The 56,970-nt window shown below is 62.5% G+C and carries 58 protein-coding genes and 1 pseudogene (2 of these 59 cut by a window edge); 37 read left to right on the top strand and 22 right to left on the bottom strand.

All coding sequences use genetic code 11. The annotated features are described in order from the left end of the window. The 7 genes from EN859_RS20075 to EN859_RS20105 all read left to right on the top strand — a co-directional run. On the top strand, nt 1–59 hold the 3' portion of the coding sequence (locus EN859_RS20075) for an ABC transporter permease (protein ID WP_127854599.1). The gene continues 1,075 nt to the left of window position 1, outside the view; the window shows 59 of its 1,134 coding nt (coding positions 1,076–1,134); the start codon falls outside the window, past its left edge; its stop codon occupies nt 57–59. 31 nt (nt 60–90) lie between these two features. Then, the gene (locus tag EN859_RS20080; protein ID WP_189502110.1) at nt 91–1,038 is read left to right on the top strand and encodes a D-ribose ABC transporter substrate-binding protein; all 948 of its coding nucleotides are present in this window, start codon (nt 91–93) and stop codon (nt 1,036–1,038) included. Nucleotides 1,039–1,139: 101 nt separating this feature from the next. Then, entirely contained in the window at nt 1,140–2,714 is a 1,575-nt protein-coding gene (locus EN859_RS20085) for an FGGY-family carbohydrate kinase (protein ID WP_127854597.1), read from the top strand. Next, the gene (locus EN859_RS20090; protein ID WP_127854596.1) at nt 2,711–4,228 is read left to right on the top strand and encodes a glycerol-3-phosphate dehydrogenase; all 1,518 of its coding nucleotides are present in this window, start codon (nt 2,711–2,713) and stop codon (nt 4,226–4,228) included. Before EN859_RS20085 ends, EN859_RS20090 begins: the two co-directional genes overlap by 4 nt. Nucleotides 4,229–4,275: 47 nt before the next feature. Beyond that, nucleotides 4,276–5,214: a TIM barrel protein gene (locus tag EN859_RS20095; protein ID WP_127854595.1), complete on the top strand. Its 939-nt coding sequence runs from the start codon at nt 4,276–4,278 to the stop codon at nt 5,212–5,214. Between the two features lie 16 nt (nt 5,215–5,230). Then, nucleotides 5,231–5,998, top strand: coding sequence for a triose-phosphate isomerase (locus EN859_RS20100; RefSeq protein ID WP_127854594.1), 768 nt, complete (start codon nt 5,231–5,233; stop codon nt 5,996–5,998). A 34-nt stretch (nt 5,999–6,032) separates the two neighbouring features. Continuing rightward, complete coding sequence (locus tag EN859_RS20105; RefSeq protein WP_127854593.1) at nt 6,033–6,473, top strand: RpiB/LacA/LacB family sugar-phosphate isomerase; 441 nt, start codon at nt 6,033–6,035, stop codon at nt 6,471–6,473. Between the two features lie 7 nt (nt 6,474–6,480). Here EN859_RS20105 and dhaL read toward each other — a convergent pair whose 3' ends face one another. Continuing rightward, nucleotides 6,481–7,122: a dihydroxyacetone kinase subunit DhaL gene (dhaL, locus tag EN859_RS20110; RefSeq protein ID WP_127854696.1), complete on the bottom strand. Its 642-nt coding sequence runs from the start codon at nt 7,120–7,122 to the stop codon at nt 6,481–6,483. A 34-nt stretch (nt 7,123–7,156) separates the two neighbouring features. Then, nucleotides 7,157–8,164: a dihydroxyacetone kinase subunit DhaK gene (locus EN859_RS20115; protein WP_127854592.1), complete on the bottom strand. Its 1,008-nt coding sequence runs from the start codon at nt 8,162–8,164 to the stop codon at nt 7,157–7,159. Nucleotides 8,165–8,579: 415 nt separating this feature from the next. Here EN859_RS20115 and EN859_RS20120 point away from each other — a divergent pair, with 415 nt between their 5' ends. From EN859_RS20120 to EN859_RS20130, 3 genes are all read left to right on the top strand, one after another. Beyond that, on the top strand, nt 8,580–9,047 hold the full coding sequence (locus EN859_RS20120; protein ID WP_127854591.1) for a GFA family protein: 468 nt from the start codon (nt 8,580–8,582) through the stop codon (nt 9,045–9,047). A 63-nt stretch (nt 9,048–9,110) separates the two neighbouring features. Further along, complete coding sequence (locus tag EN859_RS20125; protein ID WP_127854590.1) at nt 9,111–9,812, top strand: MgtC/SapB family protein; 702 nt, start codon at nt 9,111–9,113, stop codon at nt 9,810–9,812. Nucleotides 9,813–9,929: 117 nt separating this feature from the next. Further along, nucleotides 9,930–11,201, top strand: coding sequence for a DUF763 domain-containing protein (locus tag EN859_RS20130; RefSeq protein ID WP_127854589.1), 1,272 nt, complete (start codon nt 9,930–9,932; stop codon nt 11,199–11,201). Between the two features lie 16 nt (nt 11,202–11,217). Here EN859_RS20130 and EN859_RS20135 read toward each other — a convergent pair whose 3' ends face one another. Both EN859_RS20135 and EN859_RS20140 read right to left on the bottom strand, forming a co-directional pair. Next, a complete protein-coding gene (locus EN859_RS20135) occupies nt 11,218–12,819 on the bottom strand; it encodes a DHA2 family efflux MFS transporter permease subunit (protein ID WP_189502114.1) in 1,602 nt (533 codons plus the stop codon). After that, on the bottom strand, nt 12,816–13,790 hold the full coding sequence (locus EN859_RS20140; protein WP_245525637.1) for an HlyD family secretion protein: 975 nt from the start codon (nt 13,788–13,790) through the stop codon (nt 12,816–12,818). Before EN859_RS20140 ends, EN859_RS20135 begins: the two co-directional genes overlap by 4 nt. Nucleotides 13,791–14,035: 245 nt before the next feature. Here EN859_RS20140 and EN859_RS38200 point away from each other — a divergent pair, with 245 nt between their 5' ends. After that, nucleotides 14,036–14,584: a hypothetical protein gene (locus tag EN859_RS38200; RefSeq protein ID WP_189502128.1), complete on the top strand. Its 549-nt coding sequence runs from the start codon at nt 14,036–14,038 to the stop codon at nt 14,582–14,584. A gap of 74 nt (nt 14,585–14,658) precedes the next feature. Beyond that, a complete protein-coding gene (locus EN859_RS20150; protein ID WP_127854586.1) occupies nt 14,659–15,099 on the top strand; it encodes a DUF2267 domain-containing protein in 441 nt (146 codons plus the stop codon). 292 nt (nt 15,100–15,391) lie between these two features. Here the strand turns inward: EN859_RS20150 and EN859_RS20155 are convergent, their stop codons facing one another. Further along, nucleotides 15,392–15,838 carry a hypothetical protein gene (locus EN859_RS20155; protein WP_127854585.1) on the bottom strand — a complete coding sequence of 149 codons (447 nt, stop codon included), beginning with the start codon at nt 15,836–15,838 and terminating at the stop codon, nt 15,392–15,394. After that, nucleotides 15,835–16,146: a hypothetical protein gene (locus EN859_RS20160; protein WP_127854584.1), complete on the bottom strand. Its 312-nt coding sequence runs from the start codon at nt 16,144–16,146 to the stop codon at nt 15,835–15,837. Before EN859_RS20160 ends, EN859_RS20155 begins: the two co-directional genes overlap by 4 nt. 244 nt (nt 16,147–16,390) lie before the next feature. Here EN859_RS20160 and EN859_RS20165 point away from each other — a divergent pair, with 244 nt between their 5' ends. Next, complete coding sequence (locus EN859_RS20165; RefSeq protein ID WP_245525638.1) at nt 16,391–16,837, top strand: hypothetical protein; 447 nt, start codon at nt 16,391–16,393, stop codon at nt 16,835–16,837. A gap of 63 nt (nt 16,838–16,900) precedes the next feature. Here EN859_RS20165 and EN859_RS20170 read toward each other — a convergent pair whose 3' ends face one another. The 6 genes from EN859_RS20170 to EN859_RS20185 all read right to left on the bottom strand — a co-directional run bounded on the left by EN859_RS20170 (nt 16,901) and on the right by EN859_RS20185 (nt 20,092). Beyond that, a complete protein-coding gene (locus EN859_RS20170) occupies nt 16,901–17,107 on the bottom strand; it encodes a hypothetical protein (RefSeq protein WP_127854583.1) in 207 nt (68 codons plus the stop codon). An 83-nt stretch (nt 17,108–17,190) separates the two neighbouring features. Next, nucleotides 17,191–17,439, bottom strand: a complete 249-nt coding sequence (locus EN859_RS40500; protein ID WP_348632933.1) for a hypothetical protein — start codon at nt 17,437–17,439, stop codon at nt 17,191–17,193. 11 nt (nt 17,440–17,450) lie between these two features. Beyond that, nucleotides 17,451–17,819, bottom strand: a complete 369-nt coding sequence (locus EN859_RS40505; RefSeq protein ID WP_348632934.1) for a hypothetical protein — start codon at nt 17,817–17,819, stop codon at nt 17,451–17,453. 5 nt (nt 17,820–17,824) lie between these two features. Next, nucleotides 17,825–18,139, bottom strand: a complete 315-nt coding sequence (locus EN859_RS40510; protein WP_348632935.1) for a hypothetical protein — start codon at nt 18,137–18,139, stop codon at nt 17,825–17,827. After that, complete coding sequence (locus tag EN859_RS20180; protein ID WP_127854582.1) at nt 18,129–19,124, bottom strand: Gfo/Idh/MocA family oxidoreductase; 996 nt, start codon at nt 19,122–19,124, stop codon at nt 18,129–18,131. The genes EN859_RS40510 and EN859_RS20180 overlap by 11 nt, the downstream gene beginning before the upstream one ends. Continuing rightward, the gene (locus EN859_RS20185; RefSeq protein WP_127854581.1) at nt 19,121–20,092 is read right to left on the bottom strand and encodes a Gfo/Idh/MocA family oxidoreductase; all 972 of its coding nucleotides are present in this window, start codon (nt 20,090–20,092) and stop codon (nt 19,121–19,123) included. Before EN859_RS20185 ends, EN859_RS20180 begins: the two co-directional genes overlap by 4 nt. A 98-nt stretch (nt 20,093–20,190) precedes the next feature. Between EN859_RS20185 and EN859_RS20190 the strand changes: the two genes are divergently transcribed. From EN859_RS20190 to otsB, 17 genes are all read left to right on the top strand, one after another. Continuing rightward, complete coding sequence (locus EN859_RS20190) at nt 20,191–20,904, top strand: FadR/GntR family transcriptional regulator (RefSeq protein WP_127854580.1); 714 nt, start codon at nt 20,191–20,193, stop codon at nt 20,902–20,904. A gap of 20 nt (nt 20,905–20,924) precedes the next feature. Then, complete coding sequence (locus tag EN859_RS20195) at nt 20,925–22,511, top strand: ABC transporter substrate-binding protein (RefSeq protein ID WP_127854579.1); 1,587 nt, start codon at nt 20,925–20,927, stop codon at nt 22,509–22,511. 88 nt (nt 22,512–22,599) lie between these two features. Then, entirely contained in the window at nt 22,600–23,559 is a 960-nt protein-coding gene (locus tag EN859_RS20200) for an ABC transporter permease (protein ID WP_127854578.1), read from the top strand. Then, nucleotides 23,559–24,449: an ABC transporter permease gene (locus tag EN859_RS20205; RefSeq protein ID WP_127854577.1), complete on the top strand. Its 891-nt coding sequence runs from the start codon at nt 23,559–23,561 to the stop codon at nt 24,447–24,449. Before EN859_RS20200 ends, EN859_RS20205 begins: the two co-directional genes overlap by 1 nt. A gap of 17 nt (nt 24,450–24,466) precedes the next feature. Next, nucleotides 24,467–25,384, top strand: a complete 918-nt coding sequence (locus EN859_RS20210) for a dihydrodipicolinate synthase family protein (protein ID WP_127854576.1) — start codon at nt 24,467–24,469, stop codon at nt 25,382–25,384. A 2-nt stretch (nt 25,385–25,386) separates the two neighbouring features. Then, nucleotides 25,387–26,394, top strand: a complete 1,008-nt coding sequence (locus EN859_RS20215; RefSeq protein WP_127854575.1) for an ABC transporter ATP-binding protein — start codon at nt 25,387–25,389, stop codon at nt 26,392–26,394. Between the two features lie 2 nt (nt 26,395–26,396). Then, complete coding sequence (locus EN859_RS20220) at nt 26,397–27,362, top strand: ABC transporter ATP-binding protein (RefSeq protein ID WP_127854574.1); 966 nt, start codon at nt 26,397–26,399, stop codon at nt 27,360–27,362. A 176-nt stretch (nt 27,363–27,538) separates the two neighbouring features. Beyond that, complete coding sequence (locus tag EN859_RS20225; RefSeq protein WP_127854573.1) at nt 27,539–28,273, top strand: FadR/GntR family transcriptional regulator; 735 nt, start codon at nt 27,539–27,541, stop codon at nt 28,271–28,273. Next, the gene (locus tag EN859_RS20230) at nt 28,270–29,457 is read left to right on the top strand and encodes a PLP-dependent transferase (RefSeq protein ID WP_127854572.1); all 1,188 of its coding nucleotides are present in this window, start codon (nt 28,270–28,272) and stop codon (nt 29,455–29,457) included. The genes EN859_RS20225 and EN859_RS20230 overlap by 4 nt, the downstream gene beginning before the upstream one ends. Before the next feature lie 29 nt (nt 29,458–29,486). Further along, on the top strand, nt 29,487–30,761 hold the full coding sequence (locus EN859_RS20235; RefSeq protein WP_127854571.1) for a sugar ABC transporter substrate-binding protein: 1,275 nt from the start codon (nt 29,487–29,489) through the stop codon (nt 30,759–30,761). A 172-nt stretch (nt 30,762–30,933) separates the two neighbouring features. Beyond that, complete coding sequence (locus EN859_RS20240) at nt 30,934–31,857, top strand: sugar ABC transporter permease (RefSeq protein WP_127854694.1); 924 nt, start codon at nt 30,934–30,936, stop codon at nt 31,855–31,857. Beyond that, a complete protein-coding gene (locus tag EN859_RS20245; protein ID WP_127854570.1) occupies nt 31,857–32,705 on the top strand; it encodes a carbohydrate ABC transporter permease in 849 nt (282 codons plus the stop codon). Before EN859_RS20240 ends, EN859_RS20245 begins: the two co-directional genes overlap by 1 nt. 3 nt (nt 32,706–32,708) lie before the next feature. Next, entirely contained in the window at nt 32,709–33,776 is a 1,068-nt protein-coding gene (gene ugpC / locus EN859_RS20250) for a sn-glycerol-3-phosphate ABC transporter ATP-binding protein UgpC (protein WP_127854569.1), read from the top strand. Between the two features lie 152 nt (nt 33,777–33,928). Next, a complete protein-coding gene (locus EN859_RS20255) occupies nt 33,929–34,990 on the top strand; it encodes a glycosyltransferase family 4 protein (protein ID WP_127854568.1) in 1,062 nt (353 codons plus the stop codon). Between the two features lie 45 nt (nt 34,991–35,035). Further along, nucleotides 35,036–37,198, top strand: coding sequence for an amylo-alpha-1,6-glucosidase (locus EN859_RS20260; RefSeq protein WP_127854567.1), 2,163 nt, complete (start codon nt 35,036–35,038; stop codon nt 37,196–37,198). A gap of 167 nt (nt 37,199–37,365) precedes the next feature. After that, nucleotides 37,366–39,144, top strand: coding sequence for a trehalose-6-phosphate synthase (locus EN859_RS20265; protein WP_127854566.1), 1,779 nt, complete (start codon nt 37,366–37,368; stop codon nt 39,142–39,144). Further along, nucleotides 39,141–39,923 (top strand): trehalose-phosphatase, encoded by a 783-nt coding sequence (otsB, locus tag EN859_RS20270; protein WP_127854565.1) that lies wholly within the window; start codon nt 39,141–39,143, stop codon nt 39,921–39,923. The genes EN859_RS20265 and otsB overlap by 4 nt, the downstream gene beginning before the upstream one ends. 90 nt (nt 39,924–40,013) lie before the next feature. Here the strand turns inward: otsB and EN859_RS20275 are convergent, their stop codons facing one another. From EN859_RS20275 to EN859_RS20310, 8 genes are all read right to left on the bottom strand, one after another. Continuing rightward, complete coding sequence (locus EN859_RS20275) at nt 40,014–41,090, bottom strand: ABC transporter ATP-binding protein (RefSeq protein WP_127854564.1); 1,077 nt, start codon at nt 41,088–41,090, stop codon at nt 40,014–40,016. Next, nucleotides 41,087–41,887 carry an ABC transporter permease gene (locus EN859_RS20280; protein WP_127854563.1) on the bottom strand — a complete coding sequence of 267 codons (801 nt, stop codon included), beginning with the start codon at nt 41,885–41,887 and terminating at the stop codon, nt 41,087–41,089. Before EN859_RS20280 ends, EN859_RS20275 begins: the two co-directional genes overlap by 4 nt. 1 nt (nt 41,888) lies before the next feature. Then, entirely contained in the window at nt 41,889–42,749 is an 861-nt protein-coding gene (locus tag EN859_RS20285; RefSeq protein ID WP_127854562.1) for an ABC transporter permease, read from the bottom strand. 65 nt (nt 42,750–42,814) lie between these two features. Further along, nucleotides 42,815–43,819 carry an ABC transporter substrate-binding protein gene (locus EN859_RS20290; protein ID WP_127854561.1) on the bottom strand — a complete coding sequence of 335 codons (1,005 nt, stop codon included), beginning with the start codon at nt 43,817–43,819 and terminating at the stop codon, nt 42,815–42,817. Nucleotides 43,820–43,901: 82 nt separating this feature from the next. Then, nucleotides 43,902–45,377 (bottom strand): aldehyde dehydrogenase, encoded by a 1,476-nt coding sequence (locus tag EN859_RS20295; protein WP_127854560.1) that lies wholly within the window; start codon nt 45,375–45,377, stop codon nt 43,902–43,904. Continuing rightward, the gene (locus EN859_RS20300) at nt 45,377–46,432 is read right to left on the bottom strand and encodes an LLM class flavin-dependent oxidoreductase (RefSeq protein ID WP_127854559.1); all 1,056 of its coding nucleotides are present in this window, start codon (nt 46,430–46,432) and stop codon (nt 45,377–45,379) included. The genes EN859_RS20295 and EN859_RS20300 overlap by 1 nt, the downstream gene beginning before the upstream one ends. A 5-nt stretch (nt 46,433–46,437) precedes the next feature. Continuing rightward, nucleotides 46,438–48,240, bottom strand: a complete 1,803-nt coding sequence (locus EN859_RS20305; protein ID WP_127854558.1) for an alpha/beta fold hydrolase — start codon at nt 48,238–48,240, stop codon at nt 46,438–46,440. Beyond that, the gene (locus EN859_RS20310) at nt 48,233–48,820 is read right to left on the bottom strand and encodes an amino acid synthesis family protein (protein WP_127854557.1); all 588 of its coding nucleotides are present in this window, start codon (nt 48,818–48,820) and stop codon (nt 48,233–48,235) included. The genes EN859_RS20305 and EN859_RS20310 overlap by 8 nt, the downstream gene beginning before the upstream one ends. A gap of 137 nt (nt 48,821–48,957) precedes the next feature. Between EN859_RS20310 and EN859_RS20315 the strand changes: the two genes are divergently transcribed. Beyond that, complete coding sequence (locus EN859_RS20315) at nt 48,958–49,635, top strand: GntR family transcriptional regulator (protein WP_127854556.1); 678 nt, start codon at nt 48,958–48,960, stop codon at nt 49,633–49,635. A 45-nt stretch (nt 49,636–49,680) separates the two neighbouring features. Here the strand turns inward: EN859_RS20315 and EN859_RS20320 are convergent, their stop codons facing one another. Then, nucleotides 49,681–50,712 (bottom strand): hydroxyacid dehydrogenase, encoded by a 1,032-nt coding sequence (locus tag EN859_RS20320; RefSeq protein ID WP_127854555.1) that lies wholly within the window; start codon nt 50,710–50,712, stop codon nt 49,681–49,683. 141 nt (nt 50,713–50,853) lie between these two features. Here EN859_RS20320 and EN859_RS20325 point away from each other — a divergent pair, with 141 nt between their 5' ends. The 6 genes from EN859_RS20325 to pcaD all read left to right on the top strand — a co-directional run bounded on the left by EN859_RS20325 (nt 50,854) and on the right by pcaD (nt 56,897). Then, complete coding sequence (locus EN859_RS20325; protein WP_127854554.1) at nt 50,854–51,915, top strand: LacI family DNA-binding transcriptional regulator; 1,062 nt, start codon at nt 50,854–50,856, stop codon at nt 51,913–51,915. A gap of 76 nt (nt 51,916–51,991) precedes the next feature. Continuing rightward, complete coding sequence (locus tag EN859_RS20330) at nt 51,992–52,981, top strand: substrate-binding domain-containing protein (protein ID WP_127854553.1); 990 nt, start codon at nt 51,992–51,994, stop codon at nt 52,979–52,981. A gap of 70 nt (nt 52,982–53,051) precedes the next feature. Further along, the gene (locus EN859_RS20335) at nt 53,052–54,044 is read left to right on the top strand and encodes an ABC transporter permease (protein WP_127854552.1); all 993 of its coding nucleotides are present in this window, start codon (nt 53,052–53,054) and stop codon (nt 54,042–54,044) included. After that, entirely contained in the window at nt 54,041–54,817 is a 777-nt protein-coding gene (locus EN859_RS20340; RefSeq protein ID WP_127854551.1) for an ATP-binding cassette domain-containing protein, read from the top strand. The genes EN859_RS20335 and EN859_RS20340 overlap by 4 nt, the downstream gene beginning before the upstream one ends. 4 nt (nt 54,818–54,821) lie before the next feature. Next, nucleotides 54,822–55,721: a sugar phosphate isomerase/epimerase family protein gene (locus EN859_RS20345; protein WP_127854550.1), complete on the top strand. Its 900-nt coding sequence runs from the start codon at nt 54,822–54,824 to the stop codon at nt 55,719–55,721. Between the two features lie 327 nt (nt 55,722–56,048). Beyond that, nucleotides 56,049–56,897, top strand: a complete 849-nt coding sequence (pcaD, locus tag EN859_RS20350) for a 3-oxoadipate enol-lactonase (protein WP_127854549.1) — start codon at nt 56,049–56,051, stop codon at nt 56,895–56,897. 58 nt (nt 56,898–56,955) lie between these two features. Here the strand turns inward: pcaD and EN859_RS20355 are convergent. Further along, nucleotides 56,956–56,970, bottom strand: a pseudogene (locus tag EN859_RS20355) (3-oxoadipyl-CoA thiolase); its annotated part runs 251 nt beyond the window's last position; the annotation flags it as partial.

A 56,970-nucleotide genomic window follows, 5' to 3' on the forward strand; every position in this document is an offset into this window, starting at 1 on the left:
CTCAGAAACGGGGGAAGGCCGAAGCGGCCAATCCTGCCCACGGGAAGACTGCCGGCTGATCGGCAGCAACACCAAGCAATCATTGGAGGAATGTACATGAAAACCATGCTTAAAGGACTGCTGGCTGCAGCGATGGTCGTGGGGTTTGCGGCCGCTGCGTCGGCCGAAGGCCTGATCTCGATCATCGTCAACGATCCGGCGAACCCGTACTGGCTGACCGAGGGCAATGTCGCCAAGGCCGAGGCCGAGAAGCTCGGCTATACGGCGAACGTCGCCGCGCACAAGGGCGACACCAACACGGAAAGCAACCTGATCGACACCGCCATCACCAACAAGTCCGTGGCGATCATCCTCGATCCGGCAAACGCAGACGGCTCCGTTGGCGCGGTGAAGAAGGCGATTGCAGCCAACATCCCGGTTTTCCTCGTCAACGCCGAGATCAATCAGGAAGGCCTTGCCAAGGGGCAGCTCGTCTCCAACAACGCCCAGGGCGCTGCTCTCGGCGCACAGCAGTGGGTGCAGGCTGTCGGCGAGAAGGGCAAATTTGTCGAACTTCTCGGCGCCCCGTCGGACAACAACGCCGCCACGCGCTCGAACGGATACGTGACTGTGATCAGCCAGTACCCGGATCTCGAAAAGGCTGCTTCGCAGGTCGCCAACTGGGATCGTACCCAGGGCCACGACAAGATGCAGAGCATGCTGCAGGCCAATCCCGACATCATTGCCGTGATCAGCGGCAATGACGAGATGGCGCTCGGTGCGGTTGCCGCTCTGAAAGAGACCGGCAAGCTGTCCGGCATCAAGGTCGGCGGCTTTGACGGCTCCCCGGACGCGGTCGCAGCGATCAAGTCCGGCGAACTGCAGTACACGGTGCTCCAGCCGGTGGCTATCTTCTCGGCGAAGGCCGTGCAGCAGGCGGACTCGTTCATCAAGACCGGCGCTACCGGCGCGTCCAGCGAGAAGCAGCTGTTCGATTGCCTCCTCATCACCAAGGACAATGTGGACAAGTACACCGCACCCTTCGTGCTGTCGGAATAAAAAATGGACAGGGGTGTCCTTGCGGGCACCCCTGTCTTGCCACCCTTGGGGACAGATGGACCGTCCCTGTGAACTCTCCGTAACTATCCGGAACTTGCCGCATGAAGGATGTGCTGATCGGGATCGACGCCGGAACATCCGTGATCAAATCGGTCGCTTTCGATCTGTCCGGGCGGCAACTCGCCATGGCGTCGGTGACGAACAGCTTTGTCACGCTGGAAGGCGGCGGCGCCGAGCAGGATCTCGAGCAGACCTGGCGCGACACGGTGCAGACCGTTCGCGAATTGGCGACGAAAATCCCAGACCTCGCGCGGCGGACCGCGGCGGTTGCGATCACCGGGCAGGGCGACGGAACCTGGCTGATCGACCGCGACGGCTTGCCGGTCACCCGCGCCTGGCTTTGGCTCGACGCCCGCGCCGGACATCTGGTGGATGAGATGCGTTGCGACCCGTCGGATCGCAGGCGGTTCAAGCTTACCGGCACGGGGCTTAATGCGTGCCAGCAGGGCGCTCAGCTAAGCTGGCTGAAAAGGAACAGGCCAGAAATCCTGGAGCGGGCCGCAACCGCCTTTCACTGCAAGGACTGGCTCTATTTCAAAACGACGAGCGAGCGCGTCACGGATCCTTCGGAAGGGACGTTTACCTTCGGCGATTTCCGCTCCCGCACATATTCCGACGAGGTCCTCGATATTCTGGATCTGGCGACACATCGCCGCCTGCTGCCGGCCATGCTCGAAGGCACGAGCGACCAGCATGTGCTTTCGCCATCGGCGGCGGCAGAAACCGGCCTGCTCGACGGCACACCGGTCGTGCTGGGTTACGTGGATATGGTCACCACCGCGCTCGGAGCCGGCCTGTACGATCCGAGCGGCAATGTCGGCTGCACGGTGATAGGTTCCACCGGCATCCACACGCGTTTCGCCGCCGCTGCCGACGATGTCGTCCTCAACGACGATGCGTCCGGCTATACGATCGCCATGCCTGTTCCCGGTGCATATGCACAACTGCAATCCAACATGGCGGCGACGCTCAACATCGATTGGCTGCTCGGGCTGGCGCGCGACGTGTTGACCGCCGGCGGCGCCAAGCTTTCGCGCGACGAGTTACTGAAAGCCCTCGATGGCTGGGTGGAGGGATCGGAGCCGGGATCGCTGCTGTACCAGCCCTATATATCGCTGGCCGGTGAACGCGGGCCGTTCGTCGATCCTGACGCGCGCGCAGGTTTCATCGGCCTTTCCGTCAGGCACGGCTTCGGCGATCTGGCACGTGCCGTTCTCGAGGGATTGGCCTTCGCGGCACGCGATTGCTACCAGGCAATGGGCACCATGCCGGGCGAAATCCGCCTGTCGGGCGGTGCTGCACGCAGCCCGTCGCTGCGTCGCATCATTGCAGCCGCGACCCGGGCGCAAATCCGAACCAGCAGCCGGCAGGAAGCCGGGGCGGCAGGTGCGGCGATGATCGCTGCGGTCGGGCTCGGCGTCTATCGCTCCATGGAGGACTGCTGCGCCGAGTGGGTTACGCCGCTTCTGGGCGAGCTCGACGCCTATGACGAGGCGCTGTCGCAAACCTACGATGCTCTGTTTCCTTCCTTTGTCGCGGCGCACCGGGCGCTTCAGCCGGTGTGGAAGACCATGGCGCGGCGGCGGGACGGCGGATGCACAGGAGCAAAGTCTTGAGCGATAAACTCGATATCGTCGATCTCTTCGTGATCGGCGGCGGCATCAATGGAGCCGGCATAGCGCGCGATGCAGCAGGTCGTGGACTGTCCGTCATTCTGTGCGAGCAAGACGACCTTGCTCAAGGTACCAGTTCGCGCTCCGGCAAGTTGGTGCATGGCGGTCTGCGCTACCTGGAATATTATGAGTTCCGGCTGGTTCGTGAAGCGCTCATCGAACGCGAGGTGCTGCTGGAGTCGGCTCCGCACATCATCTGGCCGATGCGCTTCGTTCTTCCGCACAGTCCTGAGGACAGGCCGGCATGGCTGGTCCGGCTCGGACTGTTCCTCTACGACCACCTTGGCGGCCGCAAGCGGCTGCCGGGAACCAGGACGCTGAACCTGCGGACAGCGCCCGAAGGTGCGCCGATCAAGGATGCGTTCAAGCGAGGATTCGAATATTCCGATTGCTGGGTCGACGATGCCCGCCTGGTGCTGCTCAACGCGCTCGATGCCAAGGAGCGGGGCGCTAGGGTGCTGACGCGCACCGCCTGCGTTGCGGCCCGGCGCGAAGATGGCCTGTGGACGATCGAGATGCAGGACGGCCGCACAGGCGCAGTGACGAAAGTCCGCGCTCGGGCGCTGATCAACGCGGCAGGACCATGGGTCAACGACATCGTCAGCCGTGTCGCTGGCCAGAACCGCACCCGTAATGTCCGCCTGGTGAAAGGCAGCCATATCGTCGTGCCAAAATTCTGGGAGGGACGGCAGGCCTATCTGATCCAGAACAACGACAAGCGCGTCATCTTCGTCAATCCCTATCAGAACGATATGGCGCTGATCGGTACGACCGACATTCCCTATGACGGACGTCCCGAAGAAGTCGCCGCCGATGCCAGCGAAATCGATTACCTGATCAAAGTGGTCAATCGCTATTTCAAGCAGCAGCTCACGCCGAGGGACGTGGTCTACAGCTTTTCCGGCGTGCGCCCGCTCTACGATGACAATGCGGACAATCCGAGCGCTGTGACGCGCGACTATATTTTCGAACTCGATGCCCCGAGCGGCGGTGCGCCAATGCTTTCGGTGTTTGGCGGCAAGATAACGACCTTCCGCAAGCTGGCCGAACATGCGCTTGAGAAGATCCAGCCTTTTTTTCCGACGATGAAGAGAACATGGACAGCGACAGCTCCCTTGCCAGGCGGCGACCTGCCGAACGCCGACTTCGAGCAGTTCCTGGGCGATTTGCACGCCGAGTTTTCATGGTTGAGCCCGTCGTTGGTGAAACACTATGCGCGGTGCTACGGAACCCGAGCAAGACAGCTGCTGGCCAATGCGCGAGGCGAAGCGGATCTCGGCCGTCGCTTCGGCCCAGATCTGTACGAGCGGGAAGTGAGGTTTCTTCTCGAGACCGAATGGGCCGCGACCGCCGCTGACATCCTGGAACGCCGCACCAAGCATGGCCTGCACATCAGCGTGGCGGAGCGGAAGATATTCGAAGACTGGTTTGGCAAATTCATGCTGGCAGCGGCCTGAGCTTGCTTGGCCAAACCGTGCCACCGGACAAACTTGAGAGGTTTCGCTTGGCCTTCACGCTTTCCCTTAACACCAATCCGCTCGTCAATCGCTTCGCCGAGCCCGACGACTTGATCGACGCGATTGCCTACGGCATCGGCATCCGCGACGTGCAGCTGACGCATGAATTCGTCAATCCGGGCTGGCCGCCGGCAACGATTGCCAAGTTTCTTCGCCTGTTCGGGAAGGCATTGGCGCGGACCGGCGTGCGGATCACCTCCGGTATGACGGGCCCCTATGGGCGGCTCAACCATTTCGGCCATCCGGACGCGGATGTCCGCCGCTATTACGTCGACTGGTTCAAGACCTTTGCCGACATTTCCGCCGAACTCGGCGCGCCGGGCATGGGCACGCAGTTCGCCATCTTCACGCACAAGGATTTCGACGATCCGAAAAGGCGCGCAGCGCTTCTCGATATCGCTCTTGAATGCTGGCGCGAAGTGGCCGAGCACGCCAAGGCGGCGGGTCTGTCATACCTGTTTTGGGAACCGATGTCGGTGGGCCGGGAATTTGGCCACACCATCGAAAGCTGCGCCGCCCTGCAGCGCGATATCGATGCGGCGAAGCTGCCCATACCGATGCAGATGATGGTGGACATCGACCATGGCGACGTGACCTCGCCCAACCCTGACGACACCGACCCCTATGCCTGGGCGAAAGCGTTTCCGCTGCAATCGCCGATCATCCACATCAAGCAATCATCCATGAACAAGGGCGGGCATTGGCCGTTCACGGCCGCCTACAACAAGGATGGCCGCATCGTCCCGCAAAAGTTGCTCGACACCGTGCGAGGCGGCGGTGGAACCGACAATGAAATCTGCCTTGAGCTTTCCTTCCGCGAGCGGGAGCCGATCGATCACCAGGTTGTCGCCATGATCCGGGAGTCGGTGGATTTCTGGGCGCCTTACATCGACACCGGCCGTGACAGGCTCAATCCTCCAGATTGAAGAAGGAGAAAAAGAAATGACCCCATATTGGGTCGGCACCAGCTGGAAGATGAACAAGACGCTGGCGGAGGCATTGCAGTTCGCCGATACGCTGGCGGCATTCGTGCCTGGCTTCGATCCGGCGATACACCCTTTCGTCATTCCACCCTTCACCGCCGTGCGCGAGGTCAAGGCGGCACTCACCGCGACCCGCGTGAAGGTCGGCGCACAGAACATGCATTGGGCCGATGCCGGAGCCTGGACGGGGGAGGTGTCACCGCTGATGCTAAAGGATTGTGGGCTGGACCTGATCGAACTCGGCCACAGCGAGCGTCGCGAGCACTTCGGCGAGACGGATACGACCGTCGGGTTGAAAACGGCTGCGGCGGTTAGGCACGGCTTCGTGCCACTGATTTGCGTCGGTGAGACGCTGGCCGAGCGCGAAGCTGGACGCGCCGACGAGATTTTGACGGCGCAGGTGCTTGGTGCGCTGCAAGGCTTGAAGGAGAAGGAGCTGTCGGCGGAAATCCTCTTTGCATACGAGCCTGTGTGGGCGATCGGCGAGAAAGGCATCCCGGCAAGCGCCGACTACGCCGACACGCAACAAGCGCTGATCAAGCAAGTCGCTGCAAGCCGGCTGCCGGCCGCCCCGCCTGTGCTTTACGGCGGCAGCGTCAATCCCGGCAACGCGGCCGAATTGATCGGCATGCGGCACGTCGACGGCCTGTTCATCGGCCGCTCGGCATGGCAAGCGGAGGGCTACATCGACATTCTGAAAAAGGCATCGGCCGCCATCAGGCGCTGACTGTTACGACACGAAAGCAAAAGGAGTTTATTGCATGAAGATCGCCCTCGGAGCTGATAGCGCCGGCAAGCCGTTGCTTGATGTCATCGCCAAGCACCTCGCCACCAAGCCCGAGTTGCAGGTCGTCGACCTGAGCCAGGCCGGATACTACGCCGACATCTCCGCCAAGGTCGGCCACGAAATTCTGGGCGGCAATTATGACCGGGCCATCCTGTTCTGCGGCACCGGCATCGGCGTCTGCATCTCGGCCAACAAGGTGCCTGGCATCCGTGCCGCGCTCACCCACGACACCTATTCGGCAGAGCGCGCGGCAAAATCGAACAATGCCCAGATCATTACCATGGGCGCCCGCGTGATCGGTCCCGAACTGGCGAAATCGATCGCCGACGCCTGGCTTGTTTCGGAGTTCGATCCGAACGGCCCCTCCGCGGGAAACGTTCAGGCCATCGACAGGCTGGATGCGGTCAAGGCCTGAACCGGCGTCATTCGGCCAGGCTCTTGCGGATGGCGTCGATGACGGTTACGGCGGACGCAGCCCCCGGATCCATATGGCCAAGCGAGCGCTCGCCAAGGCGCGATGCCCGGCCCTTGGCGGCGATCATCGTCTTGGTCGCCTCCGCGCCGGTCCTTGCTGCATCGGCCGCGGCCTCGAGACTGACGGCCAGACCCTTGCCGGCGGCCAGCGCCTCGCCCGCCGCCTCGGCGGCCGGCGCCCAGGCATCGATCATCGTCTTTTCGCCGACCTCGGCCTTGCCGCGATCCTGAATGCCTTTGGCCATGGCCTGCAACATCGCGACAGCATCCGCCTCGTCAAGCGCCGTCTTGCCCTTCACGGCTGCCGCGCCGCGCATGAAAGCGGTGGCGTAGAGCGGGCCTGAGGATGCGCCGACGGCATTCAGGAACGACTTTGCCGCCATGTTCAGCAGGGTGCTTGGCTCCGTCGCCCCGGCATCCAGCGCCGTGACAGCGTCGCGCGCGGCGGAAAACCCAAGCTCCATCGCGATGCCGTGGTCGGCGTCGCCGATGACGCCGTCAAGCGCACATAGCCGATCCTTGTCGGTTGAGATTGCATCGGCGATGGCCGTGAACATTCCGGCCAGGCGGGCGGTGTCGATTGTCGTCATCTCTTGTGCCTTGGTCACTTGTCGCTCGGCAGGTCTAGCCGGCGCGAAACATGGCGCAGTCGCAGGGATGGTCCAGCATCGCCTGCAATTCGCCGTCAAGCCGGTGCACCGTGATCGAGGCTCCGGCCATCTCTAGCGAGGTGCAGTAGTTGCCGACCCAGGTTGCATGAACGCCGACGCCGATATCGGCCAGGCGCTGCGACAGGCGCCGGTTCATGATGTAGAGTTCCATCAGCGGCGTCGATCCAAGCGAATTGACAAGGACGGCGACGCGGTCGCCGCGTGACGGCGTCATTTCCTCCAGGATACGGTCGAGCATCTCGTCGGTGACTTCGTCGGCGCTTTTAAGCGGCCCGCGCGCGACACCGGGCTCGCCATGGATGCCCATGCCGATCTCCATCTCGTCGGCGCCGATCTCGAAATTCGGCCGCCTGGTCTGCGGCAGCGAGCAAGGCGAGAGTGCGACACCCATGGTGAAAGTGTGGTCGTTGGCCTTTTTGGCTAAGCGCTCGCATTCGTCGAAGGAAAGCATGCGGTCGCAAGCGGCTCCGGCTGCCTTGAAGATGAAGAAATTGCCGGCGACGCCGCGACGCTTGTGCCGTTCCGAGCGTGGTGCGGACGCGACGTCGTCGGTGCTCAGCACGGTGCGCACCTCAATATCGTCCATCGCCGCCATCTCGGCGGCCATGTCGAAATTCATGACGTCGCCGGCATAGTTGCCATACATGAACAGCACGCCGGCGCCGCCGCTCGCCGCCTTGGCGCATTCGAGGATCGGATCCGGGGGAGGGGACGCGAAGACGTTTCCGATCGCCGCCGCATCGGCCAGGCCCTTGCCGACGAAGCCGAGGAACGTCGGCTCATGGCCGGAGCCGCCACCGATCACCAGGCCAACCTTGCCCGGTCGCGGCCCGTCCCGGGATATTATCGAGCGCGGGCTGCCGGGTATGGCGTCAAGATGCCTCGGATGCGCGGCGAGAATCCCGGCAAGCATCTCGTCGACCGCCTTGCCGCCGTCGTTGATGAGTTTTTTCGTCTTCAATAATCGTCCTCCCAAGACAATGCATATTCGGGGCAGCGCAGGTCTCTGGTTCGTCCCTCAAACCGGATGCGGTCCAGCGACAGCCGTCGGGCAGCGGGTCGCCGCCATTTAACGACCGCACCCAAGTGATAATCACTTGTCGGACTGCCAAGCAAGCTGTCGATTCAACCACCGGTATGAACAGGCTTGCCGTATCGTTATGCGCGGGACGACTGCGCCGCGTGGGCGATCGGATTGGAGCGAGGGGAGCGCCTGTGCTGGAAAAAAATCCTGCGGCGTGTGTCTCAAATCGTCAGGGAACTTGTTGCCGACCGTTGGGTTTATCGGACGCCCTCATGTTTACGGAAGCCGGGCTCGGCAAATACGTCGACGGCTGTCCGTCTACGGCCAATGGCGGACAACAAGTGATAGATTCATGACCAGAATCGAGTCCGGCTCTTGCTTTTGCGGCGCCATAACGGCTGCAATGCATGGCGAGCCATTCTGGATTTGCTCCGATCACGACGACGATTGCCGCAAGGCAATAGGAAGCCCGCTGACGGTCTGGGTGGGCTATCGACCGGCTCAATTCAAATTGCTCACCGGTACGCCAAAGACGTTCTCAAAGACCCGAGTGCTCCGCACCTTCTGCGCCGATTGCGGGACATCCATGGCCTATCTCGACCAGGGGCTTCCTGAAGAACTCTATCTGACAATCGGATTCTTCGATCATCCCGAACGCTTTCCGCCGCAGGCTCATGCATATTGGGACATGAAATTGCCGTGGGTCGAGTTTCGCGATGATCTGCCACGTGTGGGAACATATTCAAGGCAACGCGATCCGGCGGTTGGAAATCCAGCTGATCGGTTGGCCCCAAAAACTCCGCCTATGGAACCCGAATAGCCCCGGCCGAATTGAATTGCGTTTAGTTCGTAAATCTAAAACGCCAGCGGTCAGGGTCTGCTGATGTCTCTTATCCCGGGTTGGCAAGACATCGCGGCACGTCTGATCCTGACCGTGCTCGCCGGTACATTGATCGGCCTCGATCGGGAGGCACGCGGACACGCGGCTGGCCTCAGGACAACCATCCTGGTCGGGCTGGCCGCAGCGATCGCGATGACGCAGGCCACCATTCTGCTTGGGGTCAGCGGCAGTAGTTCGAACTCCTTTCTCCGGATGGACGTTCTGCGCTTTCCGCTCGGCGTGTTGACAGGCGTCGGCTTCATTGGCGGCGGCGCCATTCTTCGCCGGGGCAGTCTTGTCAGCGGCGTCACCACAGCGGCGACGTTGTGGATGATGACAGCGATCGGATTGGCTTTCGGGGGTGGCCAATACGGCCTGGGCGCGGCCGGCACGGCGCTGACGCTGGTCATTCTGCTCGTGTTGAAATGGGTCGATCTGCGAATTCCGCGCGAACGCCACGCTGAGTTGGCGCTCACCTGGAAGGCGACGGACCATGAAGAGCTTGACACCATCGTCGGGCCTTCGGGCTATCGAGCGCGCTTGGTCGGAATGGAGCGACGCCCAGGTCGCGAGAACCCTGTGTTGTCGTTCGAGATCAGCTGGAGGCGGCCTGACAGGGCACCGCCACCGGTGGATTTATTGACCCTGGTGGGCGAGCATTGCGAGATCGAAAAGTTCGATCTCCTCGCCGAATCTGCGCGATAATCGGTGGGCTGAGTGCCATTGGTATAGGCAAGCTCAAAGCAGGTCGTCGCTTATTCACGCCTCGTTCGATACTTATCTATCGAGCGCGAGGCATGCATCGGAAACAGGCAGCAAGATTTGGCACAACGATCGGGAAGCGCAGACCTTCCACTTCATGGCGGACGCGTGCCGAAATGGCTCGGCGACCGCATGACGCGCCTTGGCGCGGTCATGTGCGAGGCGATCATTCACCACTATGGTCGCGATGAGCTGCTGCGCCGGCTGGCACATCCCTTCTGGTTCCAGTCATTTGGCGCCGTCATGGGCATGGACTGGCATTCATCCGGCATCACCACCAGCGTCATCGGCGCCTTGAAACGTGGTCTGGCTCCGCTCTCGGGCGAACTCGGCGTCCACGTCTGCGGCGGCCGGGGCGCGCATTCACGCAAGACCCCGCACGAGCTTGCCGTCATCGGCGAGCGCGTCGGCTTCGACGGAACAGGCCTGGCAACTGCCAGCCGGCTCGTTGCCAAGGTGGATAGCGCCGCCGTGCAGGATGGCTTCGATCTCTATCTGCATGGCTTCATCGTAACGGATGACGGCGACTGGGTCGTAGTGCAGCAGGGCATGAACGGCGACAGCAAGGTGGCGCGCCGCTATCACTGGCTGTCCGAGGGCCTGAAGAGCTTCGTCGACCAGCCGCATGCCGCCATCGAGGGCGCCAACCAGGGTGAAATCGTCAACCTGACCGACCGCCGCGCTGACGCCTCTCGCAAGGGACAACTGGATCTCCTGCACGCCCTTGGACCGGATCGCATCCTGAGGGAGTTCACCGCACTGAAGCGCGGTGCGGCGTGGAACGAGCAGGCGCCGGAGCAGCAGCCGTTGCTGCCGCATCTGGTGATGCCAGCGCACCATGATGTCCGCGAAAGCGATGTCGTCATGCGTCGCCTGCACGGGAACATCGCGGCGGCTGCAGAACGTGGCCCCGCCGATTTTTCCGAACTTCTTCTGGTCCCCGGCGTCGGTGCGCGCACGGTGCGGGCACTGGCGCTCGTTGCCGAGGTGCTGCATGGCGCGCCATGCCGTTTTTCCGATCCCGGGCGCTTCTCGTTGGCACATGGCGGCAAGGACAGGCACCCGTTCCCTGTGCCGCTCAAGGTCTATGACGAGACGATCGGCGTGCTAAAGTCCGCCGTCCACAAGGCCAGGCTCGGCCGTGAAGAAGAAATCGGCGCCTTGCGGCGGTTGGACGACCAGTCACGGCAGGTCGAACGATATGTCACCGGTCCCAGCCTGAAGGAGATCGTCGCCGGAGAGTTCGATCAATCGCATCTGCTTGGCGGCCGCAGCGTGTTCGGGTGGGAATCCGCACCAGAGGCACCTGCGGACGTCAAACAAAAAGGATGATCGGACCGGACCGAGATCAGTGGGCCTGGTCGGCGTTTGGCTTGGGCGATCGGAGCAGCAAGGCCAACGGCACGAACAGGGCCGTCACCACCGCGCAACAGTGAAAGACTTCGACATAGGCGAGCAGCGTGGCCTGGCGGGCGATCAGTTGCCCGATCCAGCCGATTGCCTGCTGTTTCGCCTCGACCATGGGTGAACCCTGGGCGACGAAATGTTCGGTAGCGTGCCGAAGCACCTGCTGATAGGCGGCGGACGATTGCCCGGTGTGGGCGACCAGGTTTGACTGATGGAGTTGCGCGTGTTGAGCAAGCACGGTGTTGGACAGCGACACGCCGATGCTGCCGCCGAGGTTGCGGGCGACGTTGATCAACGCCGACGCCTGGTTGGTCTTTTGCGGCGGGAGGCCGACGTAAGCCGCGGTCGAAATAGGGATAAACAGGAACGGCAGCGCGATCATCAAGAAGACGCGCGCATAGGCAAAGAAGCTGAAGCTGGCATCCGGGGTGATCGAGGTCATGTGCCAGAGGGCGACTGCGACGACCGACATGCCCACCATCATCAGATATTTGGGCTGGACGAGGCCGGTGACGAATCCGGAAACCGGCATCATGAACAGCATGGCGATGCCGCCCGGCATCATCGAGAGGCCCGACAGCAGCGCGGTGTAGGCGAAAGCGGTTTGTTGCAGCTGCGGCATCAGCTGCGTGGTGCTAAACAGAACCGCGCCGACCGCCATCATCACCAGGAAAGACATGCCGAACTGGCGGGTGAACAGCAGGCCGACGTCGACGATCGGGTCGTTGCGGCTCAGTTCCCAGGGGATCAGCAGCAGCAACGCGATGGCCGAAATCACCGCAGCGGTCGTGATGAAGCCCGACGCGAACCAGTCGTTGCGCTGACCTTCGTCAAGGAAGATTTCAAGGCAGCCGAGAGCCGTCGCTACCAGGATGAACCCGACCCAGTCGATCCTGAGGCCGCCTCGCAGCCGTTCCAGGCGTTCGCGTTCGAGCACGTCCGGCTCGACAACCAACCATTGCACCAGCGCCAGCGACATGATGCCGAACGGCACGTTGATGAAGAAGATCCAATGCCAGGAGAAGTGATCCGTCAGCCAGCCGCCTACCGTCGGTCCGACCGTTGGCGCAACGATGACGGCGATGCCGTAGAGGGCGAATGCTTGGGAGCGTTTTTCGGGTGGGAAGGTGTCGGCCAGGATCGACTGTTCGCTTGGCGCCATGCCGCCGCCGCCAAGGCCCTGCAGAATCCTGAACAGGATGAGCAATTCCAGATTGGGCGCCAGTCCGCACAGCAGCGAGGCGAGGGTGAAGGTCGCCACGCAGAACATGTAGTAGCGCTTGCGGCCGATAATGCTCGCCAGCCAGCCGCTGATCGGAATGATCACCGAATTGGCGACGAGGTAGGTGGTGATGACCCATGTACTCTCGTCCATTCCGGCTGCCAGGCTGCCGGCAATATTGCGTAGGGCCACGTTGGCGATGGAGGTGTCCAGCACCAGCATGAAGGTGGCGATGGAAACGACGATGGCGATCAGCCAGGGATTACGTCCACCGGCGGCGGATCGGCTTTCGCCCCTGCTCCCGGCCACTTCGCCGGTCATCGCACCTTGACCGTCGGCACCACCGACATGCCCGGGCCTAGAAGCACATCGGGCGGCTTGTCGAAGACGATCTTGACCGGCACGCGCTGCACCACCTTGACGTAATTGCCGGTGGCGTTTTCGGCCGGCAGCAGGCTGAAGGCGGTGCCGCTGCCGGCTTGGATGCTGTCGACATGGCCACGGAAGGTCTTTTCCGGATAGGCGTCGATGCCGATGTCGACCGGCTGCCCGGGCCGCATCAGGTCGAGTTGCGTCTCCTTGAAATTGGCCTCTACCCAGACTTGGTCGGGCACCAACATCATCAGCACCTGGCCGGGCTGGGCATAGGTACCCTTGGCGGCCGAAATGCTGGTTGCCCGCCCGGCGATGGGCGCGATGATGCTGGTGCGCGACAGCGCCGTGCGGGCCTGGTCCTGGGTGGCCTTCGCCTGTTCGAGCTTAGCCTCAGCGCTCTTGGCCTGTGCCTGCAGGACCGAGACCTGGCTTTTTGCCGAGATCACATTGGCCTCGGCGCTGGCTAACGCGGCTTGGTCCTGGCGCAGCGTCGACGCGGCCTGTTGCGCCTGCTGTTCTGTCGCTGTGCCCCTGGCCAGCAGTGCGCGATTGCGCTGATCCTCTGCCTTTGCGAAATCGAGCGCCGCCTCGGCCTGTGCTGCTTGCCTCTGCGCCTGGTCGATCTTTGCGTCTTGCGCCTTGATCTGGGCGGCGACATCGACGATCTCGGCCTGCGCCGCGGCAACACCGGCATCGGCCTGCTTAAGGGCAGCCTGATAGTCGCTGTCGTCGATGCGCAGGAGAACGCTGCCTGCCTGCACAGGTTGATTGTCGGTAACGGCCACCTCGCTGATACGTCCGGCGATTTCGGCGCCGATGGTTATCGTGCGGGCATCGATGAAAGCGTCGTCGGTCGATTCGTAGAGGCGGGCGTTGAGCCACCAGGTTACAAGCCCTGCCGCGACGAGCAAGAGCACAAGCGTGACTGCCGCCGTCCTGTAGGGATGGCGTTTGGGGAAGCCGAGCAGATTGTTTTTTTGCAGTGGTGAACCGTCCGGTTTTTCCTTGCCAGTCTCTGACTTCCCCTTGCTCGTCTTGGACGACCTCTCCCGACGGCCTCGAACCCGGGCGGGTGCCTCCCGGGTTTCGTCCGAGGGGTTGAAATCCTGCTCGGTTCTTTGGGGTTTTGTGTCCAACGGAATGGCTTTCAGGCAAGACCGAAATGTCGCAGCCGCTGGGAGCTGACCAAAATCAACGGAAGGCACTGCAAAAAGTTCCTGTTCTCGAATGCGCATCAGCGGCCAATGTCAAAATCGGTGCCGGCAGACAGCCGGTGCTTTTGGATGTGCGGAAGCACGGTTCAGCCGACAGCAAATCGTACCAGGATCGCCAGCAGCACAATGCCCACCAGGCCCGCGATAAAGATGATCCGGCGCGTGCGGGTTCGCAGGATGATCTCGCCCTGTCGCGCCTGCTCTGCCGAGAAGACAGGTCCATCGCTGTCCCGATCGTCGCTCATGATCTTCTCCTTTCGCTGATCACTGCTATCGAGGGACAACCATCGAGCGAAGGGCGAGGTTCCAGACTGCGGCCACACCACACCGCGAGAAATCAATCACAGGCGAACTCGGCAACGTCGGAACGGCGGCCGCTGTCGCAAGCGCATCTATCGACGGGCAAGCGTATCCGCGATCTCCCGATCAGGATCGACGATCTGATCGTCACGCTCGTTCGGAGGCCTGATCTAACCACGACGATTTTCAATGGATGACGAAACAATTGCGCTCGATCCTCGTTTGCCCGTCATAGCGAGTGCTGGGATTGTCCTTGCTTGAGGAGGTGACGATGAGCGCGACCGGCTTGGAAGTTTTTGACAAGACCCTGCAGACAACGAACATCTGGCTGGACGAAATCATGGCCGACCACGGGCCGGATAGGCGCGTTGCTTGGCATATGCTGGGTGCTGTTTTACGCACCTTGCGAGACAGGCTGCAAATCGACCTGGCTGCCAACCTGGGAGCAGGGCTGCCGCTTCTCATACGCGGAGCCTATTATGATCGGTATCGGCCGCGTGACCTACCAACCGGTGGCCGTTCATTGGAGGACTTCCTGCAACACGTTGCCGAAGAGATGAAATCCACTCGTCCCGTGAATCCCGCGGAGGCGACCAAATCCGTGTTCAAAGTTCTCGCCAGGCATGTCGACCTCGGCCAGTCGGCGAAAGTGCGAGACGCGCTGCCGAAGGACATTCAGGCGCTTTGGCCCGAGAGCGTCGGGGTCAAATAGCTGTAACATATTAAACTCGGCGGTATCTCGGACGGCGTATCGGGAGGAACTTCGACCGGCCGCGGCCCTGGCCCCGGAACAGGGTCAGGAGATGGTGGAGGAACACCCGGAGGCGGCTCATTCGGCGGAGTTTCCGGCGGGGCAGGCGGCCGAACAGGCCCGGGATTTGGGTTCGGTATCGGCGTGGGATTGTGCGGATCAGGATCGGCCATGAGACGCACTCCTGAAATCTTGCGACAAATTCCCTCCGCGCCACGTTCCCTTACGTTGGCGTGGAGGAGCGGCACTTTGATCAGCGGACGTTCTGCAGCGCCTGTTTGTACTTGGCCGGCAGCGCGTCGCCTTTGTCATAGAAATGGACGTTCGTCGCCTTTTCAGGCAGTTCGACGATCTGCACGAAACGCTGGTTGGTCTTGCCAACATGTGCCGGCTCGACGGTGTATTCCTTTTCGCCACGCTTGGCCTCGAACGTCTGGCGGCGGTAGCCCCTGCGCGCCTGCTCGTATTCGACACGGACACCGTTGACTTCCCTGCCCGTGCGCTTGCGCAGCCTGTGACCTGACTTCCAGCCGATCACCTTGCCGGACACGTAGACGCGTTTGACTTTCGGATACAGCGCGTGGCCGCCGCCGCGGGTCTTCTGGTCAAGATCATAGGTGACGTAGAGCTCTTCGGCGCCGCCCTTGTACTTGGCCTCGGTCGGCCGATAAGACGTATGGACTTCTTCATGAGGTTTCATCGCGAAGCTCCCCAAGTGTCATCGTAGTCGGCATCGGTGCCGATCGCCTTGGCCCGGCTGTTGATCTTGTGCGCCGTGGTCTTGAATTCCTTGAGCGCCTCTTCGCGCAACGCTTCGGCCTTGTCGCCGAACTTCTCGTCCCACGACGGCGCGTAGGTGAGGGTGATGAGGTAGCCCGCCCGCTTGTAGAGCTCGGTCAGGCCGGGTCTGGACTTGGCTTCCTCGACATCCTTGCGGATCTCGCGAAAAACCCGGTCGAGGTCGCTCTTGCTGTCGACCGTACCGTAGATGTGGGTCGTTTGCGGCATAGTTGTTTCTCCTTCCGTTCTGCTCAAGGAGGATCATCTAAGTGTCAACCATCGTGCCGAATTATCGTTCCCGCCAGGTCGCGGATGGCCATTTTGTGAACGCGCCGATTGGCGCGGACGGGAGGGACAAATTCGGTAGGCTAGCCCTCGGTTTTTGGAGAACGTACCTCCACCAGAACCACCTTTACCGGATCGGCGGTCACCCTATGTGCCCACTGTGAAGACAGGTTCAGGGAGCAACAACATGCGTGCACTCATGATTGTCGCCCTTGTGTTGGTCGCAATCACGATGGCGCTTTCGCTCGCGCATGCGTTGGAGTTGCCTGGCAAGTTGCGCCTCAAGGAGGCGACCTACAAATCTGTGCAGGCGATCTACTATCCCGGCTTCACGATCGGCGGATTTGCCGAGATCGGCGGCATCGCCGCGCTCGCCATCCTGCTCTACCTGACGCCATATACGAGCGCCCGATTCTGGTGGACCTTGGCGGCCCTTGTCTTCCTGGCGGCGGAACACGCGACCTATTGGCTGGTCACGCATCCCGTCAACAATTTCTGGGTGCAGGATGTCGCCGTGTCGAGATCAGCAGCAACGTTTTTTTTATGTTCTCGCGAAAGCGAACCGGTGACTGGCGAGACTTGCGCAACCTCTGGGAGGCTTCGCACGTGGCCCGTGCAGTTCTGGCGATGCTGAGCCTGATCTCAATTGCTGTTGCAGCGACACTTTTCGCGGGGCTGTGAGTGGCGCCGGGCGATGCTACTTGTTCGTGCGCATCTTTTGCCTTGGATTGATCCCGCCGGCGGCCGTGGTGTCGTTCTCAACGTCACCCTCGATCGTGCTGTCGCCTTCGAGCTCGACGTCGTCGCCTTCCTTGATTGTCCCTTTGGAGGTGCCGATGCCGGGGTTGTTCCTCAGATCGGCATCGCTCGGTCTCTTCGACTTTGGATGTCTAGTTCCGCTCATGACACATCTCCTTCTGAGAGGGAGTCTTGTCTTGTTTTAAAAACAGCAGAGTGCAGCGAATGTTCCCCCTTAGCCGGAAGTCGCTACCACCATTCGGGAAAGGCACGGCGAGCCGCTGCAGCCAGTGACGCGATCTCCTCGTCGGGCACTGAGCCGTACGGCCAGAGCAGTTGCGGGCCGATCGGCGCCCAGCCGCCCGCCGCCGCCATCGCCTTGTCGAGCGCCGCATCGCTGACATTATAGCGGGCGCGAAAAGACAGGACGTGTGCGGTGAGGAAGGCTTGGATGCGTGCCTCGACCTTGGCAGCCGCCGCCGCGTCGGTGCGGATCATATGCCACCACCTCACAGCGCCCTTCGGGTTGAGGCAAGCGACGTTGGATAGCTGCCATGGGCGCCCTGGGAATATCCCGTTGCCAGCGTATGGCCTGGCACGAAGAACGAGAATCCCGGCAGTTCGCGGCGCATATCGGCGTACCAACTGGCGTCGCCGCCCGGCAGCTTGGCGCCGATGAGCGACGGCACGGCTGCACGCAGTCCGGCGATGCCGTCGAGCGTCAGGCGGCGCTTGGCGTGCGGTGGATTGTAGAGTACCAGCGGCGTGTCCGGTGCGGCCTCCGCCAGTCCGCTGACGAAGCGCATGACCTCGTCGTCGCTGGGCGGCCACCAGTCGGGCAAAGTGAATTGCACTGCCGCCGGGCGCAGCGCCGACACTCGCATCAGCCTCTGGCGCGCGACGCGCGGATGGATTGGCTGATGCCGATCTGGAAAGGGAGGTGCGCACGGCCAGCTGTCCCGGCAACCAGGCCGCAAAGGCGGTCGAACTCGGGTTCAGTCTGGCAGTGGAACTCGCAGGCCGTGCCGTTGGAATAGATACCATCGACGCCTGACGCGCAGAGCCGTGCGATCGTCTCTTCCGTCGCGCTCCAATCGATTGCATCGTGATCGCCGATTGCCAGCATCACCGCGCCCCAGACGCCGCGCGGCGCGTGTGCCGGCAAGTTGGTCAGATGATCGTCCAGGTCAGTGCGCACCGGCGACCTCGTGCTCGCGGCGCGTCGCGTTCGACGCAAAGGCGGCTTCGATGATGCCGATGATCTTGCGGCCGTAGGCGCCGGGGACTGGCACCGGCTTGTCGTCGGCTACTGCATCACGCATTGCTGTCCATTCGCGCACCACTGCATTGTGCATCCAGTCCGGTTCGAACGATCCTGGCAGGTCGGCCCAGATCGTATCGCGCCCCAGCATTGTGCCGCGCTCCATGTCGATGCGCAGCGTTCCCTGTTCGCAGACTAGGTCCATGGCGTAGCCGACCGCGCCATTGCGGTAGCCAACACTTTGGACCTGGCCGATGCCGCCGCCGGCGAAGCGAACCCCGAGCAGGGCGGTATCGTCGGCCTCTTGGTCGTGGAACTTGGCGCCGAGCATGGCGCTCACCGACACGACGTCGTCATCCATCAGCCAGACCAGGCGGTCTAGCGCATGAATGCCGGCGGTCATCAGCATGCCGCCGCCGGTAGCGTTGCGCAGGTGCCAGTCACGGCGATTGTGCTCCATCCACAGCTTGATCATCCAGCTCGATCCGACTAGCGGCCGACCGAGCGATCCTTCTTCCAGCACCTGCCTGGCCGCCATGCAGGGTAGGGAAAAATGCATGAGGTGGGCGACCATGAGCTTGACGCCGCCGGCGGCTACGGCGGCGTTAATCGCATCGCAGGCAGCTACCGTCGGTGCCATTGGCTTTTCGAGCATGATGTGCTTACCGGCCTTTGCCGCGCCAATGGCCATTTCGGCATGAAGATGGTGAGGCGTGGCGACGAGCACGGTGTCGACGTCCTTGTCGTTCAGCAGACTGCGCCAATCGGTATAGCCGCGACCGCCATGTTCGACCGTGAAGGCCTCCAACGCCTGGATATTCTTACGGCAGGACGCGACGAGATGCAGGCCCTGAACTTCCTTGATTGCCCTTGCATGGGCCGCGCCGAAATTGCCCGCTCCGATAATGCCTATCCCAATCATCGTCCGGCCCCTTCATACGCGGCGTCGATCAGCGACATTGCCGCAACGTAGTCTTCGATGGAAATCGCCGGCGCCGCCTTTCGTGCCAGCCGGTCGAGCGTGTCGCTCATGCAAAGACGGTAGCGCGTCGCCGGCAATTCGGTCGGCAGCTCAATGACGGCGCCATCGTCGAGCGTAGCACAGATGGCGCGGTCGCCATGGTCGACGAGGGTCGCATTCGCACAGACGATGCGCCATTCGAAGTCGCCGCCAGGACGCATCGAGGCAAAGGTGTATCCGGCCTCGACGATGAACAACGCGCCAGCATCGTCTTCCAGCACGAGCAGCGCATGGTCCTCGACCGCTGCGGGGTGAATACGATTCTTGACCGAAATGGCTTTTAGGCCAACCCTGCCGGTCGCGAGGCTGAGTGCTGTGTCCACGCCATGTATGCCGAGGTTTCGCAGTGCGCCGCCGCCGCCGACTGCCGGATCCACGACCCAGGGGACGTTTTCTGCCGCATAGCGCTCCGGCGGACCGTTGACGATCCGGAACTGGCAATGCGCGACTGCGCCAGCACGGCCTTGCTGCCGCAGTCTTTCAAAGGCGATGACAGCTGGTCCAAAACGGTTAGGGAGGGGTACGCTGACAAAGGCTTGGTGCCGCCTCGCCAGGTCGCGCAGCGCGACCAACTCGCCGGTGCTGCTGGCCGCCGGCTTTTCCAGGATCAAGGGTAGCTTTGCAGCGATGATAGAGCGTGCCCGCGCAGGCACCGTCGATGGATGTCCCATCAGCAGGACCACATCCGGCGGACTTAAAAGCATCCGGGCGAAGTCCGCGATGAACGGCAAACCATGACGCGCCGCAAAGGCGCGCGCATGCTCCGCGTTCTCATCCCAGATGCCAGCAATTTCTGCGCCACAAGAGCGTGCAGCGTCGAGATGCATTTCGGCGTGCCAATGGCTTGAGCCGGCCAGGACAATCTTCATTTCAGTGACGCATCCTCCACTTGCGGGATATCCTACAAGTCGCTATGCTACAAGCATCGACCGCCGTCGGGCGCAATCGCAGCGGCGCTGGAAGCAAAATGCCGGAACCCAAGTCGATCGAACCTTTGACCCGACCGCCGCTCCTCCACGTCACTGTGCAGGAGAGCCTCAGGAAATATATCGAGAGCAACAAGCTCAAGGCCGGGGACCCACTGCCTCCGGAGACCTTTCTGGCGCAGCGGCTCGGCGTCGGCCGCAACTCGGTGCGGGAAGCGATCAAGGCATTGGAGTCGATTGGCATTCTGGAGACACGCCGTGGCATCGGCGTTTTCGTCAAGGAATTCTCGTTCAAGCCGTTGCTGGACAACCTCGCTTACGGTTTGCAGGACTCGCTGCGTGACGTGGAAGAGTTGCGCGAAATCCGCCGCGTGCTCGAAACCGGCCTCATCGCCAAGACCATCGAGATGATCAGCGCCGAAGACATCGCTGTGCTGCGTCAACTGACCGAAAGCATGCGGCTGCGCGCCGAGCGCCATGAGAGCTTTGCCGAAGAGGACCAGCAATTCCACCAGATGCTGTTCCGCTGCCAGAACAATCACATGCTGAGCGCGCTGATCGACATCTTCTGGGTGGCGTTCAACAAGGCCTCGAACTTCACCAGCCTCGACAATCCGACGCCGCTAGCGACGTGGCGCGATCACCATGAGATCGTCGAGGCGGTCGCCGCCAAGGATGTCGAGCGGGCGCGCCAGCGCCTCGACGACCACTACCGGGGGATCCAGCAAGTCATCGCCAAAAATCGAACTACCTGACAATGCCAAGGGAGGAAACCATGCGCATCAGGACTATCGCTCGTCATCTGGCCGTCGCCGGACTGCTGCTCGGCGGAATCGGCTTGGTCACCAGCGTCCAGGCACAGGACGCCAAGACCATAACCGGGGGCTTCGACGTCGGCCCCGGCGGTTTTCCCAAGAATTTCAATCCGCTGGCAGCAACCGGCGGCTTTACCTGGCTCAGCACCTATTATGAGCCGCTGGTCATCTACAATGCCGAGTTGACCGAGCTCGAAGGCGACCTCGCCAAGGACTACAAGGTCAGCGAGGACCAACTCACCTATACGTTCAACCTTGCCCAGGAGACCTGGCACGACGGCAAGCCCTTTACGTCCAAGGACGTCAAATTCACGCTCGATCTTGCCAAGAACAAGGCTTCCGGCAGTTTGTTTGCAGCGCGTCTCGGCGATATCGCGTCGGTCGACGCGCCGGATGATCGCACCGTGGTCATCAAACTGTCGAAGCCGAACGCCTCATTGCTCTCCATCCTGTCGCAGGTGATGATCCTGCCCGAGCATGCCTTGGCCGGGATGCCTCCGGAATCGCTGGCCACAAGCACCTGGTGGTCCACAACTCCAATCGGCACCGGCCCCTTCAAGTTCAAGCGCTACGTCAGCGATCAGTATGTCGAACTCGCCGCGGATGATGACTATCGCGGCGGCAAGCCAAAGGTCGACGTGCTCATCAATCGCTATTTCGAGAACCCGGCGGCGGCCGTTGCCGCGCTCCGCGCCGGCGAGATTCAGTTCACCTATGTCGAGCCAGACGATGCGGCATCCTTCAAAAGCGACAGCAATTTCAAGGTGATCGAAGGTGCCTCGTACGTGGTCAATTATATCGGCCTCAATCAGAAAGTCGACCTCTTCAAGGATGTTCGGGTCCGCCAGGCGATCATGTATGCGATCGATCGCAATGCCATCATCGAGAGCCTTTATGGCGGCGCGGCCAAACCGGCCAATTGCGGCTATGTCGCGCCGCATCTGGTTCCTGAAGGCCTCGAACCCTATGCCTACGATCCGGCAAAGGCCAAGGCTCTGCTTGCCGAGGCTGGATGGGACAAGATCAACGGCGACAAGGCCATCACCTGGCTGACCTACTATGGCTCGCCGCAAGCGGCCAATGTGATGGCTGCCATCCAGTCGATGCTGGCCGAGGTCGGGATCAATGTGGTGCCGCGCGTCGTCGATACGCCGACCTACAACGGCATCGTCTATAAGCAAGGCACGCCGGACTGGAGCACTTTCCCGATGATCTATGCCGGCCTGCAGAACGGCCCAAACCCGGCCGGACTCAATCCAGGTCTCAACAAGTCCCAGATTCCGCCGGCCGGGTTCAACACCATGCGCATCGAGTTCGACGATCTGAGTGCCGCATTGGACGCTGCGCTCGGCCAGACCGATCCGGCCAAGACCGATGCGTCCTGGCAGGAAGTCTGCAAGGCGATGAACAAGGATCTGCCCTGGGCGACGTTGTGGGTGGCCAACCGCTATGGCGTGGCATCCAACAAGCTGCTTGATTTCGTCTGGACACCAGCACCGGCCGGCGGTCCTTATGCGGCTCATCCGGAGCGCTGGGACATCCAGTAGAAACGCGTGGTGGCCAATCTCCCGGCTCGCCTATGGCGGCCGGCATTCTCCCGATGCCGGCCCCGCTCACCATCACTATGGACAGCCAATGCTGAGCTTCATCGCCCGCCGCAGCGCTACAGGACTGTTGATGCTGGTCGCCTTGAGCGTCCTCATCTTCATCCTGCTGCGGCTGGCGCCCGGCGATCCGATCGACGCCTATATCAACCCGTCCACGCCGATGTCTGCTTCCGACCTCGAAGCCCTGCGTGACCGGCTTGGACTCGACCAGCCGCTGCCCGGGCAATACATCGCCTGGCTTCTCGCTGCGCTTGGCGGCGACTTCGGCTATTCGATCCAGCGCAGCGGCGTTGCGGTGCTGCCGCTGGTCATGGAACGCATCGGCCCGACCGCGTTGCTGATGGGCACGGGCCTGGCCATCGCCATCGTGATCGGCATTTCCGCCGGCATTTTCAGCGCCGTCCGCCGCAACGCGCTGCCTGACATCGCGCTATCGGTGCTGTCCTTCGTCGGCATTTCCAGCCCGGCCTTTCTGACAGCGCTTCTCGGACTGTACTTTTTCTCGGTGCTGCTGCGCTGGGCGCCGTCAGGCGGTATGCAGACCGCGGGCGCGCCATTCTCGGTCGCAGACGTGCTCGTGCACCTCGTCCTGCCCGCTTGCCTGCTGTCCATCGGACACGCCGCGCTGATCATGCGTTACATGCGCGCGTCGCTGCTGGAAGTGCTCAACCAGGATTACGTGCGGACTGCACGCGCCAAGGGAGTTCGCGAATTCTGGGTCATCATCAAGCACGCGACCCGCAATGCGCTTTTGCCGGTCATCACCCTGATCGGGTCGACAGTCGGTATCGCGATCGGCGGTGCCATCTTCCTTGAGAGCGTGTTCAACTGGCCGGGCATGGGGCTGCTTTTGGTCAATGCCGTCGGCACGCGCGACTACCCGGTAATCATGGGCGCGACGCTGGTGATCGGCACTTGCGTCATTCTGGTCAATCTCCTGACCGACGTCGTCTATGCCGTCGTCGACCCGCGCATCCAGGTGTCGTGATGACAATTACCGCGTCAGTCGGGACAGCTAGACCACGAACCAAAGGACCGCTTCGCCGCGCGCTCGACCGTTTCACCGAAAATGGCGCGGCACGGGCCGGCCTCTTGATCGTCATCCCCATTCTGGTGGCGGTTTCGACCTACCATTTGTGGTGGCCGTTCGGCCCGAATGCCATCGATCTCAGGGCGATCAACAAGGGACCGTCCGCCATTCATTGGCTGGGCAGTGACGGTGTCGGCCGCGACGTCATGGCCCGGCTGCTGCAGGGCGGGCGCATCTCGATGCTGGTCGCTGTCTGCTCGGTCGCCATCTCGATCGTCATCGGTTTCCTGGTCGGCGCCGTCGCCAGCTTTGGCGGACGTGTCGTCGATGGAACGGTGATGCGCTTCGTCGATCTCGCAATGACGCTGCCGCCGGTGATCTTCCTGCTCGTGCTCGCCTCGATCGCCGGCACCGGCATTGCGCCGACCATCCTGGTGATCTCGCTACTCTCCTGGCCGGTACTGTCACGCATGGTGCGCGCCCGGCTGCTTGAGCTCCGCGAGCGCGACTTCGTCGTCGCCGCTCGCGGCATGGGGGCGGGGCTGTCGCATCTATTGTTCCGTCACGGCCTGCCGAACTGCATCGACATTCTCGTCGTCTACGCCACCCTGCAGATCGCCAATGCCATTCTGCTCGAGGCCGGCCTCTCCTTCCTCGGCCTGGGCATCGCACCGCCGGAAGCCAGCTGGGGCAATATGCTCAATCTCGCACGCTCCACCGTCGTACTCGAACAATACCCGTGGCAATGGATGTTCCCCGGCGCCGCACTCGTGCTCACCGTCCTTGCCATCAATTTCATTGGCGACGGCTTGCGCGACGCATTCGACCCTCGTTCCGATCTCAACTGACCCTGAAGGTTCATCAAATGCCCTTGTTTACCGGTGTCGTGCCGCCTGTCGTTACTCCGCTCAATTCCGACTTCAGCATCGATTTTGCGTCGTTCACCCGGACGATCGAGAACCTGCTTGACGGCGGCGTTCACGGGCTCTTCGTGCTCGGCTCGACCAGCGAGGTGGTCTTCCATGGCGAGGCCAGCCGCAGGGCCATCATCGAGCACGCGGTCAAGATCAACAACGGCCGTGTTCCGATCTTCGCCGGGGTGATCGACCCGACGACCGATCGTGTCATCAATCACGCCAGGATCGCCAGGGCGGCCGGCGTCGACGCCGTCGTGGTGACAGCGCCCTTCTATACCCGCACCAGCCAGCCCGAGATCGGCGATCACTTCCGCTATGTCAGGGACGCTGTCGACATCCCGATCATCGCCTACGACATTCCGGTCTGCGTCCATGTCAAGCTGGAGCGCAAGACCACGGTCGACCTCGCCAGGGAGGGCGCCATCGCCGGCATCAAGGATTCCAGCGGTGATGACGGAAATCTGCGCTACGTGCTCAAGGACATGGCAAACGACCCGGGTTTTTTCGGCATGACCGGATCCGAGATCCTAGTCGACAGCGTGCTTGCCATGGGAGCGCATGGCGTCGTGCCGGGCCTCGCCAATGTCGACCCGCACGGCTACGTCAAGCTGTGGAAGCTGATGCAGGCGGGCGACCACGCCAAAGCCCGCGCCGAGCAGGAGCGGCTGTTAAAGCTGTTCGAAATCGTCTGGATATCGCTCGGCAGGACAAGCGCCGGTTCGGCCGGCGTCGGCGCCTTCAAGACCGCGATGAAGAGCCTCGGCATTATCGCTTCGAATACCATGGCGCGGCCGCAACGCAGCTTGAACGACGAGGAAACTGCAAAGATCGATATGGTTCTTCGCGACGTCGGATTGCTGCGCTGACCGTGGACGCTCCGATCCTCTCGATTTCCGGCCTGCGCGCGGTGTTCCGCATCTCGGGGCGAGATGTCGCCGCCGTGCAGGATGTCGACCTGACGATCGGGTCAGGTGAGACGGTCGCGCTGGTCGGCGAGTCCGGGTCGGGCAAATCCGTCACCAGCCTGTCGATCATCGGCCTGTTGCCGAAGAAGATCGGACACATCGCCGAGGGAACGATCGCGCTGCGGCGCAGGGACGGCATGGTCACCGAGCTGACCGGCCTAAATCCTGAGTCGCTGCGCGAGATACGGGGCAACGACATTGGCATGGTGTTCCAGGAACCGATGACCAGCCTCAATCCGGTCTACACAATCGGCGAGCAGATCGCCGAGCCGATCCGTATCCATCTCGGTAAGTCGCACCGTGACGCGGCCGCCGATGCGGTGCGGCTGCTGGCCCAGGTTGGCATTCCCGATCCCGATCGGCGGGTGCGGCAATATCCGCACGAATTGTCGGGCGGGATGCGCCAGCGCGCCACCATCGCCATGGCCTTGTCCTGCGATCCGACCTTGCTGATCGCCGACGAACCGACCACCGCGCTGGACGTCACCATCCAGGCTCAGATCCTCGACCTGCTGGCCGACCTGCAAGCGCAGCGCGGCATGGGCATTCTGTTCGTCACCCACAATCTCGGCGTCGTTGCCGAGATCGCCGATCGGGTCGTGGTGATGTATGCCGGGCGCATCGTCGAATCGGGTCCGGTGAACGAGGTGTTCACCCGCCCGCGTCATCCCTACACTGCAGGGCTGATGCGTTCCGTGCCGCGGCTTGGCCAAGCCACGGCGTTGAAGGCGGCGGGAACGCCGCTTCCGACCATTGCCGGCAATGTTCCGTCGCTGGCGCGCTTGCCCCAAGGCTGTTCCTTCGCGCCGCGCTGTTCGATGGCGATCGATGCCTGCCGCGCGGCGGTGCCACCGCTGTTTGCGGCGACGCCGACCCAGCAAAGCCGTTGTTTGCGCTGGGAGGATCTCTGACTGTGGCCGCCACCTTTCTTTCGGTCAGGCACCTGACCAAGCATTTTGCACCGAACGCATTCTCGCGCGGCCCTGTCGTCAGGGCATTGGAAGATATTTCTTTCGACATAGCGCGGGGCCAGGTGGTCGGCCTCGTCGGCGAATCCGGGTCGGGGAAGACCACGCTCGGCCGCTCTGTGCTTCGTCTCATCGAGCCGACGTCCGGCGAAATAAGCTTCAACGGTGTCGATATTGCCAAGCTGAGCGCCAGCCAGTTGCGCCGCCAACGCTGCGGGATGCAGTATATTTTCCAGGATCCGTTCGCCAGCCTTTCGCCGCGCATGACCATCGGGCAGATCCTGACCGAAGGCCTGGACATTCAAGGCATCGGCAACAGGTCCGAGCGGCGGGCAAAGGCTGAAAAGGCACTCGCCGCGGTCGAGTTGCCCGTCGATGCCTATGACCGTTACGCCCACGAATTCTCGGGCGGGCAGCGTCAGCGCATCGGCATTGCCCGGGCGCTCACGCTCGAGCCCGAATTCATCGTCGCCGACGAACCGGTCTCTGCCCTCGACGTCTCCATCCAGGCCCAGGTGATAAACCTCTTGCGCGATCTGCAGGTCCGGCTCGGCCTGACCATGCTGTTCATTTCGCATGACCTGGCCGTCGTCGAATATATCTGCGACACGGTGATCGTTCTCTATCTCGGCCGCATCATGGAAGTCGCGCCGGCGGCCGAGCTCTACGCCTGGCCGCAGCATCCCTATACGCGGGCGCTGCTGTCGGCCGTTCCGTCGCTCGACCCAATGGCCAAGCAAGACCGGCAGATGCTGAAGGGCGACATTCCAAGCCCCGCAAATCCGCCATCCGGGTGTGTTTTCCGAACGCGTTGCCCGGTTGCCCTGGCCGCTTGTGCCGGCGTCGTGCCGCCTCTGCGGGCGACATCTGATGGACATCTGAAGGCCTGCATTCGCGACGACATCTCGTAAGCACCTTCGCCAATTCACCTTCCGCCAAGCCAATGCCTAATTTCCGGCAGCGGGCTGTTGCCGTTGAATGACCGCATCATTCGACAACGCGCGTGGTGTGGAAGGCCCTGTTGACACATCCATCGGTTCGTGCAGAAATTGGTTGGACCATTGGACCACTTCTGGCAATCCTTGACGTGACCGAATTCAGCCTTCCGCCTATCCAGACGACGGCACGCGACGACGCGGTGCTGAAGGCGCTGGCTGGCTTCGTCATGCAAGAAGCGCTGGGGCCCGGCCAGAAACTGCCGACCGAACGCAGCCTCGCCGATCGCCTCAAGGTCAGCCGCAACACGGTGCGTGAGGCGCTGACGCGTTGGGAAGGACTTGGCCTGGTCGAGCGGCGGCAAGGCAGCGGCACTTACCTCAAGGCGGCCGTCTCGCTCGACATGCTGCACATGCCGCTGACGCTTGCCGGCGGCAATGATTTCACCGGCCTGATGCGAACTCTGGAAATCCGCCGCGCGCTGGAGGCGGAGGCCGCCGCACTTTGCGCCGTTCGCGCCGGCAAGGCCGACATAGCCGAGATCGAGCGCAAGCTCGACATCATGGAAGAAGCTTTCAGGACCCGCGCCGGCATGTCATCGGAGGAGGATTGGGAGTTCCATCAGGCGGTCTACCGCGCCTCCGGCAATCCGTTGTTCGAGCAGATCATCGCCGCCATGCACGAACTGTTCCATCGCTTTTGGGAACATCCGCTGGGTGTGCGCGATTTCGGCCATGCCAGTTTCCCCTACCATCGCACCATCTTCGAATGCATTGCCGCCCATGACCCGGAAGGAGCGCGGGCAGAGGCGCTGAAGCTGATCGCAACCGTCGAAGACGATCTAAAGCGCGGCGCGGCCAAACTCAAACTTTCGGACCGAAAATGAACGAGCAACCGACCGGTTTCGACAAGGACTACATCGCCGAGGCGGCGACGCTGCTGGCGCATGACGATCCGTTCCCCGGCGGCGCGGTGGTGCCACCGATCTACCAGACGTCGCTCTTCACCTTCGCCAATTACGCCGAGATGGCCGACACCTTCGCCGGCCGGCGGCGGCAGCCGATCTATTCGCGCGGCGACAATCCGACGGTCATGGAGTTCGAGGCGCGCGTCGCCGCGCTCGAAGGCGCGGAAGCGGCGCGCGGCTTTGCCAGCGGCATGGCGGCGATCAGCGCCACGGTACTTGCCTTCGTCGGCGCCGGCGAGCGCATCGTCGCCGTGCGCAACTGCTATGGGGACGCCTACCGGCTGTTCGAGCGATTGTTCCCGCGCCTGAACATCAAGGTTGATTACGTCGACGGTTCCGACCCCGACGCGGTCGCAGCAGCGCTGCCCGGCGCAAAGCTGCTCTATCTGGAAAGCCCGACCTCGATGATGTTCGAACTGCAGGATATCGCGCATCTGGCGCGGCTGGCCAAGGAGCAGGGGATCATCACCACCATCGACAATTCCTGGGCGACGCCTGTGTTCCAGAAGCCGATCCTGCACGGCGTCGATCTCGTGCTGCATTCGGCCTCGAAATATCTCGGTGGGCACAGCGACACCGTCGCAGGGGTGGTGGCCGGCTCGGCAGCCCACATCGGGCACATCAACGAGCAGACCTATTCCTCGCTCGGCGGCAAGCTTTCGCCCTTCGACGCGTGGCTGTTGCTGCGCGGCCTGCGCACGCTGCCGCTGCGACTGCCGCATCACATGAAGAGCGGCCTGACGATCGCCGAAAGGCTGAAGGCGCACAGCCAGGTCGAGCGCGTCAACCATCCGGCCTATTCCAACCATCCGGGCAAGGCGACGCTTGCCGGCTATGCCGGGCTTTTTTCCTTCGAGGTGACGGAGGACGTCGACATTCCGGCTTTCGTCGACGCGCTGAAATTCTTCCGCATCGGCGTGAGCTGGGGCGGCCATGAAAGCCTGGTCGTTCCGGCAAAAGCCTCGCTCGAGCAAACGCCGGGTCTGAATTCGATGGCACGCTTCGGCGTCAGCCCCCGAACCATCCGCTTCAACGTCGGATTGGAGAGTGTGGAGGATCTCTGGGCCGACATAGCCCAGGCCCTCGACAAAGCAAAAAAATAACGGAGCAGTTCAAAATGGGAGTGCCGAATATGAAAAAACTGAGCATCATGCTTACCGCCGTCGCCGGACTGGCGATATCCGCAAGTGGCGCACTGGCCGATTCGACGGTCAAGATGGTCGAGGTCATTACCAGCCCGCCGCGCACCGAATTCCTCAAGAAGCAGATCGCCGAGTTCGAGGCGGCCAATCCGGGCGTCAAGGTCGAGCTCGTTTCGCTGCCCTGGGGCCAGGCTTTCGAGAAATTCCTCACCATGGTGCAAGCCGGCGATACGCCCGACATCGTCGAGATGCCGGAACGCTGGATGGGCCTTTATGCCACCAACGGCCAGCTCGAGGACCTTGGCCCATACATGGCCAAATGGGACGACGCAAAAACGCTGGGCGAGCGCGCCAAGCAGTTCGGCTCGACCGTCAACAACACGCAGTACATGATCCCGTACGGCTACTATCTGAACGCGCTGTTCTGGAACAAGAAGCTGTTCAAGCAAGCGGGTCTCGACGGCCCGCCGGCAACGCTCGACGAGTTCGTCGAGGACTCCAAGAAGATCTCGGCGATACCGGGCAAATATGGCTACTGCCTGCGCGGTGGCCCGGGCGCCTTCAACGGCATGCACATGTTCATGAACATCGCCGCCGGCAAGGGCGGCTACTTCAACGAGGACGGTACCTCGACCATCAATGAGGAAGGCTCAGTCAAGGGACTGCAGATGCTCGCCGATATGTACAAGAACGGTCTGGCGCCGAAGGATTCGGTGAGCTGGGGCTTCAACGAGACCGTCACCGGCTTTTATTCCGGCACCTGCGCCATGCTCAACCAGGACCCGGACGCGCTGCTCGGCATCGCCGACAAGATGAGCGCCGACGACTTCGCCGTGGCGCCTATGCCGGTCGGCCCGAGCGGCAAATCCTACCCGACGCTTGGCTATGCCGGCTGGGCGATGTTCGCCAATTCCCAGCACAAGGACGATGCCTGGAAGCTGATGGCGACGCTTTTGTCGCCCAAGGACAATCTGGAGTGGGCGAAAGAAGTCGGCGTCATCCCGATCCATAACGGCGCCGAACAGGACGCGCATTTCAAGACCGAGCAGTTCAAGGGCTGGTTCGAGGAACTGAACAGCGACAAATATGAAATGGTGACGCCGCCGACGCATTTGGAAAACCTCGGCAACTTCGTCGACCAGGTGGCGATCAAGAACTTCCAGGAGGTGTTGCTCGGCCAGAAGCCGGCCAAGGACGTGGCCGACGAATGGGCCGCGTTCCTGACCAAGGAGCAGCAGGACTGGATGGCCAAGAACAAGAAATAGGCGCCTTTCCTTCTTCCCGCTCGGGAGAAGATCGCCAAGGGCTTGATGAGGGGCTGCGCCATGCCTTCAGGGCTCGCGCCGCCCTTCATCGGCCTGCCGGCATCTTCTCGTGCACCGGAGAAGGACGATATCGTCAATGCTGGCTTCCTCCTACCGCGTCAGAGCTGCCCGTATGACCTACGCCGTGTCCGAAATACGATCCGCCGGCAAGCCGCGCCGCAAGCGGTTATCCCGCGCTTCTGTCGAGCCCTGGCTCTATCTCAGCCCGGCGATCGTGCTTCTGGTGGTGGTGCTCCTGGTGCCGCTGATCATCGGCATCAGCTATTCGTTCCGCAAATTCTCCGCCTTCAAGTCGGAATATGTCGGCCTCGGCCAGTACCAGGCGATGCTGTCCGATACGGTGCTGGGGCAGGCGCTTGTCAACACGCTGTGGTGGACTGTCGCCAGTCTCTTCTTCCAATTCTTCCTCGGCCTCGGCCTAGCGCTGCTTCTCGACAAACCGTTCGTCGGCCGCAAAATCGTGCAGGCGGTGGTGTTCCTGCCTTGGGCGGTGCCGTCCTTCCTTTCGGGCCTCACCTGGGCGTGGCTGTTCAACCCGATCATCGGGCCGCTGCCGCACTGGCTCTACGCGCTCGGCCTGAAAGCCGAGCCGACCAATGTGCTGTCCGACCCGGCCACTGCGATGTGGGGGCCGATCGTCGCCAACATCTGGTTCGGCATCCCGTTCTTCGCCATCACGCTGCTGGCCGCGTTGAAGTCGATCCCGTCGGAGCTGCATGAGGCGGCGGCGATCGACGGCGCCTCGCCGTGGCAGCGCTTCACCAAGGTTACGCTGCCGTTCCTGGCGCCGACCATCGTTATCACCGTCATGCTGCGCACGATCTGGATCGCCACCTTCGCCGACCTGATCTTCGTGATGACCGAAGGCGGGCCGGCCGGCTCGACCAGCACCGTGCCGGTCTATATCTACGTCAGCGCCTTCAAGTCGTTGGACAAGGGCTATGCCTCGGCGGTGGCGGTTCTGCTGCTGGTGCTGCTGATTGCCTACGCGATAGGGCTGATCGCCATCCGCCGCTCGCTGGTGAGGCACGTCTGATGATCGCAGGACGCTCCGTCTCTTCGCGTATTGCCGGCGGTATCGGCCTCTACGGCACTATTGCGGCCTATATGATCTTCGCGCTGTTTCCGATCTTCTGGACACTGAAGATATCGGTCACGCCGGAGCGGCTGCTTTATTCAGAAGGCATCACGTTCTGGCCGTCTGAGACGACGTTGCAGAACTTCGTCACCGTGCTCGAAGCCTCGGACTTCCCGCGCTATTTGCTGAACAGCGTCATCGTTTCGGTGTCGACGGCAGCCTTCGTCACGGTCATCGCCACGCTTGCCGGCTACGCCATGTCGCGCTTCACCTTTCGTGGCAAGGCGACCCTGGCGATCCTGCTTCTGCTTACCCAGACCTTCCCGCTGGTGATGGTCATTCCGCCGATCTACCGCATCATGGGCCAGCTCGGCCTGACCAACAGCCTGGTCGGGTTGATCATCATCTACACTGCCTTCAACACCGCCTTCGCCACCTTCCTGATGCAATCCTTCTTCGACGGCATCCCCAAGGACCTGGAAGAGGCGGCGATGATCGACGGCTGCACACGCGCCGAGGCGATGCGCAAGGTTATCGTGCCGCTGACGCTGCCCGGCATGGGCGCGACGCTCGGCTTCGTCTTCACCGCCGCCTGGAGCGAGCTCTTGTTCGCGCTGATGCTGATCTCAAGCGACGAGCAGAAGACCTTCGCTGTCGGGTTGCTTACCTTCATCGGCAAGTTCGCCGTCGACTGGGGACAGATGATGGCGGCGTCAATCCTGGCGCTGATCCCGGTCTGCATCTTCTTCGCTTTCCTGCAACGCTATCTCGTCACCGGCCTCACCGCCGGCGCTGTCAAAGGATAATCGATGGCTTCCGTCACGCTGCACAATGTCGAGAAGGACTACGGCTCGCTGCGCATCTTGCACGGTGTCGATCTGGAGATCGCCGACGGCGAGTTCGTGGTGCTGGTCGGCCCGTCCGGTTGCGGCAAGTCGACCTTGCTGCGCATGATCGCCGGGCTGGAGGAGGTCTCGGGCGGCGAGATCCGTATCGGCGAACGGCTGGTCAACGACGTCGCGCCAAAGGACCGCGACGTCGCCATGGTGTTCCAGTCCTATGCGCTCTACCCGCACATGGACGTGTCGTCGAACATGGGCTTCAGCCTGTTGCTGAAGAAGGCCGAAAAGACGACGATCGAGGCAAGGGTCGGCGGCGCAGCCAGGCGGCTCGGTCTCGACACTTTCCTGCAGCGGCTGCCGCGCCAGCTTTCCGGCGGCCAACGCCAGCGCGTCGCCATGGGCAGAGCCATCGTGCGTGATCCGAAGGTTTTTCTCTTCGACGAGCCGTTATCGAACCTCGACGCCAAGCTTCGCGTCCATATGCGGGCTGAGATCAAAGCGCTGCACCAGCAGCTCAAGACCACTTCGGTCTATGTCACGCACGACCAGATCGAGGCGATGACCATGGCCGACCGCATCGTCGTCATGCATGACGGCTTCGTCCAGCAGGTCGGTCATCCGCTCGAACTTTATGACCGGCCGGCCAATATATTCGTCGCCGGCTTCATCGGCTCGCCTGGCATGAATTTCTTGCCGGCAACGGTCCGCGAGGGCGACAAGCTGGAGGCGGTTCTGGCCGACGGCCAGACGCTTCGATTGCCGGATGGCCTGCCATTGAACGATGGTGACGCAATCAGCGTCGGGCTACGGCCGGAGCATATTCAGCTCGCCGAGAGCGGAACGCTCGAGGCCGAGGTCGAAGTGGTTGAGCCGCTCGGCCTGTCGACCCAGTTCTACGTCAAGCTTGCCGGCCAGCAGGTCTGCGTCTTCGTCATGGGGCGCAGCAATGTCAGGCCGGGCGATGCGGTGCGGCTGTCCGCCGATCCGGCGGCCCTGCATCTGTTCGATCCGGCAAGCGGAAACCGCATCGGATAACCACCTGTTGCTGCCGGATCAGCCCGGCGACGCCACTGTGAATCACGGCATCTGCCGGCGCCTTGCAAAGGCTTTTCGGCATGAACCGGAGCGCAGGCAGGAACGATCTGCCGGTTGACGCATTTTGGCCCTGCACCAATTAGAGGGAAATCATGAGAATTGCCCATGTCGCACCGCTTTACGAGTCGGTCCCCCCCAGACTCTATGGCGGCACCGAGCGCATCGTCTCGTACCTGACCGAGGCGCTGGTCGATCTGGGTCATGACGTGACGCTGTTTGCCAGCGGCGACAGCCAAACCTCGGCTAAGCTGGTGCCCGGCCGCGAATGCGCGCTCCGCCTCGATCCGCGGCCGCTGAAATCCGAGGCGGCCGCGCATCTTTCGATGCTTGCCGAGGTTCGGGAGCGAGCCGATGAGTTCGACGTCATCCATTTCCATCTCAGCCATTTCCTGCATTTCTCCTTCTTCAAGGACATGGCGGAGCGGACTGTGACGACGCCGCATGGCAGGTTGGACTATGTCGACCTGGCGCCAGCCTACAGACGGTTTCCGCGCTTTCCCATGATCTCCGTTTCCCATAGCCAGCGAATGGGGCTTGCCAATGCCAATTGGCTTGCAACGATCCACCACGGGCTGCCCGTCGATATCTGCGAGCCGGTTTTCGAGGCGATGGCGGAGGAGCCCTACCTTGCCTTCCTTGGCCGGCTTTCGCGCGACAAGCGGCCTGATCGCGCCATTGAGATCGCCTCGCGCGCGGGGCTGAAACTGAAGCTTGCGGCGAAGATCGGCGACGATGACCGCGCCTATTTCCACAAGACGGTCGAGCCGCTGATAGATGGCGACCGGGTCGACTATGTCGGCGAGATCGAGGAGGACAAAAAACTGGAGTTCCTCCGCAATGCGGCCGGCCTGCTGTTCCCGATCGACTGGCCGGAGCCTTTCGGCCTGGCGGCAATAGAGGCGATGGCCTGCGGCACTCCGGTGATCGCCTGGAACTGCGGCGCGCTGCCGGAGATAGTCGATCAAGGCGTGACCGGTTTTATCGTGGATTCGATAGACGATGCGGTCGCGTTGATACCAGGTTTGCTGCGGCTCGACAGGCGAAAGGTAAGAGCAGTCTTTGAAAAGCGGTTTTCCGCCAATAGAATGGCTCGTGACTACGTAGCCGCCTACAGGCGCCTGATCGGTGTCCGAGCCGAAGCGAGGGCCTCGTGAGCGGTGTCGCGCTGAGGAAAACGAAACAACAGAGATTTGTGACGCATGACCCAACTCGACGAGCGCAAGCTCGATCCCGCCGTGGCACTTGCTTCCCTGGACGACATTGCGCCTCGGGAGCCACACCGGCTGTTCGCCCTCAAGCAAGGCGACTGTTTTGCCGTGACCGACTCCTATGGCGACATCCGCGGCGCCGGCGACGGCTTCTTCCGTGACGACACACGTGTGCTTTCGGAATTCCGGCTGACCGTCGGCGGCAGGCAAACATCGCTGCTTGGCGCGTCGCTCAGCCAGGACAATGTGCTGTTCACCAGCAATCTGACCAATCTGCCGATACAAAGCGCCGGCGGCCGGGACGTTCCGCAAGGCGCGATCCATATCGAACGTGTCAGGCTGCTGTGGCAGGACCGGCTGTTCGAACGCATCACCTTGGCCAACTACAGCCAGGAATACTCTGCCATTCGCGTTTCATTGCACTTCGCCGCCGATTTTCGTGACATGTTCGAGGTGCGCGGCTCGACAAGGCTGAAGCGCGGGTTGGCCCACGCGGCCGAGATGAATGCGAATTCCGTCGTGCTCCGCTACGACGGCCTGGACGGGCTGGCGCGCCTGTCGGCGATATCCTTCTCGCAGGCGCCGGATCATCTGACCGCCGACCATGCGGATTTCCTGATTGCGGTGACGAAGCGCAGCAGCAAGGTGCTCTATGTCGAGGTTGGTCCGGAGGTGGCTGAGACACCCGACCAAGACCGTTTCCGTGCTGCGGCGGCCCGGGCCCGCTTCGGCATGCGGGCCAAGCGCCGCCACGGCGCCACGGTGCACAGTTCCGGCCGCGTCTTCAACGACTGGGTCGAGCGCGCCCGGGCGGATGTCGCGCTGCTGACCACAGAGCTTGCGACCGGACCTTATCCCTATGCCGGCATTCCGTGGTTTTCGACGGCGTTCGGCCGCGACGGCGTGATCTCCGCGCTGCAGATGCTCTGGCTCAATCCCGGCCTGGCGCGCGGGGTGCTGGCCTACCTTGCTCAGCATCAGGCGACCGAGACATCGCCGTTCAGCGATTCGCAGCCGGGCAAGATCATGCACGAGACCCGCAAGGGCGAAATGGCGGCGCTGCGGGAGCTTCCCTTCGGCCGCTACTATGGCGGCGTCGACACGACGCCGCTCTACATTCACCTCGCCTGCGCCTATGCCGACCGCACCGGTGACATGGACTTCATCGACCGACTGTGGCCGTCGCTGCGTGCCGCAGCCGAGTGGACGGAAGAGGCAAGCCGTGCGACCGGCTTCGTCACCTATCAGCGTGCAGCCGAGTCCGGCCTCGCCAACCAAGGATGGAAGGACAGCATCGATTCAGTCTTCCATGCCGATGGCCGCATCCCCAAGGGGCCGATCGCCCTGGTCGAGGTGCAAGGTTATGTCTTCGCCGCATTCAAGGGGCTGGCGGCACTTGCCCGTCGGCGCGGCGAAGAGGAAGAGGCCGATCACTGGGATGACCGTGCCGAGGCCATGCGCGATGCTGTGGAACGCCATTTCTGGCTGGACGATCTCGGCTTCTATGCCTTGGCGATCGACGGTGACGGCGAACCCTGCAAAGTGCGGACGTCGAATGTCGGGCATCTTCTCTATGTCGGGCTTCCAGAGCCAGCGCGGGCACAGATGATCGCCGACCAGCTGCTTTCCGCGTCCTTCCACTCGGGCTGGGGGCTGAGGACGGTCGCCAATGATGCGGTGTTCTTCAATCCGATGTCATACCACAACGGCTCGATCTGGCCGCACGACACCGCCATATGCGGCGTCGGCCTGGCACGTTATGGCGGGCGCGAAAGCGTGGTCCGGCTGATGAGCGGCACATTCGAATCGGCGGTGCATTTCAACATGCGGCTGCCGGAATTGTTCTGCGGTTTCACACGCGCGCCGGGCGAGGCGCCGATCGCCTATCCCGTCGCCTGTTTGCCGCAGGCATGGTCGGCGGGTTCCGCCTTCATGCTGATGCAGGCCTGTCTTGGCCTGGAAATCGACGGCTGGGACGGCGAAATCCGCGTCACCCGTCCCAGGCTGCCGAACGGTATCGACATGCTGACGCTGCGGCATCTGGGTGTCGGCACAAGGGCGGTCGATCTTACATTCCAGCGTGTCGGAGACCGGGTCGTCGCCTTTCTCGCCGACCGGCACGAAGGTTTGGTGCCGCTCATTGTCCGAACGTAGATCGCGGCACGCGGTTCGGAAGGGATCATCCTGCAAGCAGGAAAATGTCGGAACCGATGGCCTTGTTGTGCGTTGCAAACCTTGTCGACAGATGGCGAGCTGTCGGAAGCGAACGGCTGTGAATTCGAAAACAAGGAGAAAAGCGGTCACCGACCGATAGGGGTTCAATGACAGATTTTGGCACAGGCTTGCTCTGGATCCTGATCCTGGCAAGTCTTGGACTTTCAGCTCTTGCTGTGTTTTTCTCAATATCCCGGCAGCGCCGCAACCCCGCACCCGCGGCTGCCCACACTGCGAGCGAGGATGTGGTTTCCGAGGCGGCACGCAAGGTGCTGCGGGAATTCGAAAAGAACGGTCAATCGGTCGATGCGGCGCTGGTCTCATGGTCGCCTGACACCTTGCGCAAGATACTGGCTGAAGATCTGCCGGGGGCGCAGGTCATCGTGGTGTCCAACCGCGAACCCTATATCCACAATGTCAGGGAAGATGGCGTCGAGCTGCTGATACCGGCCAGCGGGCTGGTTTCGGCGCTGGAACCGATCACCCGCGCCTGTACCGGCACCTGGATCGCCTATGGCGGCGGAACGGCAGACCATCTCGTGGTCGACGATGAGGACCGGGTGCAAGTGCCGCCCGGCAACCCATCCTACTCATTGCGCAGAGTCTGGCTGACGGAGGAAGAATATCAGGGCTATTATCTCGGCTTTGCCAATGAGGGCCTGTGGCCGCTCTGCCATATCGCCTTCACCCGCCCAATCTTCCGGGCGTCGGACTGGGAGGCTTATGAAGCCGTCAACCGGAAATTCGCCGATACGGTGGTTGCCGAAGCGCGCAATGAACGGCCGATCGTGCTGGTCCAGGACTACCACTTCGCACTGCTGCCGCGCATGATCCGCGAACGCCTGCCCGAGGCGATCGTCATCACCTTCTGGCACATCCCGTGGCCGAACTCGGAAGTGTACAGCATCTGTCCGTGGCGGGAACGAATCCTGGACGGACTGCTCGGCAGCTCGATCATCGGCTTCCATACCCAGTTCCACGCCAACAATTTCACCGAAAGCGTCGATCGCTTCCTGGAAAGCCGGATAGAACGGGCGGACGCAGCCATCTCCTATGGTGGCCAGACGACGCTGGTCCATGCCTATCCGATCTCGATAGAATGGCCGGTGGAACTTCTGGCAAAACTGCCTGACGTCGAGGACTGTCGCGCGCGTATCTGCGACAGGTTCGGACTGCCCGCGGATGCCAAACTGTGCGTCGGTGTCGAGCGGCTCGACTACACGAAGGGCATTCTCGATCGTTTCCATGCTCTGGATGAGTTGTTCACGCGACATCCCGAATGGGTCGGGAAGCTGGTTTTCTTGCAGATAGCAGCGCCGAGCAGGGGCACCTTGCCGGCCTACAGGCAACTCCACGACGAATGCCACCGCTTTGCGGAAGAGCTCAACCAGCGTTACGGCAGCGAGGGCTATAAGCCCGTCGTCATGGTTGCCGAACATCATTCGCAGGAGCAGGTCTATGAGATCTACCGCGCCGCCGACATATGCATGGTCACCAGCCTGCATGACGGCATGAATCTCGTCGCCAAGGAATTCGTCGCCGCGCGTGACGACGAACAGGGGGTGCTGCTGCTCAGTACCTTCGCCGGTGCTTCACGCGAACTGCTGGAGGCGCTGATCGTCAATCCTTACGACGCCGCCATGATGAGCGAGACTATGGTGCAGGCCCTGACGATGACACCGGACGAGCAACGCGAGCGCATGCGCCGCATGCGCGGGATCGTGCGCGACAACAATGTCTACCGGTGGGCCGGCAGCATGCTTCTTGACGCAGCGCGCCTGCGCAAGCGTGGCGACCTCGATCGTGTCACGGGCAATGGCGACCGGTCGACAAACATCGACAATGTCGTCTCCATGTTCGAACGCAAACTGGCGTTGCCGCGATGAGCCTCGAAACGCCGCCAGTACCGAACTTGCCAGAGGGAAACTGGGCGCTTTTCCTCGACATAGATGGCACCTTGCTGGAACATGCCGCGCACCCCGACAGCGTGTCGGTTGGCGACGGGTTACGAAACCTTCTGGGAGAAATCGAGCTCCGGCTCGATGGTGCCGTCGCCTTCATAACCGGCCGCTCGGTCTCCGCCGTGGACCGGCTGTTCCATCCCTTGAAGCTGCGTGTCGCTGGCCTCTATGGCCTGGAGCACCGGCTGACGCCGAATGGCCCTGTCGAAGCTGCGGACGAGCCAGCCGATATGGCCGCGCTTGCCGACGAGATTGAGACGGAATTAGGCAGCGGGGCCGTCTATATCGAGCGCAAAGGCCCGGTGTTGGCAGTCCATACCCGCGCCGCGCCGCACCTGCTTGCGCGCGCAACGCAACTGGTCGAGGACGCACTGGCCCGGCTGCCGGAAGGCTATCGGGTGATCGCCGGCAACGCCGGCGTGGAGCTTATGCCGCTTGAAGCCGCCAAGGGAGCGGCAATACGGCGTTTCATGAAAATACCTCCCTTCATCGGCCGGTGCCCCGTCTTCCTGGGGGACGACACGTCGGATGAAAACGGCTTCAAGACGATAAACGACTCCGGCGGAATCTCGATTCGGGTAAAACCACAAGGTCCGACGATGGCGAACTATGTCATCGACGATGTCGCGGGTGTCATCGCCTGGCTGCGAACCAATTTTGGCCATGTCGCCCATGAAGCCGGCCATGATGATGTTCTCGTATAGGGGACGCAGCAAAGGATGGCCAGGATTGCCCGCCGAATGACATGGAGCCCAGGTGAAGCGCTCGGCACAGCAACTTGCAGGATATGGCCGTCAGGCAGGGAACAGGAACGCCGCGGCCGGATCGAAAAAGACCTGCCGGCGGGGCAGCGATGAGTTGTACGTTTCCATCGCGGCAGTCGTTGGCCTGATGTCGAGCTCCTGTCCGGCAGCGGTGCGCGCCACGATACGCCGGCGCTCCCCATAGAACGCGACATCGACGATCTCGACAGTGAGTTCCGCGCTCGTCGGATTGCGCTCCATGCGAAATGCCTCCGGTCGGACCATCAGCCTGGCCCTTTGACCCTTGCCGAAGGTGCCGTTGACATTCACGCCGGATACGACCGAGCCGTCGCCCAGCCGGATCGTTGCTGCCCCATCGATGGTTTCGAGGTGCTCGGCGGCCAGGAAATTCGAATTGCCGATGAAGCCGGCTACAAAATCGGTCGCGGGCCTGAGATAGAGATCCTCGCCGGTGCCGGTCTGCTCGATGCGGCCATCCCTGAACAGGGCAATCCGGTCCGAAAGATGCAGCGCTTCCTCCTGATCGTGAGTGACATAGAGGATGGTGACGCCGGTCTCGCGATGGATGCGGCGAATTTCGGCCTGAATTTCCTCGCGCAGCTTCTTGTCGAGCGCCGAAAGCGGCTCGTCCATCAGCAGAATCGGCGGATCATAGGCCAGCGCCCGGGCCAGGGCGACGCGCTGCTGCTGGCCGCCTGACAGCGCACCGGGCAGCCTCGCGGCGAAGCTTTCGAGCCGCACCATGGCAAGCATATCGGCTACCTTGCGTTTCACCTCGGCATCGGGCCGGCGGCGAACCCGAAGCGGAAACGCAATGTTGTCGGCGACTGTCAGATGCGGAAACAACGTGTATCGCTGGAAGACCATGCCGATGTTGCGCTTGTGCGACGGCACTGCAAGCAGCGACTTGCCCTGCAGCAGGACGTCGCCGGAACTTGGATCCTGGAATCCGGCGATCGCGTAGAGCGTCGTCGATTTTCCTGAACCCGAAGGCCCGAGGAAGGTCAGGAATTCGCCTTTGGGGATGTCCAGCGTCACGTCATGCACTGCCGTGATCGCCCCGAACGCCTTGCGCAGCTTGCGGATGGAGAGGAAGGGCTGGGTCATGTCCTGAACTTTCGGCGCAGCAGTGCTGTCACGGCCATCAGGGCCAGCGTCAGCACAACAAGCAGGCTGGAGGCGGCTGCAATGACCGGGCTCAGATCGGACCGCAAGCTGCCCCAGATCTTGACGGGCAAGGTCTGCAAGGTCGGGCTGGCCATGAATATCGCCACCACAACTTCATCCCAGGATGCGAGGAAGGAAAAGATCGCGGCGGAAAAGATTCCGATTCTGATCGACGGCAAGGTGATCCTGAGCTTCGCCTCTAGTGGGCTTGCACCGCAGACAATCGCTGCGTCCTCGATCGACTTGTCAAATCCTTCAAGCGCCGTGGCAATCGGGATGACCGCGAAGGGCAGGGCAAGGACAGTGTGGGCGACGACGAAGCCGATCGTGGTGCCGCCGAGGCCAAGGCGGAGGAAGAATGCATAGATGGCGATCGCAAAGACCACCACCGGCAAGACCATCGGCGTCAGCAGGAGACCGCGTAAGATTTCACGGCCGCGGAAATGTCCGCGAACCAATGCAAAGGAGGCGAGAAGGCCGATCAGCACGGCGAGCATCGCCGTTATCGTGGCGATGCGGGCGCTGGTCAGCGCCGCTTCCAGCCAGGCGGGATCGGCAAAAAGCTCCCCGTACCATTTGAGCGTCCAGCCGGGCGGCGGAAAGGCCAGCCAGCGGGACGATCCGAACGAGAGCAGAACGATGAAGACCACCGGCAGAAGCAGGAAGGCGGCGACAAGCACGGTGAAACCGAGCAGGGCAACCCTCAGCCACCCCATGCGGTCGTAGTCGAGCAGCATCTCAGACGCCTCCCGTCGCGCGCCCGGCGCCGACAAGGCGCAGTTGCAGCGCGTAGAGCGCCATGGTGACGACAAGCAGAATGAATGCGGCGGCGCTGCCGAGCCCCCAATTGAGCAGCGACTGGATCATCTGCGCGATCATTTCGGCAAGCATCATGTTCGACGTGCCGCCCAGAAGTGCCGGCGTGACGAAATAGCCGAGCGACATGACGAATACCATCAGGCCGCCGGCGGCGATGCCGGGCAGCGACAACGGCAGCAGGATGCGGCAAAAGGCGTCAAACGGACTTGCGCCGCAGAGCGCGGCGGCGCGCAGCGTCATCGGATCGATGGCACGCAGCGTACCCACCAATGGCAGGATCATGAACGGCAGCATGATATAGACCATGCCAATGGTGACGCCGGTGAGATTGTTGATGAGCGGGAGCGGCGTGCTGATCAGGCCGATATCCATCAGCGTCCGATTGATGACGCCGGTACGCTGCAGTAGCACCATCCAGGCATAGGTGCGTGTAAGCAGATTGGTCCACATCGACAGGATGATGACGCCGAAGACGATCGAAGCGAGGGCCGATGGCATGATTGCAAGCATCCAGGCGACCGGAAAGGCAACGAGGACGGTGACGATGGTGACAACCGAGGCGACCAGAAAGGTGTTGAAGAACACCCGCGCATAGGTGCCGTCACCCAGAAGCGTGGCATAGTTCTGAAAGCCGGGTTCCGGCCCGGTGACGCTACGCAAAAGCAGGGCCAGCACAGGGACAACGAAGAAAAGCGTAACCAGGATCAGGGCCGGCAGCAGGCCGCCAAAGCCTGCCGGCATCCGCAATGTTCCAAAGCTCCGACGCATTTCGATCGACATGGTTGCACCCCGGCTGCAGACGGGACAGCCTGTGCTGTCCCGCCGGTTCCTGTTGGGTTTCGTGCCTATTTTGCCTGCCAGGCGTACCAGCGCTCGGCTATGGCGTCGCGGTTCTCGGCCCAGTAGTTCATGTCGAGATTGATCTGCCCGTCGACATGCGCATCCGGCAGCGACTTTACCGCATCAGCCGGCATCTCCGCCTTTGCCTTGGTATTGATCGGCGCATAGCCGCTCGCCTCGGCAAACTTCGCCTGGCCGGCGGCGCTGCTTGCCGCGGCCAGGAACTTCATTGCCGTCTCCTTGTTCTTGGCGCCTTTCGGCACAACCAGGACGTCGGCCGCCGTCAGGTTTTGACTCCAGGACACGCCGACATCGGCGCCGTCCTTCTCCAGCGCAAAGACGCGGCCGTTCCAAAGCTGGCCGAACGCCGCTTCACCGGAGGCAATCAATTGCTGCGACTCCGCGCCGCCGCCCCACCAGACGATGTCCGACTTGATGGTGTCGAGCTTCTTGAAGGCACGTTCAAGATCGAGCGGATAGAGCTTGTCGGCCGGAACACCATCGGCCAGAAGCGCAATCTCGATGACGCCGGGTGCCGACCACTTGTAGAAGGTCCGCTTGCCCGGGAACTTCTTCTCGTCGAACATGTCGGCCCAACCAGCCGGTTCACCAGAGATCGCGCCCTTGTTCCAGGCGAGCACGAAGGAATAGTAGAAGCTGCCGACAGCATGATCGGTGGTGAAGCGTGGATCGAGGTCTGCCTTCGGCACGGCCTTGAAATCGATCGGTTCAAGCAGGCCGTCCTTGGCTGCCTTGATGGCGAAATCCATCTCGACGTCGACGACATCCCAGTTCACGCTGCCGCTGTCGACCATAGCCTTCAGCTTGCCGTAGTCGGTGGGGCCATCCTGGAGGACCTTGATGCCGGATGCGGCAGCGAAGGGTTCCGCCCAGGATTTGGTCTGCGCCTCCTGGGTCGTCCCGCCCCAGCTGGTGAACACCATGTCCTCGGCCTTTGCGGCCGTTGCTGCCAGAAGCCCGGCAAGGATGCCGGTGAAGATCAGTTTCATGTCGTTCTCCTCTGTTTGTTTTTGTTGTTTGTTTCACGATCGGACCGTTTTGGCCCTGACCGTGATCCCTGGTCCGCGGCGGTTACCGCATGACAAAAGGATCGGGGATCGGGTCGTCCGAGGTGCGTATCCAGACTGATTTCGAACGCGTGTAGTCGCGGATCGCATCCAGGCCGCCTTCGCGGCCGAGGCCGGACTGGCCGTAGCCGCCAAACGGAACCAGCGGCGAGACGGCCCGATAGGTGTTGATCCAGACCACGCCGGCATGAATGCCGCGCGCCATGCGGTGCGCCTTGGCGAGATTGGTGGTGAACACGCCGGAAGCCAGCCCGAAGGACGTGTCGTTGGCAAGCGACAGCGCTTGTGCCTCGGTCTCGAAGGCGAGGGCGCTCAGCACCGGGCCGAAAAGCTCTTCCCGCACACAAGCCAGGTTCTGATCGGATACCTCGATGATCGTCGGCGCATAATAGAAGCCGGCGGTCTGGCCCTGCGGCCGCGCGCCGCCGGTGACCAGACGACCGCCGCCGGCGAGGCTTTCGGCGACGATCTTTTCTATCCGATCGCGCTGGCGCAAAGTGGCAAGCGGTCCCATTTCGGTGGCAGGATCTTGCGGGTCGCCGATGCTTATGGCTTCGGCCTTCCGCTTGAGCTGGCCGAGAAATTCGTCCTTCACCGAACGCTCGACCAATAGCCGCGAGCCGGCCACGCAACTCTGGCCGGTGGCGGCGAAGATACCGGCCACGACTGCGTTGGCGGCACTTTCCAGGTCGGCGTCGGCGAAGACGATAACGGGGCTTTTGCCGCCAAGCTCGAGCGTCGTGTAGGCGAGGTTTTGCGCCGTATTCATGACGATCTGCCGGGCGGTCGCCGGGCCGCCGGTGAAGGCGACGCGGGCGACAAGCGGATGGCTGGTCACGCGGTGCCCGCAATCGTGCCCGAAGCCGGTCAGGATGTTCACGGTTCCTGAGGGAAATCCGGCTTCGTGGACGAGTTCGGCGAAAGCCAGCAGCGGGGCCGGGCCATCCTCAGAAACCTTGAGAACGACGGTGCAGCCCGCCGCGAGTGCCGGTCCGAGTTTGACGGCCGACAGGAAAAGCTGCGAATTCCACGGCACCATGGCGGCAACGACGCCGATCGGCTCCGGCCGTATCGTCACCTCCATATCCGCCTTGTCGATAGGAACAAATGCCCCTTCATCCTTGTCGGCGAGACCGCCGTAATAGCGGTAGTAGTCGCCGACATAGGCGATCTGGGCGCGGGTCTCGCGAATGATCTTGCCGGTATCGCGCGTCTCGAGTTCCGCCAGACGAGCGGCATTGGCGACCACAAGATCGCCGAGCCGCACCAGTAGCTTGCCGCGCGCCGTCGCCGTCATCGATGCCCATGGACCGGATCGCAGCGCCCGGTGAGCGGCTTCGACGGCCCGGTCGACGTCGGCCGCTGTCGCAGCCGGCATCGTCGCCCATGGCGCGCCCGTCGACGGATCGACGCTGTCGAAGGTCGCGTCGGCCACCACGAAGCTGCCGTCAATGTAATTTCTGAAATCGGTGGTGCTCATCACGATCTCGCTTGCGGCCCCTGAAAGGCCGGCATCACCTTGTTGATGAAAAGCTGGAGCGACTTCTTCTTGCGCGCGTGGGAAAGGCCGCTGTCGATCCATATCGAGTACTGGTCGTAACCGAGCGCTTCGTAAGCCTTCAGCCTGGCGATCACCTCGTCGGCTTCGCCGATGACGAGGTTCTGCCTGACCTTGTCGGGCGCGTATTGCGGCATGGCCGCAATCTCGGCTTCCGTCAGCGGTTCCAGAATGCCTTGGCTCACGGGCTTCTTGTTCTGGAACCAAGTGCCAAACTGGCAGTAGAATTGCGACAGATCCTGCGAAAGACGATCGGCCTCGGCTGCGTCCTCGGCCACGAACGTGTGCATCAGCAGCATGATTTCCGGCCGCGGCGTATCCGGATGGGCATCGCAAGCCGCGTTGAAGCGCTGCACCAGACTGGCGACTTCGCCGTCACCGGAGGCAAGCGGCGTGACTTGCACATTGCATTTGTTGGCTACCGCAAAGTCGTGCGAATTGGGATCGCGGGCGGCTACCCAGATCGGCGGGTAGGGCTTCTGCAGCGGCTTGGGCGACGAGGTCGTCGAAGGGAACGACCAGAACTCTCCCGAGAGTTCGAAATCGCCGTCCCAAAGGCCGCGGATGGCCGGGACCATCTCGCGCATGCGCTGACCCGCACCCCACGCTTCCAGTCCGGGGAAAAGCCGCTGGTATTCGTAGCTGTAGGCGCCTCGCGCAATGCCGATGTCGAGCCGGCCACCGGTGATCACGTCGGCCATCGCCGCCTCGCCGGCGAGCTTGATAGGGTGCCAGAACGGCGCCACGATCGTACCGGTGCCGAGGCGGATGCGCTTCGTCCTCGCGGCGAGATAGGCGATGTTGATGAACGGGTTCGGCGAAATGGTGAATTCCATGCCATGATGCTCGCCTATCCAGGCCGTCTCGAAGCCTGCCTGCTCCGCCAACAGGACAAGGTCTTCCAGCTCGCCAAGCAGTTCGGAATGAGGCTTCGCCAGATCCGAGCGCTCCATGTGGACGAAAAGCGAAAACTTCATCTGCTTCACCTGCGACCGGAAAGGAGAACCGTGGAAGGCGCGGGTCTGGCCAGCGGCCGGACTTCGCCTTCGACCTCGTTGCCGACATAGACCCCGAACGCATCTTCCCTCCGTTCGCGCGCATAGCGGGCGAGCATCGAACGCACTGCAGGGTCGGCGATCTTCAGATCGGCGATGTGCTCGATTTCGATAAGCCGGGCCTGCTGATCGCTCGAATAGGGGGCGTCGACCGTGCCTCGATAGTAGACATGCGTGCGCGACGGATCGGCTGCATCGTCCCACACCGCAAACAGGAACCCGAGCTGTGCATCGACTGCCTTGGCGGCAAGACGCCCCTTGAGACTCCGTGCATCGTTCGGCGCACCCAGGCCGCGGCCAACTGGCAATTGGTGAAATCCGTCGGCTGTTTCGAAGAAGAGCACCCGGCCTTCACTCTCGAGAATGGCACCGACCTCCGTCTCGGGGGGCGCTGCGGCTAGTGCTTCCTGGCTGAGGCCGGGCGTGACATAGGCGCCTCGGCAATAACCGAGAGGCTGCGCCCCATTGTGGGTGAAATCGCGGACGCGGCCGATGAGGATCGAATGGTCGCCAGCGTCGACCAACCGATCCATGTCGCAATCGAACACGGCAACGGAACCGTCGATCAGGGGGTTGCCGGTTTGCCCGGACTGCCATGATACGGCAGCGAACTTGTCGGCGGTTTTGGATGCGAAGATGCCGGATTCGGTCTTTTGACCCTCCGACAGAATGTTGATCGCAAACCCTCTCGATGTCGAGAAGGCTTCGTGTCCCAACGCCTTCTTGGCGATGCAGACGAGGACGAGCGGTGGCTCGAGCGACACCGAGGTGAAGGAGTTGGCGGTGAAGCCGCGCGGTTCGCCTTCCGCACCGATGGTCGTGACAATGGTGACGCCGGTCAGGAAGGAGCCTAGCGCCCGTCTGAATTCGGTGGCGTCAAATGCGGGACCCGTCTCCTGTTTCGCTGAAGAGTCGTTGGCCGCTTCGAGAAAGGCCATGACATTCCGTGTTACCCTTTCGGGCGAGGCGATCGTCATCATGTGCTTTTCGCCGCTCAGAACGAGACATTGGCCGCGGGGTGCGAGCCGCGCCATCGCTGCCGACATGGCGGGCGTGGAGTTCCTGTCTTCCGATCCGGTCATGAACAGCGCCGGTGCGGCAAGTCCAGCCAGCCGGTCGATATGTTCGACATCCGCGCGGGCGAAGAGACGATAAGTGCGCGCGTAGCCCTCAGGGCTGACGCTTTCCAGTGCGGCGCGCGCCGTTGCGGCTGCATCGGCCAAACTGGCCGGCAGCGGATCACCGAACCAGCGAGCAAGCGTTGCTGCACTGGCCGCCGGACGGTCGCTGTGATGGCCTAGTGCCGCCGCGCGTTCGCGCACTGCCTGCGCAAGGGCTGGAGGGCGGCGGAAGACCGCGTTGAGGCACACTAAGGTGCTGACGCGCGAAGGCGCGCGAAGAGCAATTTCCTGCGCGACCAGCGCTCCCATGGAATGGCCGACGATCGCAACGCAAGCGAGGCCGAGATGATCGAGCAACCGGATCGCCTGATCGGCAAAGTCCGACAGTTCGGCATTTTCCGGCGGCAGAGGCGAATTGCCGTGGCCGAGCATGTCGATTGCGATCAGATCGTAGCGGTCTTGCATCAACGCGATCTGCGCCTGCCAGATCGCAGCATTCATGCCGACGCCGTGAATGAGAAGAACCGGCGTGCCGCAGCCGGCGCGGATGAAGCCGGTGCCGTCCGGAGTCTTGTTCCGGACCCATGCAGGGGCGGCGGCGTCAGCCATGCAGATCCCCGACCTCTTTGAGATCCTGATAGCGGTCGCCGATGCGGTGGTGCGGGCGGCCGCCGATGGAAGCGCCAAGCGCCACCACCAATTCGTCTGGCGCGGGCGCATCGCCGATCTGGAAATGCACCGTCAGATAGTGGGAGCGGCGGCCTTCGTCGTTCTTGTCCATCAGCGGGATCATGATCGGGGTGTTCGGTCCGCCACGCAGATTGGTAAAGGCGAGATAGGTCTTGGCGCCGACGGCGCGCCGATAGTGATTGCCGAAGTGCAGTGTGTGGATTAGCGCAGATGCGTGCTCGATTTCGCCTGATGTGCCTGAGATGGCGGCCTTGCCATAGCCTTCGATCACGTCGCCCGAACCTGCGACTGCGATAATCTCACGGGTCAGCGTCTCGCCAAGGATGGGGGCGATGGCGCGGATCTCCGGAGAGAGGTCGTCAGTGAAGCCGCGTCCGGCCCATGGATTCGTCAGCACCGCGGCGACGCCGATCAGACGCAGTGGCTGCGGCGCGGCCTTGCCGCCTTCGATCAACGTGTTCTCAATATAGGTGACGATCTTTCGAATGGCCGGTTTCATGAACGTCCTCGGTCGGAGATGGCCGGTATAGCTCCATCATCTCTATCGCGTCTTATGGTATACCATGCTATGGAGTGCCGTGGGTCTTGTCAATCGGCTGTGGAATCTGTTTTGTGGCGGCGCGAGGAGACGGAGAAATGTCAGACGATACGCTGCGGATCGACCGTTCTGCCAAGACGTTGAGGACGCTGGCGCTGGAGCGCATGCGCGAGGCGATCATGGACTTTCATTTCCAGCCCGGCGAGAGGCTCGTCGAACGGCCGCTTTGCGATCAGCTCGGGGTAAGCCGTTCGGTTGTGCGAGAGGTTCTGCGGCAACTGGAGGCGGAAGGCCTGGTGCAGATGATACCGGGCCACGGGCCCGCCGTGGCCAAGCCGGATCTCGGCCGCACCGACGAGATCTATGAATTGCGGGCGTTGCTGGAGGGCATCGCGGCGCGGGCTTGCGCAATGTCTGCCACGAACGAGCAGATCGCTTCGCTCGACTGCGCTTTGGCGAAGCTTCTCGAAGCGTGGGCGTCAGGCGAGCCGGTCGAGGTGATGCGGGCGACGGCCAAATTCTACGAAGCGCTCTTCGATGCGGCGGACAAGCGCATTGCCTGGGAAATCGTCAATGGGCTGAATGTCCGCATCAACCAGCTTCGTTCCATGACGATTGCCTCGGAGAACCGCCGTGAGCCGGCAATCGCCGAAATGACCGAGATCATGGACGCCATCAGGTCGCGCAAGCCGGACGAGGCGGAAGCGGCGGCACGGCGGCATGTCGAATCGGCCTGGCAGATCGCACGCAACGCGCTTCGGCTTGGCTCGCTTTGACGTTGGGGACATTAGGCCCGCTGCAGCGGGGTGGCACTGCCGATACTAATTCTTGTCGACCGGCTTCGAACGCATTCTCGAAACGGTCTCGCGTTCGGCCCGCTTGGAACGCATCGGCGGCAGGCCGCGGTCGATCAGGTCCATATCTTCCAGAACCATGTCGCCCATGCGCTTGAAGGCGACGTCGAGCGCGCCGGCGCGATGCGCAGAGCGCAGGAAGCCGGGAAGCGCGCGCACGGGATGGTCCTGTGCTAGCGGTTCTTCCGGGAAGACATCGCTGGCGGCAACGATATGGCCGCTGCGGACGGCGTCCATCAATGCCGGAAAATCGATCACGCCGGCGCGGCTGAGCAAGATGAAGGCGGCTCCCTTGCGCATTTTGGCGAAGGCCTCGGCGCCAAGAAACCCCTGGTTTTCACTGGTCACCGAAGCGACGACGAAGACGAAGTCGCTGGTAGACAGAACCGCGTCGAGCGGGGCTGGCTCAACGCCGTTCTCGACGAGGATCGACGGTGGCAGCCATGGGTCGAACACCTTGGTCCGCGTGCGAAAGCCCGACAGCAGCCGGTTGAGTGCGCGGCCGAGATCGCCGAAGCCGATGATGCCGACATTCGCACCGGACAGAAGCCGCGCCGTCCGGTTGCCGTCGCCGCCCCAAAGTTCCTTGCCCTGCCGGAAGGCGAGATCGGCGTCGACGATGTCGCGGGCGAGGTTGAGTGCCATGGCAAGGCCGAGCTCGGCCACCGGTTCGGCAAAGACCAGGCCGGTGGTGACGACATGGATGCCACGCGAGAATAGCGTTTCGTACGGCATGTTGTTGATGAGGTTGCTTTCGACATTGAAGACGCAGCGCAGCGCCTTCATCTTGTCGAGCGTTTCCGGCGCGATTGGCGGCTGGCCGACGATATAGCGCGCCTCGGCAAGCACATTTGCCGGCAGTGTCGCGACGCCTTCAGCCGTCGTTTCGACGATGCGGTATTTCGCCCGGAATGTCTTCAGCGCCTCAGGCGTGAAAATCAGCTTGAGTGTGCGCGGTTCGGGCGCGCTGATGACCAGCGGCAAGGTGCTTTCGGACATGATGGTTCCTCCCGGCGCGATCCGCGTCACGCCTTCCGAAAAAGAATGTTACCCAGGATTAAACGATTTACAACTCCGAAAAATCGATTTATCCATTACATTAGCGAGCACGCAGCGGCCTCGCCGTCGGGAGGAGGATCAATGGCGCATCGGCAAGCCCAGCAGCGGCGTCCGTCGATCCACGACGTGGCAAGCCGCGCCGGGGTGTCCGCGGCCACCGTTTCCAAAGTCATGCAGGGCGTCACCACGGTAAGGCCCGAAAATGCCCAGCGCGTTTACGATGCCGTCGAGTTCCTGGGCTACCGTGTCGATCCGCTCGCGTCCGACATGAGGCGGGCGAAGCGCCGCATCATCGGCGCCATCATGCCGGAGTTCGAAAGCGAATTCTTCGGCTCCATGATCACCGAGCTCGAAGGCTTGGCCGAGCAGCGCGGCTACACGCTGGTGGCCGCCTCGAGCCGCGAATCGGAAGCGAGGGAAAAGGAAATCCTTGCCCGAATGCACGACTGGCGGGTTGCAGGCGTAGTACTGGCGCCGGTGCGTAACGAGCACGGGCCGGCGGCCGGCTTCATGAAGCTGAACGGCATGACCGGTGTGCTGATCGACCGCGTGCTCGCCGATGATGCCTTCGACACGGTCTCGGCCGACAGTGCAGCTGCCAGTGCCGAGGTGGCGCGCGAACTTCTCAGCAAGGGCCACCGCCACATCCTCGTGGTCGGTCTCGGCCATCAGGCGGCGACGGTGCGCGCCCGCCTCGACGGTTTTCGCACCAAGGCGCTGCAACTGGTGCCGGACATCCGCATCGACGTCGTCCTTTCGGAGAGTGATGTGGAGCCGCTCAGGTCTCTGCTTCGCGACTACTTCGCCAAGGGAGAGCGGCCAACGGCGGTCTATTCGCTGTTCCTGAAGGGCACGCTGGTGGTGCTCTCCGAATTCCGGCGGCGCGGCTGGCATTGCCCCGACGACATCTCGCTGGTCGGCTTCGACGACGCCGAATGGATGCAGGTGACCTGGCCGGCCATCGCCGCCGTGGTGCAGCCGGTCCGGGAGATCGCTAGCAATGCGGTGGATGTGCTGTTTCGTAGGATCGAGGGGGAGGGCGGACCGCCCAAGGCGCGGCTCGAACCTTGCAAGGTGTTGATGCGGGAATCCGTTGGCTCGCCAGGCGGCGGCCCGCATTCCGGGGGAGGAAACCGACAATAACCCCCATTGTCGAAAACGGAAGAAGAGCGCCGGACCTGGCCATGGCTTGCGGCGCAAATGACCAACGGAGGAAGCAATGGCATCGTTCATTCCAAGGATAAATCGATTTACTCTTGTCCTGGGCGTCGCGCTGGCGGTTTCGGCCATAGGCGCGGTGAAGGCCGAGGACAGCGAATACGGTGTGCTGATGAAGACGCTGGCCAACCCGTTCTGGGGCGCGATGGGCCAGGGCGTCGCGGACGGCGCCAAGGAAGCCGGCGTGAAGTATTTCCAGCAGGCGGCTGAAAGCGATCAGGCGGCCGAGCCGCAGCTTAACCTCTGCAACACCATGCTCGAGCGCAAGCCGGTGGCGATGATCACCGCGGCGATCAACTCGACCAACCTTTTGCCCTGCCTCAAGGCGGCGCAGGACGCCGGCATCAAGGTCGTCGATCTCGACAACAATCTCGACCAGGCGGTGCTCGACAAGGAAGGCATCAAGGTCACCTTCCATATCGGCTCGGACAATGTCGCCGCCGGCGCGCAAGGCGCCGAATATCTCGTCTCCAAGCTCGGCAAGGATGCCAAGGGCCCGGTATTGGTGATCGAGGGCCTGTCGGGCAACATCACCGGCGAGAAGCGCGCCAAGGGCTTTGCCGACAAGCTCAAGGAGCTGGCGCCGGGGCTGGAGGTCGTCGCTTCGCTGCCAGGCGACTGGGATCGCGGCAAGGCGGCGTCGATCGCCACCGATACGTTGACGGCGCATCCCGACCTCGTCGCCATCTTCTGCGCCAATGACGGCATGGCGCTGGGCGCAGTGGAATCCGTCTATTCCGCCGGCAAGGGCGAGCAGGTGACGATCATCGGCGTCGACGGCAATTCGGACGCCGTCAAGTCGATCAAGGACGGGCGCCTCAACGCCTCGGTGGCGCAGCTTCCCTATCTGGTCGGAAAAGAGGCGGTCGAGAACGTCAAGAAGGCGTTGGCCGGCGAGAAGGTCGAGGAAAGCATCGCCGTGCCGACCCTGGTGCTGACCAAGGACGTGCTCGACGCCGGCAAGGAGCCGATGCTGCAATATGTGAAATAGTCCTCCCCGGACGGGCTGGCGCGGGTTTAGGCTGCCGCGCCAGCCAACCTTTCTTGAGAAGTGAGGCAACATGGCTCCTGAAATGGCGCAGCCCGGTTTCTGGGCCAGGCTGCAGCGCACATCCGTCGAACGGCTCCACATCCGGCTAGAATCGCTGGTGGTGCTTCTGGCGCTGGGCACGGCCATGGCCGTGCTGTCGCCCTACTTCCTGTCGCTCAGTAATTTCCTCAACATCCTTCTGGCGACGTCGACCATCGGCGTGCTGGCAATCGCGGCCACCTTCGTCATCGGCTCGGGCGGGCTCGACCTGTCGCTCGGCTCGGTGATGGGGCTGGCCGGCGTGGCAGGTGCCTTCGTGGCGGTCAATCTCGGCTGGCCGTCGGTCTTCGCGGTCGTCGCCTGCATCCTTGCCGGCGCCATCGCCGGCAACATCAACGGCCAACTCGTCACCCGCGCCTTCGTGCCGGCCTTCATCGTCACGCTCGGCATGCTTGGCCTGGCGCGCGGCCTCGCGCTGGTCATCTCGCAGGGTAGGGCGATCTATGGCCTGCCGGCGGCGATCGTCTATATCGGCCAGGGCCGGCCGTTCGGCGTTCCGATGCCGGTCATCATTTTCGTGCTGACGGCAATCGTCGCGCACTGCGTGCTCGCCTATACGCGCTTCGGCCACCACACGCTGGCGCTTGGCGACAGCGAGGGCGCGGCGCGCGCCGCCGGTATCCGCGTCGAGCACCATCGCCGCATCATCTACACTTTGTCCGGGGCGCTGGCTGGCCTTGCCGGCCTGCTGTTCACGGCACGCGTCAATGCTGGCGATCCGACCGCCGGCATCAACTACGAGCTCACGGCAATCACGGCTGCGATCATCGGCGGCACCAATCTGTTCGGCGGCCGCGCCTCGATCCTCGGGACCATGATCGGTGCGCTGATCATGGGCGTGCTGCAGAACGGGCTGACGCTGCTTGCAGTCCAGTCCTACTACCAGCAGATGGCGATCGGCGCGGTGCTGATCCTGGCCGTCTTCATCGACCAGTATCAGGTCAGGAAGGAGTCACGCGTATGACCCTTCTCACGCTGCAAGGCATCCGCAAGAGTTTTGGCGCGGTCGACGTTCTGCACGGCGTTGATCTCGCGGTGGCGGCTGGCGAGGTGGTCGGCCTCGTCGGCGACAATGGCGCCGGCAAGTCGACGCTGATGAAGACCATCACCGGCATCTACCGCGCCGACGCCGGGTCGATCGAATTCGACGGCAAGGATATCCTGCAGCTCGATCCCGGCCAGCGCCGCGAGCTTGGCATCGAGATGATCTACCAGGATCTGTCGCTGGCCAAGCAACAGGACGTGGCGAGCAACATTTTCCTCGGCCGCGAGCCGACCAAGAGGGTGTTCGGCCTGTTTCCAGGCTTCGTCGACAAGGCGGCGATGGATCGCCAGGCGGCAACGATGATCGAACGGCTCGGCGCGCACCTGCCGTCGATCAGCCGGTCGGTCGGCTCCTTCTCGGGCGGCCAGCAGCAGACGGTGGCGATCGCCAGGGCGCTGACCTTCAACCCGAAGCTCGTCATCATGGACGAGCCGACGGCGGCGCTCGCGGTGCGCGAGGTGCAGAGCGTACTCGACCTGATCCGGCGGCTCAAATCGGAAGGCATCGCCGTGATCCTGATCTCGCACCGGCTGAACGATGTGCTTTCGGTCACCGACCGCATCGTCGTGCTGCGGCACGGCCGGGCCGATGCCGACCTGGTCACTGCCAGAACCAACATGAACGAAGTCGTCAGCCGCATCGTCGGCGGCGGCGATATCAGCGCCGCGGCGGCGCACGAACAACGAGGCTGAGTTTATGAACACTTTTGGGCTGCACACTTTCGCCATCGCCCCGGTCTGGGATCTCGCCCGCATCGAGCCGCAGATGGACCGGCTGAAGGAGCTCGGCATCGGCCTGATGGAGATCCCGCTGCTTAGGCCAGAAGAGATCGACATTAAGCGCACACGCGGATTCGCCATCCACTATGGCGTCGAGCTGATCCCATCGCTCGGCCTGCCGCGCGCGCTCGATGTGGTCGAGCGGCCCGACGAGGCGCTCGACTTCCTGCAGCCGGCCTTCAAGGTTTGCAACGAGGTGGGCAGCGAGGCACTGGGCGGCGTCACCTACGGCACGATCGGCAAGACCACCGGCCGCGCGCCGACCAAGCAGGAAATCGACGGCATGTGCCGCTTCCTCGAGCGGGCGGCGAAGGCGGCGAAATCACGCGGCCTGAAGCTCGGCATCGAGCCGTGCAACCGCTACGAGACGCATCTGATCAACCGTGGCATCGATGCGGCCAAGATCATCGAACGCGTTGGCGCCGACAACATCTTCATCCACCTTGACACCTATCACATGCATATCGAGGAGGAGAGCTTTGCTTCCGGTTTCGAAGCGGCGGCGCCCTATCTCGGCTACGTGCATGTCTCGGAGGCCAATCGCGGCGTGCCGGGACGCGGCATGCTCAACTGGCGGGCTTGCATGAAGGCGATCGCCGATATCGGCTACCGGGGCGCGATCACGCTCGAAAGCATGAACCATGTCGATGTCGACATTGCCGGTGGCCTGGCGGTGTGGCGCCCGGTGGCGGAAGACCCGCGCGACGTCATTGAGGTCGGACTGCCGTTCCTGCGCGAGGAAGCACGCAAGGCGGGGCTGACGCTTGGACAGACCCCTCGAAGGCGCGCCGCGCCGTCGATATCTCGTGCATTCTGAGGCCGCGGCTAATGCCTTGGCCGACGCCGAGGCAATGGTGGCGAGAGCATAGCGACCGCCGGGTCTCGCAAAATGCAAGATTGGAGCGCGCTGATAACCAGCGGCAAGTTGCTGTCGGACATCGCAGTTCCTCCCGTTCGATATGCGGCGCACCACTCAAGAATCTTGTTCTACCCAAGATGGCTGGCCAGCGACAGCTTCCCGGTCGGTCATCTCGATGCCGAGTTCGCGACGCCCTTGCCACACCGCGTTGACGCACCACTTCGAAGAATGCCTAGAGAGTCAGAACCGGATGCGGCTTTCATGTGAAGATGGAGGATTGAAATCGTGCCATTCGTCAACATCGGCGGCGGGACGCTGCATCATCGCTACCGGCCAGCGAAAGGCGATGCGCATCCGATCGTGTTCATCAATTCGCTCGGCACCGACTTCCGGATATGGGAAGCGGTGTTGTCCGCTTTGGGCGGGGAGATGCCGATGCTGGTCTATGACAAGCGCGGCCATGGGCTCTCCGACATCGGCAGCGGCATCCGCTCGATCGACGATCACGTCGACGATCTCCTGGGCCTCATCGATCATTTCGGATTTGGCACGGTCGTTGTTTGCGGCCTGTCGGTCGGCGGCCTGATCGCGCAAGGGCTTTATGCCCGGCGACCCGAAACCATCGAGGCCCTGATCCTGTGCGATACGGCGCACAAGATCGGCACCACCGAGAGCTGGAACACACGCATCGCGACGGTCGAGGGCAAAGGTATCGAAGCCGTTGTCGAAGGCGTGCTCGAAATGTGGTTCACTCCTGCCTTTCATTCCGCCCGTTCGGCCGAGCTTGCCGGCTGCCGCAACATGCTGACCAGGCAAGCGCTCGCCGGCTACATCGGGACATGCGCGGCAGTTCGCGATGCGGATTTTGCCGATGTCGCGCGGCGCATCGCCGTTCCCACACTTTGCATCGTCGGCGACCAGGATGGCTCGACGCCCCCCGAGCTTGTCCGCTCGCTGGCCGAGCTTATCCCCGATGCGCGCTTCGAGATCATCCGCGGCGCCGGGCACATTCCCTGCGTCGAGCAGGCGGAAGCGCTGGCCACGCTGATCCGTGATTTTGTCGCGTCGCTTCCCAATGGAAGCAAACCGATTGATAAAACTCCAGCAACACAACGAGCTATCGGACCGGGCTGACGGCTGGGCGCTCCGTGCTCGATGATCCGCAAGCCTGCCCACTGGAAGCAGCGCGATCTCACACCTTTTCGAG

This window comes from Mesorhizobium sp. M00.F.Ca.ET.216.01.1.1 (genome assembly GCF_004010325.2).
Lineage (GTDB): Bacteria > Pseudomonadota > Alphaproteobacteria > Rhizobiales > Rhizobiaceae > Mesorhizobium.

Coding starts and splice junctions, on each gene's coding strand:
- EN859_RS20135 (WP_189502114.1), bottom strand. CDS start 12,819: ATGACCGGCGAAGTGGCCGGGAGCAGGGGCGAAAGCCGATCCGCCGCC.
- otsB (WP_127854565.1), top strand. CDS start 39,141: ATGAGCCTCGAAACGCCGCCAGTACCGAACTTGCCAGAGGGAAACTGG.
- EN859_RS40500 (WP_348632933.1), bottom strand. CDS start 17,439: ATGATCCGCACCGACGCGGCGGCGGCTGCCAAGGTCGAGGCACGCATC.
- EN859_RS20125 (WP_127854590.1), top strand. CDS start 9,111: ATGTCTCTTATCCCGGGTTGGCAAGACATCGCGGCACGTCTGATCCTG.
- EN859_RS20185 (WP_127854581.1), bottom strand. CDS start 20,092: ATGAAGATTGTCCTGGCCGGCTCAAGCCATTGGCACGCCGAAATGCAT.
- EN859_RS20285 (WP_127854562.1), bottom strand. CDS start 42,749: ATGTCGATCGAAATGCGTCGGAGCTTTGGAACATTGCGGATGCCGGCA.
- EN859_RS20240 (WP_127854694.1), top strand. CDS start 30,934: ATGACCTACGCCGTGTCCGAAATACGATCCGCCGGCAAGCCGCGCCGC.
- EN859_RS20105 (WP_127854593.1), top strand. CDS start 6,033: ATGAAGATCGCCCTCGGAGCTGATAGCGCCGGCAAGCCGTTGCTTGAT.
- EN859_RS20120 (WP_127854591.1), top strand. CDS start 8,580: ATGACCAGAATCGAGTCCGGCTCTTGCTTTTGCGGCGCCATAACGGCT.
- EN859_RS20310 (WP_127854557.1), bottom strand. CDS start 48,820: ATGAAACCGGCCATTCGAAAGATCGTCACCTATATTGAGAACACGTTG.
- EN859_RS20290 (WP_127854561.1), bottom strand. CDS start 43,819: ATGAAACTGATCTTCACCGGCATCCTTGCCGGGCTTCTGGCAGCAACG.
- EN859_RS20230 (WP_127854572.1), top strand. CDS start 28,270: ATGAACGAGCAACCGACCGGTTTCGACAAGGACTACATCGCCGAGGCG.
- EN859_RS20280 (WP_127854563.1), bottom strand. CDS start 41,887: ATGCTGCTCGACTACGACCGCATGGGGTGGCTGAGGGTTGCCCTGCTC.
- EN859_RS20315 (WP_127854556.1), top strand. CDS start 48,958: ATGTCAGACGATACGCTGCGGATCGACCGTTCTGCCAAGACGTTGAGG.
- EN859_RS20335 (WP_127854552.1), top strand. CDS start 53,052: ATGGCTCCTGAAATGGCGCAGCCCGGTTTCTGGGCCAGGCTGCAGCGC.
- EN859_RS20200 (WP_127854578.1), top strand. CDS start 22,600: ATGCTGAGCTTCATCGCCCGCCGCAGCGCTACAGGACTGTTGATGCTG.
- EN859_RS20345 (WP_127854550.1), top strand. CDS start 54,822: ATGAACACTTTTGGGCTGCACACTTTCGCCATCGCCCCGGTCTGGGAT.
- EN859_RS20085 (WP_127854597.1), top strand. CDS start 1,140: ATGAAGGATGTGCTGATCGGGATCGACGCCGGAACATCCGTGATCAAA.
- EN859_RS20325 (WP_127854554.1), top strand. CDS start 50,854: ATGGCGCATCGGCAAGCCCAGCAGCGGCGTCCGTCGATCCACGACGTG.
- EN859_RS20300 (WP_127854559.1), bottom strand. CDS start 46,432: ATGAAGTTTTCGCTTTTCGTCCACATGGAGCGCTCGGATCTGGCGAAG.
- EN859_RS20155 (WP_127854585.1), bottom strand. CDS start 15,838: ATGAAACCTCATGAAGAAGTCCATACGTCTTATCGGCCGACCGAGGCC.
- EN859_RS20205 (WP_127854577.1), top strand. CDS start 23,559: ATGACAATTACCGCGTCAGTCGGGACAGCTAGACCACGAACCAAAGGA.
- EN859_RS20320 (WP_127854555.1), bottom strand. CDS start 50,712: ATGTCCGAAAGCACCTTGCCGCTGGTCATCAGCGCGCCCGAACCGCGC.
- EN859_RS20265 (WP_127854566.1), top strand. CDS start 37,366: ATGACAGATTTTGGCACAGGCTTGCTCTGGATCCTGATCCTGGCAAGT.
- EN859_RS20295 (WP_127854560.1), bottom strand. CDS start 45,377: ATGAGCACCACCGATTTCAGAAATTACATTGACGGCAGCTTCGTGGTG.
- EN859_RS20340 (WP_127854551.1), top strand. CDS start 54,041: ATGACCCTTCTCACGCTGCAAGGCATCCGCAAGAGTTTTGGCGCGGTC.
- EN859_RS38200 (WP_189502128.1), top strand. CDS start 14,036: ATGTCGCAGCCGCTGGGAGCTGACCAAAATCAACGGAAGGCACTGCAA.
- EN859_RS20195 (WP_127854579.1), top strand. CDS start 20,925: ATGCGCATCAGGACTATCGCTCGTCATCTGGCCGTCGCCGGACTGCTG.
- dhaL (WP_127854696.1), bottom strand. CDS start 7,122: ATGACGACAATCGACACCGCCCGCCTGGCCGGAATGTTCACGGCCATC.
- EN859_RS20165 (WP_245525638.1), top strand. CDS start 16,391: ATGCGTGCACTCATGATTGTCGCCCTTGTGTTGGTCGCAATCACGATG.
- EN859_RS20305 (WP_127854558.1), bottom strand. CDS start 48,240: ATGGCTGACGCCGCCGCCCCTGCATGGGTCCGGAACAAGACTCCGGAC.
- EN859_RS20100 (WP_127854594.1), top strand. CDS start 5,231: ATGACCCCATATTGGGTCGGCACCAGCTGGAAGATGAACAAGACGCTG.
- ugpC (WP_127854569.1), top strand. CDS start 32,709: ATGGCTTCCGTCACGCTGCACAATGTCGAGAAGGACTACGGCTCGCTG.
- EN859_RS20330 (WP_127854553.1), top strand. CDS start 51,992: ATGGCATCGTTCATTCCAAGGATAAATCGATTTACTCTTGTCCTGGGC.
- EN859_RS20210 (WP_127854576.1), top strand. CDS start 24,467: ATGCCCTTGTTTACCGGTGTCGTGCCGCCTGTCGTTACTCCGCTCAAT.
- EN859_RS20275 (WP_127854564.1), bottom strand. CDS start 41,090: ATGACCCAGCCCTTCCTCTCCATCCGCAAGCTGCGCAAGGCGTTCGGG.
- EN859_RS20190 (WP_127854580.1), top strand. CDS start 20,191: ATGCCGGAACCCAAGTCGATCGAACCTTTGACCCGACCGCCGCTCCTC.
- EN859_RS20235 (WP_127854571.1), top strand. CDS start 29,487: ATGAAAAAACTGAGCATCATGCTTACCGCCGTCGCCGGACTGGCGATA.
- EN859_RS20160 (WP_127854584.1), bottom strand. CDS start 16,146: ATGCCGCAAACGACCCACATCTACGGTACGGTCGACAGCAAGAGCGAC.
- EN859_RS20260 (WP_127854567.1), top strand. CDS start 35,036: ATGACCCAACTCGACGAGCGCAAGCTCGATCCCGCCGTGGCACTTGCT.
- EN859_RS20080 (WP_189502110.1), top strand. CDS start 91: ATGTACATGAAAACCATGCTTAAAGGACTGCTGGCTGCAGCGATGGTC.
- EN859_RS20255 (WP_127854568.1), top strand. CDS start 33,929: ATGAGAATTGCCCATGTCGCACCGCTTTACGAGTCGGTCCCCCCCAGA.
- EN859_RS20170 (WP_127854583.1), bottom strand. CDS start 17,107: ATGAGCGGAACTAGACATCCAAAGTCGAAGAGACCGAGCGATGCCGAT.
- EN859_RS20150 (WP_127854586.1), top strand. CDS start 14,659: ATGAGCGCGACCGGCTTGGAAGTTTTTGACAAGACCCTGCAGACAACG.
- EN859_RS20245 (WP_127854570.1), top strand. CDS start 31,857: ATGATCGCAGGACGCTCCGTCTCTTCGCGTATTGCCGGCGGTATCGGC.
- EN859_RS20180 (WP_127854582.1), bottom strand. CDS start 19,124: ATGATTGGGATAGGCATTATCGGAGCGGGCAATTTCGGCGCGGCCCAT.